The following is a 57,671-nucleotide window of genomic DNA, read 5'->3' as shown; positions in this document are numbered from 1 at the left end:
ACGAGAAGATAGTCCGAGAGAGAATCCGGCGTCAGCGCTTCTCGCGCGCGGCTTCGACCGACGCGAAGAAGCCGAAGTACGCGACGACGCCCGCACCCATACAGAGGTAGAACGCCCACTGCGGCCCGTCGAGAACGTCGAACAGGACCGAAACGACCGTCACCCACGCCAGGGCGAACAGCAGGTCGGTTAGCATCCCCGAGCGGTGTTCGCGCACGTGGGTGCGAATCGTCTCCGCGAGGCTCATCGGCGGTCCCCTCCGTCGGGAGTCGCGGGCGACGTGGTCGTCGTCGCGCGGGTGGTGGCCGTTCTCGCGTGGGTCGTGTCCGTTCTCGCGTGGGTCGCGTCGTACATCGGTTACGCGTCCGCTTCTGCTTCCGTTTCCGCGTCCTTTTCGTGGACGTCGACGACGAGCACCGGGAGCCGCGTCCGCCGGAGGACGCGTTCGGTCACGCTCCCGAGGACGACCCGGGAGAGACCGGAGCGGCCGTGCGAGCCCATCACGACGAGGTCGATGTCGTTGTCCTCGACGAACTTCCTGATGGCTCGCGCCGGTTCGCCCGGGACGACGTGTTCCCGGACGGCCAGTCCGTGTTCGGCGGCGGCGTCGGCGACGTAGCCCGTGGCCGCGTCGGCCGCGTCCTTCACTTCGGGCATGTCGTCGAGGTGGCCCTGCCGGATGCGGTCGACCTGCTCCGTTCCCAGCGAGTAGCTTGTGGCGTCGACGTCGACGACGTACAGCGCGTGGACCGTCGCGCCGTACTTCGAGGCGAGGTCGACCGCCTGTTCGACGGCGTACTCCGCCGCGTCGCTTCCGTCAGTCGGAACGAGGATGTGTTCGTACATTGGTTAATCGTCCGCGGGGGACTGGCCCCCGTCGGCGCTCATGACGACGTCTTCTGCGGACTGTTGCTGGCCCATCGGTTCGGGGCTGTGACACTGCCGGACCATCTTCTTGATTCGCTCGGGCGGTTCGTCAGTCGCCATCGAGACGGCGATGGTGACGACGAACACGAGCGGCGTGCCGACCAGCGCCGCGCCGATGGCCGGCACGAACTCGGCGAAGAGGTCGCTGAAGTGGAAGATGAGGTCGTTGACCACGGCGGCGACCCAGAGCGTGAGGCCGACGCTCATGCCCGCGAGCGCGCCCTGACGGTTGGTGTTCTCCCACCAGAGACCGAGGAAGAACATCGGGAACAGCACGATGGCCGCAAGGGAGAACGCGAGCGCGACCAGTTCGCCGACGAGCGCCGGCGGGTCGAACGCGGTTACCGTCACGATGATGCCGAGCGCGACGATGGTCGCGCGACCGACGAACACCTGCTGACGCTGGGTCGCGTCGGGGTTGATGATGTTCGTGTAGATGTCGTGAGAGACGGCGGACGAGGCGGTGATGAACAGCCCCGCCGTCGTGGCGATGGCGGCGGCGATGCCGCCGGCGGCGACGAGGCCGACGAACCACGTCGGCAGGTTCGAAAGCTGCGCCGCGAGCACCACGATGAGGTCGCCCTCACCGCCGCTCATGCCGCCGTTGGCCGCGAACGTCGGGCCGTACTGGGAGGCGTCGTAGAGGTCGACGCCGAACGCCGCCAGCGCCGGGGCGCTCCAGTACAGGAGCAGGATGAAAAACAGCCCCCAGACGGTCGACTGCCGCGCCGTCTTCTCGTTTTCGACGGTGTAGAACCGCACCAACACGTGCGGGAGCCCGCAGGTGCCGAAGATGAGCGAGAACGCCGTGGCAATCCAGAGGTAGAACCCGGCGTTGGCGAACGGCTCGGAGAACTCGGTGGAGAGTTCGCCGATGAGTTGGCCGTATTCGATGTGCGGGAGGACCGTCGAGTAGCCGCCGGTGAAGCCGACGACGTAGACGGCCGTCAGGAACGCGATGATGAGGATGACGTACTGGACGGCCATGTTCTTCGTCGCGCCCATCATGCCGGAGATGGTCAGATAGCCCACCGTAATCGCCATCATCACGATGACCATCGTGACGTAGTCGGTCCCGAAGACGTACAACCCGACGAGACCCATCCCGCGGGCCTGCCCGACCGAGTAGACGAACCCGATGAGGATGGTCGTCAGCGCGCCGATTGCCCGCGCCGTGTCGGAGTTGAATCGGTCGCCGACGAAGTCGGGTGCGGTGTACTTCCCGAACCGGCGCATCTGCGCGGCCAGGAAGATGAGCAGGACGAAGTAGCCGGCCGTCCAGCCGATGATGAACGCGAGCCCGTAGAAGCCCGAGAGGGCGACGAGCCCCGCTAACCCGAGGTACGAGGCCGCAGACATCCAGTTCGCACCGATGGCCATCCCGTTTTCGATGTTGCCAATCGACCGGCCGGCGACCCACATCCCCTCCGTGTCGGCGACTTTGAACACGTAGCCGATGGCGAGAAACAGAGCCAACATCCCGACGACCATGATGGCCGGCACGAGTTTGAACGAGATGTTGAGCGCCTCGGGGAGCAGGTCTCCCGACTGGAGGAACACGCTCGCGGTCATTCGACGCGCCCCCCGTCGGCGACGGCGGCCTCGCTCTCACTCTTCGAGCGCGTCTGCGAGGCCGTGTGGTCGATGCCGTACCGCTCGTCGAGCTGGTCGCGCTTGCGCGAGTAGATGAACGCGAGCACGAGCGAACTCGTCGGTGACAACACGGCGACGAGGAAGTAGTGCAGCGGGAAGCCGATGACCGGGAGCTGTGCGGTCATCGTCGCCGGTGCGAAGTAGGTGAGCACCGGCGGTCCGAACGTGAGCAGCGCCCACGCGATAAAGCCGGTCCAGATTACTTTCAGGTGGTCTCGCATGAACGGGGTGCTCGGCTTCAGCAGGTTCACCTCCCGCGACAGGTAGTCTATCTCGTCGTGTCTCGGAGCCGTACTCCGGTCGGTGCTCGCGTCGTGTGAGTCAATCTCTGACTCGGTTGATTCGCGTGACATAGATTGGTTGGTCGTCTCGTAGTTACGCACGATACGCCCGCCGAGTGGGGATTCAGTCGCCCCGCGCGCGGACCTTCGCCGCGATTTCCTCGACGATGTCGGGGTTCCGCAGCGTCGAGGTGTTCCCCAGTTCCGCGCCGTTCGCCACGTCTTCGAGCAGGCGACGCATGATTTTGCCCGAGCGCGTCTTCGGCAGTTCGGGCGTGAACACGACCTGTTCGGGGCGGGCGATGGGGCCGATGGCGTCCTCGACGCCCTCGACGATGCGCGCGCGGAGGTCCTCGCCCTCCTCGTACCCGTCTTCGGTGATGACGTAGGCGTAGACGGCCTCGCCTTTCACCTCGTGGTTGCCGCCGACGACCGCCGCCTCCGCGACGCCCTCGACGCCGACGATGGCCGACTCGATTTCCATCGTCCCGAGGCGGTGGCCCGAGACGTTGATGACGTCGTCGACGCGGCCGAGCACGGTGATGTAGCCGTCGTCGTCGACTTTCGCACCGTCTTCGGGGAAGTAGACCCAGTCGTCGGGGTCGTCGCTGTCGGTGTCGGAGTACTCCGCCCAGTATTCGGAGATGTAGCGCTCGTCGTTGTCGTAGAGCGTCCGGAGCATCCCCGGCCACGGCTTGTTCACCGTGAGGTAGCCCGCCCGGCCGGGTTCGACTTCGTCGCCGTCGGTGTCGACGATTTGGGCGTCGATGCCCGGCAGCGGCGGCCCGGCGGACCCGGGTTTCATGTTCTTGACGCCCGGTAAGGTCGTAATCATCATCCCGCCGGTCTCGGTCTGCCACCACGTGTCTACCACCGGGCAGTCCTCGTTGCCGATGTGCTCGTAGTACCACTTCCACGCGCGCGGGTTGATGGGTTCCCCGACGGTCCCGAGCAGGCGGAGACTCGACAGGTCGCGCGATTCGGGGTATTTGCTGCCCCACTTCATAAACGCGCGAATCGCCGTCGGAGCCGTGTAGAAGATATCGACGGCGTACTTCTCGACGAGTTCCCACATCCGGTCGCGGTTCGGGAAGTCGGGCGTGCCCTCGTACATCACCGTCGTCGAACCGAGCGCGAGCGGCCCGTAGACGATGTACGAGTGGCCCGTAATCCAGCCGATGTCGGCCGAACACCAGTAGGTGTCTTCCGTCTCGATGTCGAGGACGGCGTGAGAGGTCCACGTCGCGTAGGAGAGATAGCCGCCGGTGGTGTGTTTGACGCCCTTCGGTTGCCCCGTCGTGCCCGACGTGTACATCAGGAACAGCATATCCTCGGCGTCGCGTTCGACCGGCGCGACGCGCTCGCCGCCCTGTTCGTCGAGAAGAGTATCCCAGTCGTGCTGGTTGCCCTTCAGGTCGTGGTCGAAGCCGTCGTCACCCAGTCGGTCGACGACGACCGTGGCATCGACGCCGTGGTCGACGCTGTCGAGTCCCTCGTTGGTTTTGTCGAGGTGGTCGAGCGGGTCGCCGCGGCGGTAGTAGCCGTCGCAGGTGACGAGGAAGCGGGAGTCCGCGGCGTTCATCCGCGTCGCCAGCGCCTCGGCGGAAAAGCCGGCGAAGACGACGTTGTGGGGCGCGCCGATGCGGGCGCACGCGAGCATGGCGATGGGGAGTTCGGGAACCATCGGCATGTAGAGCGTGACTACGTCGTCCTCCTCGACGCCGAGGTCGCGCAGGGCCGCCGCGAACTCGTTCACCTCGCGGTAGAGGTCCTGATACGTGTACGTCCGCGTCTCGCCGTGTTCGCCCTCCCACTTGATGGCGACGCGGTTCTTGTCCCCGTTTTCGACGTGGCGGTCCACGCAGTTGTAACAGGCGTTCAGTTCGCCGCCGGTGAACCACTCGTAGAACGGCGGATTCGAATCGTCCAGTACCTCGTCGTAGTCGGCGTCCCAGTCGAGCAGGTCGGCCGCGCGCTCCCAGCAGTCGGGCCAGTTCTCCTCGAACTCGTCGTAGATGTCGGGGTCCGAGACGTTCGCCTGCGCGACGAACTCCTCGGTGGGTTCGAACTCGTCTTGTTCTGCCAGCCGTGCCTCCAGTTCAGCGTCACCCTGTGCCATAGTACGTGCTAACGAGTCTCGACAAAGGGCATAAGTAGGATAACTAATTATCGAAAGTTAACACCACGAATATACATAATAGTCTGTGAGCACGTGTATAGGCTTCAGAGCCACAGATGAACGGTTCATACTATTGTCCATAAATTTTGGTAATCTATCAATCAATAACGGACGTTCGTGTGCTAATTCGTCGCACGCCTAAGGGTCTAGGGTCGAAGCGCGTTCGTCGGTGTCGTCGTCGAAGAACGCGGTCATGAGTTTCTGCTGTGCGGTTCGGAGGTGCTGGTGGAGCGTCGGTGACGAGATATCTATCGAATCAGCGAGGTCTTCGGCGGTACTGCCGCGGGGCCACTCGAAATAGCCGGCGAGGTAGGCCGCCCGCAGGACGGACTCTTGCTTGTCGGTGAGTCGCGCCACGAGCGATTCCCGGAAGTCGGCGGTGTTTCGCGTGGGCCGTTCGACCTCCTGTTTCGCGACGAGTTCGGTGGCGGGATAGGCGTCGGTCAGGTCGGACAGCACGTCTCGGAGCGGCGTTTCGTTCGAGAACTCGCCGACGAAACGGGCGACGCCGTCCTCCGCGACGAACCGCGAGACGGTGCCGTCGTAGGAGGTGAGCGTCGTAATCGTCGACCCCGCCGAGAGCGCGACTTCGAGGAGGGACTCCGTCCCTCGGTCGCGAATGAGGCGGATGTGCTCGACGGCGTCCGTCGTTTGCAACTCGTCGAACACCGCGTCCGTCGTCGCCTCCCGGACGGTGAGGAAACACAGCAACGACCGCTCTTCGATGGGGACGACGCCGCGGAGCCGAATCGAACAGCCGAGGGCCGCGGAGAGTCGAACGAGCACGTCCTGCTCGTCCGAGGATTCGAACTCCAGTTGGACGACCGTGTCTGCCAGCAGTAGCTTCCGACGCTCGGCGGCGGCGATTGCCTGTCCGACGTGGCGACCCAGCGTCACCAGTACGTCCGCCTCGACGTCGGGAACCGCTTGGCCGTCGAGCGCGACGTAGAGCGCTCCATAGGCGGTGTCGCCGTGCGCCAGCGGAACGACCGCAATCGGCACGGGTTCCGAGTTCGGGAGCGAGTCGGGACGCACCGTCTGTACGTCGCGGGTGTCGCACGCGCGTCGAGTGAAGTCGGTGCCGCGACCGGCGAGCGACCCCCGGACCGCTTCGAGCGACGTCTCGTCGAGACCGGCGGCGGTGCGCGACGTTCGCGCGTCGGTTTCGCCCGATTCAATCCAAGCGAAACGGTAGCGGTCTGAATCGGTGAGCCGGTCACAGACGGCCTGTTCGACCTCGCTTCGGGTGTTCACCGCCGAGAGCGCCGACCCGACGCTTCGCGCGGCTTCGATGACCTGACGCGTTCGGTCGGGGTCGCCGCTGACGGCGCGCCCGTCGCTGTCGGCAGGGGCCGGCGAAAGCGCATCGAGCACCTCGTCTTCGCTCGGTTCACCGAGGAGCGGCGCGAGGCTCTCGATGCGGTCCCAGCCGCCGATTCGCATGACGACGCTCGGCGGGATGCCGTCGGCGAGCATCGTTCGGGCGAAGTGCCGTCGCAGGTCGCGAGTCGAAACCTCCGCCAGTTCCTCGCGGCCGGTCTCCTCGGCGGCGCGCGTGCCGACCGACGCCACGAGCATCTGGAGACGCCGCGGCGTGACCGGAAGCACTCGCTCCGTCTCGTCGATGCCGGTCGCCGTGACGTACTTCCGAACGTCGTGTTCGACCTCGCTCGGCAGATACGCCTCTCGTCCGTCGGTCGGGACGGCGACGAAGTAGAGCTCCGTTCCCCCGTGTCGCCGCTGAGTCACGTGTGCGGGTTCGAACCGGCTCATCTCGGCCGGCGTGAGGCCGACTTCCGCGCCGAGGCGGAGCACGAGGTCCTCGCGGTACGTCTCGGTCGCCCGGCGCAGTCGCTCGTACCCGCCCGCCGACAGCGGCGTCGGTTCGGAGTTTTCGTCCCGCATCCGTTTCGCAACACTGTCGATAAGCGAACTAAAGCTTCCGATGAGAGCACAGAACCGACATGGTGAAAGCGACAATCGGCGTGGAAGTCGCTCCCGAACGATAGTAACTGCGTTTCGCTTAGAGAGAACTGTCCGAAACGTCGTCAGCCGTCACGGACGATGGATTCGAGTTCACCGACGATTTCCGGGTTCTGGAGCGCGGACGTGTCGCCGAACTCCTCGCCGTTGGTGATGTTTTCGAGGAACCGGCGCATAATCTTCCCGGAGCGCGTCTTCGGGAGGTCGGGCGTGAAGACGACGGCGTCCGGCGTGGCAATCGGCCCGATGCGCTCGCGGACGTGTGCGGCGATGCGCTCGCGGAGGTCGTCGTCCCCGGAGACGCCCGTCTCCAGCGTGACGTAGGCGTGGATGCCGCCCGCCTCGGCGTCGTCGACGCTGACGACGGCGGCTTCGACGACGCCCGCGACGCCGACGATGGCCGACTCGATTTCCATCGTCCCGAGGCGGTGGCCCGAGACGTTGATGACGTCGTCGACGCGGCCGAGCACGGTGATGTAGCCGTCGTCGTCCACTTTCGCGCCGTCGCCGGTGAAGTAGTGCCAGCCGTCCACGTCGAGTTTCGCCGCCTCCTCGCCCCAGCGGTGGCCGTGTCGCAGGGCGAGCGGCATCCCGGGCCACGGGCGCGTGAGAACGAGATAGCCGGCCTCGTTCACGGGAACCTCCTCGCCGCGGCCGTCGACGACCCGCGCGCCGACGCCCGGGAGCGGCGGTCCGGCTGAGCCGGGTTTCATCTTCTCGACGCCCGGCAGAGTCGTAATCATCATCCCGCCGGTCTCGGTCTGCCACCAGGTATCGACGATGGGACAGTTCCCGTTGCCGATGTGTTCGTAGTACCAGTGCCACGCGCGCGGGTCGATTGGTTCGCCGACGGTTCCGAGCAGGCGGAGGCTCGACAGGTCCCGCGACGCCGGGAGCGACGTGTCCCACTTCATGAACGAGCGAATCGCCGTCGGGGCCGTGTAGAACACGTCGACGGCGTTCTCCTCGATGAGGTCCCAGATGCGGTCGCGCTCCGGGTAGTTCGGCGTCCCCTCGTACATGACCGCCGTCGCCCCGAGCGCCAGCGGCCCGTAGACGACGTACGAGTGGCCGCTAATCCAGCCGATGTTCGCCGTACACAGATACGTGTCCTCGGGGTCGAGGTCCAACACCGTCTGCGACGTCCACGCGACGTGGGCGAGGTAGCCGCCGGTGACGTGTTCGACCCGCTTCGGTTCGCCCGTGGTTCCCGACGTGTGGATGAGAAACAGCACGTCGTCGGCCGCCCGCTCGACCGGGGCGACCTCCGCGCCGGCGTGGGCGTCGACCAGTTCGTCGTAGGTGTGCTGTCCCGCGCCGAGGTGTTCGGTCTCTCCGAGGTGCTCGACGACCACCATCTCTTCGAGGTCGTGGGCGGCCTTGAGACGGGCGTCGTCGGCCTTGCTCTTCAGGAAGATGGCGCTCCCTCTCCGGTAGTAGCCGTCGCAAGTGACGAGGTACGCCGAATCCGCGCTCTCCAGTCGCGTCGCGAGTGCGTCCGCCGACAGCCCCGCGAAGACGACGTTGTGGGGCGCGCCGATGCGGGCGCACGCGAGCATGGCGATGGGGAGTTCCGGAATCATCGGCATGTAGAGCGTGACCACGTCGTCGGCCTCGACGCCCTGCGCGCGGAGCGCGGCCGCGAACTCGTTGACCTCCCGGTAGAGGTCCTGATACGTGTACGTCCGCGTCTCGCCGAGGTGGCTCTCCCACTTGATGGCGACGCGGTTTTTCGCCCCGGCTTCGACGTGGCGGTCCACGCAGTTGTAACAGGCGTTCAGCGTCCCGCCGGCGAACCACTCGAACGGGGGTTCGTCGTCCGGAAGGACCGACTCGTAGGGGTCGAACCAGTCGAGCGTCGCCGCCGCTCGGGCCCAGCAGTCGGGCCAGTTCTCCTCGAACTCGTCGGAGACCGAATCGTCGGTGACGGTGGCCTGTTCGACGAACTGCGGCGACGGCGGAATCTCCTCGTCTTCGGCCATCCTCGTTTCGAAGTCCGGCCCACGACGGTTCGACATACAGGTGGTACGTCGGCCTCATCGCATTAAAACGTTCGTCGGGGTGGGCGACCCGGCGCGTCGAGCGCGTCCGCCAAGCTTCTTGTGTCAGCCAGTCCCAGCCCACGTATGCCGACACCGTCCCCCTTTTCTCGACGCATCGGGAGCGAGCGCGTCGCGGGAACCCGCGAGTCCGTCATCCGGGAGATGACCCGCGAGGCGCACGAACACGACGCCATCAACCTCTCGCAGGGGATTCCCGACGAGGACGAGACCCCCGCGAGCGTGAAGGAAGCCGCCAAAGCCGCAATCGACACGTCGAGCCAGTACACCATCACGTGGGGGCTGCCGGAACTCCGCGAGGCGGTCTCGGAACGCTACGCCGACTGGAAGGGCGTCCGCTACGACCCCGAAACGGAGGTCACCGTCACCACGGGCACGAGCGAGGCCGTCGTCTCGACGCTCCTCGCGCTCTGCGACCCCGGCGACGGCGTCATCTACTTCGAGCCGACCTACGAGAGCTACATCCCCGCCGTCCAGTTCGCCGGCGGCGAGCCGATGCCGCTCGACATCACCGACGGTCTCGAACTCGACGCCGACGCGCTGTGGGACGCCGCCGAGGACGCGTCCATGCTGATTCTCAACCACCCGCACAACCCGACGGGAAACGTCTTTTCGCCCGCCGAACTCGAACTCGTCGCGGAGGTCGCCGCCGAGGAAGACCTTATCGTCGTCACCGACGAGATATACGAGCACATCGTCTACGCCGACGACTACGTCAGCCCCGTCGAAGTCGACGGCCTCGCCGGGCGGACCGTCGTCTGCACGGGGCTGTCGAAGACGTACTCCGTGACGGGTTGGCGCGTCGGGTTCGCGCTCGCGCCCGAACCGCTTTCGGCCGAGTTGCGGAAGGTCCACGACTACACGAGCATCTGCGCGCCGACGCCGTTCCAGCGGGCGGGCGTCGAGGCGCTGTCGCTCCCGGCGGACTACTACGACGACCTCTCGGACGCCTACGAGCGCCGCGGCGAACTGCTGTACGACGGCCTCCGGGAGGTCGGCCTCGACCCCGTGAAACCGGACGGCGCGTACTACATGCTGACGCGCTATCCGGGCGACGCCGACGACACCGAGTTCGCCCACAGACTCGTCCGCGAGGCCGGCGTCGCGGTCGTCCCCGGGAGCAGTTTCTACACCGAGGGCTCCGCCGACTGGGTCCGGTTTACGTTCTCCCGAAACGAGGCGACCATCGAGGAGGCGCTGCGGCGGCTCGACGAGAACCGCTTTTGGTAGCTCGGCGGCGGTCCAGTAGCGGCCTAGTCGGCCAGTGGCCCGCCGTCAGGCGTCGTCCGACGACGCCGGCCCCGACTCCTGCGCCGAGTCCCCGGCGCGCTCGACGCCGCGAATCACGAACCGCGCGCCGGCGTCCGCAACGTCCTCGTAGCCGACCGACCAGCCGTGAGCGTCCGCGATGGTGCGGACGATGGCGAGGCCGAAGCCGGTGCCGTCGTCGGCCGTCGTGAAGCCGGATTCGAAGAGCTTCGGGCGGTCCGCCGGCGGCACGCCGGGACCGTCGTCCTCGACGAAAAAGCCGTCGCGGGTCGCGCCGACCGTGACGGTCACGCCGTCGCCGACGTGTTCGACCGCGTCACCAGACGCAGTCTGGTTGCCCGTGGAACCATGTTCCACGGCGTCGTCGGGAGAATCCCGACTGCCCGTCGAGCCGTGCTCGACGGCGTTTCGAAACAGGTTCTCGAACAGCTGGAGGAGCCGGGTCCGGTCGGCGGCGAACGACGCGCTCGCTTCGATATCGAGCGTCGCGGCCCCGGTTTCGACGTTCGTCCACGCTTCGGCCGCGACGGCGTCGAGCGAGACCGTCTCGTGTTCGTCGACCGTCCCGCCGCGGGCGAGCGCGAGCACGTCGGCGATGATTTCGCCCATGCGCTCGTGAGCCGCCTCGATTCGCTCGACGTGGTCCGGGTCGGGGCGGTCGGCCTCCTTCACCAGTTCGAGGTAGCCCTCCGCCACGTTCAGCGGGTTCCGCAGGTCGTGGGAGACGATGTTGGCGAACGTTTCGAGCTGTTGTTCGTGCTTCCGTCGGTCGGTCACGTCCTGGGCGTTGACGACGACGCCGCCGACGACGGGGTCGTCGAGGAGGTTCCGACACCGGACGCCGAAGACGCGCCACCCGCGAGTCGAACTGCGGAACCGGAGTTCGGCGGTGGCGTCCTCGTCGGGGCGCTCCAACGCCTCCCGAAACGTCTCGATGGCGGCGTCCTCGTCGTCGGGGTGGAGGAACCGCCGCAGCGACCGCACCTCGCTCGGGTCCTCGTCGGTCCCGAGCGTCTGGGCGGCCGAGTCGCTCAGATAGGTGACCGAGCCGTCGGCGTCGAGGACGAAGATGAGGTCGGAGGCGTTCTCCGTGAGCGCGCGGAACCACCGCTCGCGGACGCGGCGCTCGGTGATGTCGTGGAGGATGTGCAGGTGGCCGCGAACCGCGTCTCGACCGTCGGTCACGGCCGACCGGTCGACCTCGAAGTGCCGCGCCTCGCCGTTGTCGTCGACGACCCGCAGTTCCCCGCCGGATTCGAGCGCCTCGACGGTCTCCGGGTCGAACGCGTCGGCGACGGGCGAGCCGAGCGGCGGGTGTGAAACGTCGAACAGCGCCCTCGCCGCCGGGTTGCTGTCGGCCAGTCTGCCCTTCCGGTCGACGACGAGGACGGGGTCGGCCATCCGCTCGATGACGAGGTCGCGCGCGATGGGGCTGATGTCGAGGATGCGGTACCGCGAGAGCCCGACGGCGAGCAGCGACGACGTGGCGGCGAACGAGATAGCGATGGGGTTCGCGGGCGAAAACGGTATCAGGAGATAGACCGCGCCGACGACGGCAGGGATGAGGGTTGCGACGAACAGGACCAGCGCCTGCTTCCGGTATATCTGTCGGCTCCGGAGACAGTGGACGCCGAGGACGACGAGCGCGGCTCCGATGGCGACGTAGCTGTAAACCACGTCGACCCAGAACAGCGGCCCGGGAACGACCTCGGTCGCGGTGATTCCGCCGACGGTCGCAAACGACAGCGACTCCCACAGAAGCGCGTGGACGCCGAGGGCGTTCGTCGCCACACCCGCGATGGCAAACGCGGGCCACACGGCGAGCAGCGCGGCGGTCCGCCGCGAGACCCACCGCTCGTAGCCCGCGATTTCGAGGGCGAAAAGCAGGGTGAAAAACACCGACGACTCCGCGGGAATCGGCTCCAGCGCGAACCACAGAAGCCGGGTGAACGGCGAGTCAGCGAGGAGGAGAAACGCCTCGAAAAGCGACCAACAGCCGGCGCTGACCGTGAGGGCGATGAACCACCGACCGCTCGGTTCGTCTCGGTATCGCCACCCGTAGCTCGCGACGCCGGCGGATATCACGGCCGCGAGGAAGAGCGCACCCACGTACGGTGACAACGAGAAGGTCACTACTACGTCGGTAGCCGACTCGGCTACTTAGAGACACCGGCAGTCGGACGGCTGTGGGATTCTCTGACGGGGAGATTCGCGGTCCAAAGCCTCTTAACTGACCGGTTAGTAAGCCCGACAGAAGATGGACGCAGAGACCAGAGCCGAGATACTCGAAGCGACCAATCGGGCGCTCTGCGAACACGGGTACGCCGGCCTCACGGTACAGCGAATCGCGGACGAGGCGTCGGTGACGAGCGCCGCGATTCACTACCATTTCGACACGAAAGAGGAGCTTTTGAACGCGTTTCTCGACGACTTAATCGGGCGGTTCGAGTCGGAGCTGTCGTGTGAGTCGGCCGACCCGCGGACGCGACTGAATACGGTTCTCGACGCGGTGTTCAGCCCGAAGAACCCCGGAGCGGACGGCTTTCCCGTGGCGGTCATGGAACTGAAGGCCCAAGCGCCCTACCACGAACTGTTCCGCGAGCGCTTCCTCGACTTCGACGGCGTGATGCGGGAGGTCGTCGCAGACATCGTCCGCGACGGCGTCGACGGCGGAGAGTTCGACGAGACCGACCCCGAGAAGATTGCGCGGCTCATCACGACCATGAGCAACGGCGCGCACGCCCGCGTCGTCGCGCTCGACGAACACCCCGCAGAGACCCGACGAATCGTCGAGGACGCGCTGGAACTCCACCTCGGCTGGCGGCCGGACGCGAGGGCGGACGAATGAGTCTGTTCAAGGGGCAAGACGAGCTCAACCTCACCGAGGGCGGCATCGTCAAGCCGCTTCTCTACCTGTCGCTACCCATCGTCGTCACGAACCTCCTCCAGACGGCGTACAACCTCGCGGACACGTTCTGGCTCGGCCAGTACTCAACGGAGGCGCTGGCCGCCATCTCGTTCGCCTTCCCGATGGTGTTTCTCCTCATCTCGCTCGGGATGGGGCTGTCCGTCGCCGGAAGCGTCCTCGTCGCCCAGCACACCGGGGCCGAGGAGACGGACAAAGCCGAGTACGCGGCCTCACAGACCGTCACGTTCGCGTTCCTCGGCTCCGCGATGCTCGGCGCGTTCGGCTACCCGCTCGTCCGACCGTTCCTCGATTTCCTCGGGGCCTCGCCGGACGTGTTGCCGGGCGCGACGGCCTACATGCAGGTCATCGCGCTCGGCCTGCCGTTCATGTTCGGCTTCTTCGTGTTCATCTCGCTGATGCGCGGGGCGGGCGACACCATCACGCCGATGCTCGTGATGTTCGGGACCGTCGTCCTCAACGTCGTCCTCGACCCGTTTTTCATCAACGGATGGGCACTCGGGCCGGTACAGTTCCCCCGACTCGGGATTCAGGGCGCGGCCATCGCCACCGTCATCTCGCGAGTCCTCGCGATGGTCGTCGGCATCGCCATCATGGTGTCGGGGTCCAGAGGCATCCAAATCCACCTCACTGACATGCGCCCGGACTTCCGATATCTGCGGAAGATTCTCCGCATCGGCATCCCCGCCAGTGTCGAGGGGACGGGTCGCGCGCTCTCTATCAACGCGCTTCTCATCGTCGTCGGGCTGTTTTCGACCTCCGTCGTCGCGGCGTTCGGTATCGGGACCCGCGTGTTCTCGGTCATCTTCCTCCCCGCTATCGCCGTCGCCCGCGGCGTCGAGACGATGTCCGGCCAGAACATCGGCGCGGGGAAGTACGACCGCGCGGAGCAGGCGAACTACGTCGCCGCCAAGGGGCTGTTTTTCGTCCTCGGCCTGCTCGGCGTCGCCATCTTCTTCGTTCCCGAACCCATCGTTTCGGTGTTCACCACCAACGCCGAGGTGCTCGACGTGGGCGCGGAGTTCCTGCGATACGTCTCGCTGTCGTTCGGCTTCATCGGCATCATGCGGGCGTTCACCGGCGGCTTCCGGGGTGCGGGCAAGACCCTCATCGCCGCGGTGATATCGGTCGTCACGCTCGCCGGCATCCGGCTTCCGGTCGCCTTCGTCGCGTCGCAGGGGCTCCTGCCGACCGACGTCTGGTTCCTCGGGAGCACCGACGTTCGGGGCATCTGGATCGCCTTTTTCGTCTCGAACGTCGTGGGCGCGGCCATCGCGTGGCTCTGGTTCCGCCGGGGGACCTGGCGCGAGGGCGACGTCCGCGGGACGCCGGCCGGCGGCGAGTTGGAGAACGACGACGTGGAGCTATCGAGCGGGATGGACTGAAAGGCGGGTCGCTGTCGCGGACCCGCCGGGTATCGACCACCGAGAACCGGGCGACCACGGCCGCAAATCGGGTCGGCGGGCGAACACCACCGTGTCCGGAGTAAATCGAAGCTCCAGTTGTCGTCGGAGATAACGGGAGGCGACGAACTGTCGACCGGTGACCGCGAACGACCCGTTCGAAGGTGTGTGCCGCAGCAGAGACGATACTATCTGTGTCGCGTTGTTACCGATAGCTCTATCATGTTCGCGTCTCAAATTTGAGAGGGCAGAGTCGAGGCGGCCGTGACGGCTCGCGAGACTCCCCCAGCGGGCCAGCGCCGGCACGGTCGGTTCCGGCGGAGGGAAGCGTTGATAACGACCGCTCGAATAGGGGCGAGTGAATGCCCGCAGACTCTTTAGAGACGTTACTGGACAATCCGGCGATGCGGGAGGCGGTCTCGGTCGTCGTCGAACGGTCGAAACGGGGGACCGAAGAACTCCGCTGGTGCGACGTGAACGACGCGCTGTCGAGCGGTCAGTGGGGCCGCCTCATCGAGCGCGGCGTCCTGACCGACGCTGCCGCCGGCGGCTTCGTCCTGTCCGACCCGGACCGAATCGCCTCGAAACTGCAATCGCGCGACCCCGGCGTCGAGGGCGGGAGCGACGACGCCGATTCGTCGTGGTCTCGGTGGGACAGACTCGGCGCGCTCGGCGTCGTCGTCCTGTTCGCCGGCTACTGGAACGCCGGCGTTCGAAACGCGGTCGCCGGCATCGACAACGTCGTACTCGGGGCGCTGGCGCACTCGATACCGTTCTACGCCGTGGTCATCGTCCTCGCCGCGGCGACCGGCCTCTACTCGACCGTGATGCAGGACCGACTGAAGGACACGGAACTCCTCGAACGCCACCAAGCCCGGATGGACGACCTGAAGTCGCGCCGGGAGGCGGCGAAAGAGCGCGGCGACGACGACGCGCTCGAACGCATCGAGGCGGAGCAGATGGAGGCGATGGGCGACCAGTGGAGCGTCATGAAAGCGCAGTTCAAGCCGATGGTCTGGATAATGCTCGTCACCATCCCGGCGTTTCTCTGGATGCGCTGGAAGGTCCGCGGCGGCCACGTCGCCGCCGGCTCCGCGCACGTGATTCTCCCGCTCGTCGGCCGGGTGGGCTGGCAGGACGCCGTCTTCGGCCCCATGCCCGCGTGGATTGTCTGGTACTTCCTCTGTTCGTTCGCCGCCAGACAGCTCTGTCAGAAGTTCCTCGGTATCGACCCCTCCGGGACCGCTCGCTCGGACTCGGAGTCCACGACCTCGTCCTGAGCGACGCGAACTGCCCCTCGAAACTCGCATCGAGGAGGTTGTGACAACCCCTAAGTGATTTTCAAATCGGTTCGTATAAACCGACGCCGCGACGAGAGTTCGACATGGACCGCGAGGAATCCGAGCGGCGAGAGTCGAGCGGCTCGCCCGCGACGACGCCCGAACTCGTCGAAAGCGAAATCGAGGCGCTCGTCGAGTACGTCGAAAACGGTCGGGCACGCGGAGCGCCGAGCGGACGCCGCAACAGGGGCGAGAACCGCGACGGCGACGGGGACGGTGGAGGCGGAGACGGGGGCGAAGGCGAAGGCGACGACCCCGGCGACCGAAACGGCGACGCGCTCGACCGTGAGGCGGCGATAGAGCGCTTCCGCGGGCCGGACGAGGTGCTCACGCGAGTCGTGCCGCACGCGGGCTACCTCGAAATCCACAAGCGCGCGCCGTGCGCCGAGGGCTGTCCGTCGTGCCCGCACGGGCCGGCCGTCTACCACGTCCGGTGGGAGCGCCACCCCGGCGGAGAGGACCGGCTCCATTGGATTCTCATCGGCCCCGAGGTCGGCGCGAACTGAGTTTCCGTCGCCGGCTCCGGGGTCGGCTCAGCTGTCGCCCGCCGCGGTTGAGCGCCACCCGCGAGTCGGACTGCACCCGCGCACCAGTGCACCAGCGCTCGCAGGGGAGACGCATCGCTCGCGTTGTGGAGCATTCGAGTCACTCTTGCGCGGGAAGGCGTGTCTGTGTCGCGTCGAACAGCCGGGCGACGAGCGGCCGCGAAGCGGGTCAGGGGGTGGCCACGCGCGAGCGCGACGTGCGTCGTGACGACGCAGCCGCCCGCGACGACGCCGACCCACATCAGGAGGTGACCCGCGCCGGGGTCGAACGACACGCCGACGAGCCACGGTCCGACGAGGGTACCCGCGGACTTCGTGGCGTCGGAGGGGCCGCCACGCGCCGCGAGCGTAACGGGCCGGGACAGGCGACGCCCAACAGGAGGACGCTGACGACGGCGTCGGCGTCGTCCGCCGGGGCCGCGGAACACGACGGCCGCGACGGCGAGCGCCGCCGCCGACGCGAGGTCGGCGCCGAGCGTCGTTCGCGCGAGCGAGCGTTCGACCGGCAATCGCGGCTGCGGACTCGTCATGGCTGTCGACCGCGCACCCGCCGACGCGATGCCGAAACAAGGGGGAGTGCGCCGGATGGGGTGTCGCGTGTCGAAGCGGTCAACGGTGGCGACACCGGGCAGGCTAAACCACCGAAGGGGCTGTCAGATCGAAGACGACGGATAGCAGTTGGCCGCTTCGTGGCCGTGAAACACGGCAATCGGTGGTTTGGCGTGGATGCTTATAGTCTTTTTCAAGGACTAATGTTTCGAAACAGCCGACAACCACTTAGTGATTGCCAAACCGAAAACGACACCGCGGCTGCCCGACCACACCACACCGATGAACCGCGCTTCCGTCGCCCGTTTCACTCGTCTCGTCACCGCAGTCGGGGCCGCCTTCGTCCTCGCCGGACTCGCCGTGCAGGTCACGACGCTTCGACTCGGAGTTCCGCACCTCCAGTGGGGGCTCCGAGCCGCGAGCGACGCCGAGGTGTTGGGCGTCGGCCTCTGGTGGGTCGCCGTCGCCACCCGCCTCGTCGGGCCGCGGCGCACCCAACGACGTGTCGGCCGGGAACGCGACCCGACGCGGCAGGCGGTCTACGTCACTCGCGGACTGCTCGACGCGCTGTTGGACCGGGCCGCGCGGGCCGAACCGAGCCGCGAATCGCTGTCGCTCGGCACGACCGCCGCGGGCGAGTTAGACGGGGCGGAGTCGCTCGACGCGACCCGACCGGTGTTCAGCCATTTCGTCCACCCGAGCGCCGGCGCGGCGGTCCGGGGCGTCTTCGGCGTCGACCTCTCGACCGCGCCGGGGCGGACGCCGGGGCAGTTCGTCTCGCACCCGTGGGGACCGCTGGCGGCGACGAAGCGCGACACGCTCCGCGAGGTCGTCCTCGTCGCGGTCCCGCCGTGGGACGACGACTGCGTGGCCGCGTTCGACCGTGCGGGGCGGCGGCGTCCGCTCCGCGTCGTCGACGCCGAACCGTGCGAGTCGTTCGACGAGGCGATTTCGGCGGCCGGTCCCGCGGCGTCTCCGCCGACCTCCTCGGCGGCGGACGGATAGTCACCGCATCGATACAGTTATACACGACGGCTGGCCACGACTGACTGAACCGCCGATTCGCGAGCACAGCGACGGCGTCCGGTGCGGCCCCCGTGCAGCCCCCCGTTCTGACGCCGCTCGCGTAGTGACGACGCCGGTCGGCGCGACAGACCATGCAATCGCCAACAGCCACTCGCAATCGACCATGAGTTGGAAAGACACCGCAGCGCCAGTGCTGAGTCGGATGCCCGCCGTGGCCCGCCCGGAGGGTCACGTCCCGTTCCGCCGAAAGCTCGGCTGGACCGCCGGGATTCTCGTCCTGTACTTCTTCCTGACGAACGTCACGCTGTTCGGCGTCGGGACCGGGAGCCAGGACGTCTTCGGACAGTTCCGCTCCATCCTCGGCGGGGGACAGGGAACCGTCCTCCAGTTGGGTATCGGTCCCATCGTCACCGCGAGCATCGTCCTCCAACTGCTGCAAGGCGGGGACTTGCTCGGCCTCGACACGGACGACCCGGGCGACCAAATCCTCTATCAGGGCCTCCAGAAACTGCTCGTCTTCGGGATGATTGCCCTCCAAGGCCTCCCCATCGTCTTCGCCGGGGGCTACCTCCCGGCCGACCCCGCGGTCGCGAGCGCTCTCGGCGTCGGCGCGGTCGGCGTGAAGTGGCTCATCTTCGCGCAGATATTCGCCGGCGGCGCGCTCGTGTTGTTCATGGACGAGGTCGTCAGCAAGTGGGGCGTCGGCTCCGGCGTCGGCCTGTTCATCATCGCCGGCGTCAGCCAGCGTCTCGTCGGCGGCCTCTTTGCCGACCCCGCCATCGGCGCGTCGACGACCGGCATCGTCTCCGAGTGGGCCCACGTCCTCGCCGGAACCGAGACGGTCCCGTCGCTCGCGACGGCGAGCGGGGTACAGGCGCTCCTGTTCGGCGTGGGGGGCGTCGTCCCGCTCGTCACGACGCTGCTCATCTTCGGTATCGTCGTCTACGCCGAGAGCGTCCGCGTCGAAATTCCGCTCTCGCACGCCCGCGTCAAGGGCGCTCGCGGTCGCTTCCCGGTGAAGCTCATCTACGCGAGCGTCCTGCCGATGATTTTCGTCCGCGCTCTGCAAGCGAACGTCCAGTTCGTCGGGCGCATCCTCAACAGCCAGTGGGCCGGCATGCCCGCGTGGCTCGGTCAGTACACGAGCGGGCAGGTCACCGGCGGCCTGTTCTACTACCTGAACCCGATTCACGCGCCCAGCCAGTGGATGTGGTGGCTCGGGTCGGCGTCCCAGGAGCCGTGGCAGATTCTCGTCCGCGTCGCCATCGACCTGACGCTGATGCTCGTCGGCGGGGCTATCTTCTCCATCTTCTGGGTCGAGACCGCCGACATGGGCCCGGAGGCGACCGCGCGGCAGATTCAGAACTCCGGGATGCAGATTCCCGGCTTCCGCCGCAACCCGCAGGTGATAGAGCGGGTCATGGAGCGGTACATCCCGCAGGTGACGGTCGTCGGCGGCGTCCTCGTCGGCCTGCTCGCCGTCATGGCGAACATGCTCGGCACCATCGGCGGCGTCTCGGGGACCTCGCTCCTCCTCACGGTCTCCATCACGTACAAGCTGTACGAGGAAATCGCGGAGGAACAGCTCATGGAGATGCACCCGATGATGCGGACGATGTTCGGCGGGTAGCGCGCCGGAACGCACCCGCTCGAAAAACACCCGCATGCTGCGGGTGAGAGCCCGGCGACGGCGGCTCGAACGCGGCCCGTCGCCCATCGGGCTTTTTCTATCCGGCCTTCGAGGGTTCACCTGATGGCCGACACGCAATCGACCGCGGGGAGCGGCGACGCTCCCCCTGAGGAGTCGGTGGAAACGGAGCTCTCGCGCGACATGAGTCTCGCCGACATCACGTTCATCGGCGTCGGCGCGATGATCGGCGCGGGCGTCTTCGCGCTGACCGGGTTCGCGGCTGGGCTGGCCGGCCCGGCGCTCACGGTGGCGTTCGTACTCAACGGGCTGGTGGCGATGTTCACCGCCGTCTCCTACGCCGAACTCGGGGCGGCGTTCCCCGAGGCGGGCGGCGGCTACCTCTGGGTGAAAGAGGCGCTGGCCGACCCCAACGGCTTCTACGCCGGGTGGATGAGCTGGTTCGCCCACGCCGTCGCGTGCGCGCTCTACGCCGTGACGTTCGGCGTCTTCCTCACCGAGTTCTTCGTGGTGTTCGCCGGCCTGCCGGACGGGTTCGTCCTGTTCGGACTCGTCGACCGCCTGCTCGTCGAGAAACTGCTCGCGGTCGTGATGGTGCTCGCGTTCGCCTACATCAACTACCGCGGGGCCGAGGAGACGGGGAAGGCGGGCGTCGTCGTCACGACCATCAAGATTCTCATCCTCGGCGTCTTCGTGGCCTTCGGTATCCTCGCGACGGTGCGCGAGCCGAACTGGACGGCGACGTTCCTCGATAGTCCGTCGTTCGCGCCCAACGGCCTCGTCGGCGTCATCGGCGCGATGGGCTTCACGTACATCGCCTTCGAGGGCTACGAGATAATCGTCCAGTCGGGCGAGGAGGTCGTCGACCCCGGCACCAACGTCCCGAAGGCGGTGTTCTACTCGATGGCAATCGTGGTCCCCATCTACGTCCTCGTCGCCTTCGCGGCCATCGGCGGCATCGACGTGACCGCCGAGCTCGCGGGGCGCGCGGGGCTCACGACCGCCGCGCCGACGTGGCAGGTCCTCGGGAACCTCGGTGAACTCGGCATCATCGAGGCCGCCGGACAGTTCGTCCCGTACGGCGTCCCGCTCCTCCTGTTCGCCGGGCTCGCGGCGACGATGAGCGCGCTCAACGCGACCATCTACTCCTCGTCGCGGGTGTCGTTCGCCATGGGCCGCGACCGCGTCCTTCCGGGCTTCTTCGGGCGCATCCACGACGACAAGCGGACGCCCCACTGGGCAATCGGGCTCTCGGCGGTCCTCATCGGGCTCATGGCCGTGTTGCTCCCCATCGAGAGCGTCGCGGCCGCCGCCGACATCATGTTCATCTTCCTTTTCATCCAGGTGAACTGGACCGTCGTCAAGATGCGGGCGACCCACCCCGACCTCCCGCGGACGTACGAGATACCGTACATGCCGTGGCCCCCGCTCGTCGGCATCGTCCTCCAGTTCATCCTGACGCCGTTTTTGCTCCTCGAACTCGGGCTGACGCCGGGACTCGGCGCGGGCTCCGAGGGCTTCGTCGCGCTCGTGACCACGGCCGTCTGGATGGCGCTCGGACTCGTCGTGTACTACGGCTACTCCGAGGGCAAGGAGGCCGAAAAGCTCGAAGCAGAGACCCCGACCGTCGTGACCGAGCGCGCCCCCGAGCGGCGCGAGTCGCAGGTGCTCGTCCCGATTGCCAACCCGGAGAACGCGGCGCAGTTGATGCGGACCGCCATCGACGTGGCGCGCGACCGCGACGCCGAGATTCTCGTGATGAGCGCCGTCGAAGTGCCGTCGCAGACGCCGATTTCGGAGGGGCGGCGGTTCGTCGACGAGAAGCGCGAGACCATCGCCGCCGTGATGGAGCTGGCGACCGACGCCGGCGTACCCGTCGGCGGGACCGTCAGACTGGGCCACGACGCCGGAACGGCCATCCTCAACACAATCGAGGAACACGACAGCGACGCGGTGTTGATGGGCTGGCGCGGCCGGGGTCGCCGCCGCGACTACATCCTCGGGAGCAACGTCGACGAGGTCGTGACCAAGGCCCCCTGCGACGTGCTCGTCGAGCGCATCGGCCCGACGGACGGCGAGGTGGATTCGATTCTCCTGCCGACCGCGGGCGGCCCGCACGCCGAACTCGCCGCCGAGGTGTGCCGCGCCATCGCGCGGACCAACGACGCCACGGTGCACGTCATGAACGTCGTCGCGGCCGACGCCGGCGAGCGCGACCGCGAGGACGCCCAGCGCCGGGTGAATTCGACGGCCGCGGCGCTCGGTGACGACGAGTTGGTGACGACCTCGGTCCGCGAGGGCGACGACGTGGCGGCGACCATCGTCGCCGTGACCGAGGCGTTCGACCTGACGGTCATCGGGGCGACCAGAGAGGGCCTGCTCCAACAGCTCGTCTTCGGCGCGATTCCGGAGACGGTCGGCCGCGACGCCGCGAGCACGGTCATCATGGCGAAGCGCGACCTCGGCATCATCTCGTGGGTGACGCGGTGGTTCAAGCGCCGCCGCGACGACGACCACGTCCCGAACAGTGGCGGCGAGTGAGCGGCCTCACTCACGCCACGGAAGCAGTCGCGCCGAGAGCGCGAACAGCGCGACGGTGAAGCCACAGAGGACAGCGAGGTCGAAGACGGCGGTCAGGAGTTCGCCGCCGGCGACCGCGGCGCGAACGCCGCGCGCGAAGTAGGTGAGCGGGAGCGCGTCGATAACCGGGCGGAGCGCCGCTGGGAGTCTGGACGCGGGGACGAACGTGTCCGCGAGGAGGACCATCGGGATGCCGACGGCGTTGCTGGCGGCGATGACGCCGTCTTCGGAGTCCGCGAGCGAGCCGACGAGGGAGCCGAGCCCGCAGAACAGGGCGATGCCGACGACGAGAAAGGCGACGACCAGCGCGTCGCCGCCGAGCGAGGGGGCCGCGCCGAGGTCGCCGACGGCGGCGAGGACGCCGACGAGCAGGACGCCCGCGAGGCCGATGAGCGCGACGTTCACGGCCGCGTGCGCGGAGAGCCACTCCAGACGCGAAAGCGGCGTCGTCGCCAGCTTCTCGAAGCGGCGGGACGCCCGGTTTCGCGCGACGGTGCTTCCGACCCGCGACAGTGGCGTCAACACGACGACGACGCCGAGATACGCGGGCAGATAGTAGGTGTCCGAGCGGGAGAACAGACCGCCGGTCGCGCCGGTCTTGACGAGGACGCCGAAGATGAGGACGATGAAGACGGGAAAGAAGAACGTGAAGAAGACGGCCGTCCGCCGCCGGAGGAACGCGCGCGTCTCGGCGACGGCCTCCGCGCGGACCCGGCGGGTCGCCCCGGCGAGAGCGCGCGACCGACCGCCGTCGCCCGTCTGTTTCGTCTCGGCCGCCGGGGACGTCTCGTCCGTTCCGCCCGCCTCCGTCGCGCTCATCGCGTCACCCCCGCGTCGCCAGCGACGCCCGCCGGACCGGCGCTCGCGATGCAGTCGTGGCCGCGCTCGCTGGCGAGGTTGAGATACACGTCCTCCAGCGTCGGGTGGACGAGACTCACTTCCTCGTAGGCGATATCGGCCGCGTCGAGATGGTCGAGCATCGCGGTCAGGTCATCGGGACCGGCGTCGAAAAAGCGGTACTCGTAGTCGCCGTACCGGCGGCCGTCGAGGGGCGTCGCGTCGAGGTCGAGCGCGCGCGGGCACTCGGTCCGGACCGCGAGTCGGGTCTCGCCGCCGAAGCGCTCGACGAGGTCCCGGGGCGGACCGACGCGGACGAGTTCGCCGTCGGTGAGAAGCCCGACGCGGTCGGCGAGGCGCTCGGCTTCGGCCATGTAGTGCGTCGTGAGCACGACGGCGGTCCCGTCGTCGGCCAGCGAGTCGACGAGGTCCCACACGTCGCGGCGACCAGCGGGGTCGATGCCGGTGGTCGGCTCGTCCAGAAACAGGAGTTCGGGGTCGTTGACGAGCGCCGCGCCGACGCAGACGCGGCGCTGTTGACCCCCCGAGAGGTCGGTGTAGGCCGTCGCCGCGTCCTCGTCGTCGAGGCCGACTCGGTCGAGCACCTCGTCGACCGGTCGCGGGTCGGGATAGAGCCCGGCGTAGTAGGAGACGAGTTCGCGGCCCGTGAGTCGCCGGTGGGGTGAGAACTCCTGGGGGAGCACGCTCAGCCGCGAGCGGTCGACCGCGGTCGGGGACTCACCGAACACCCGAATCGAGCCCTCGGTCGGGGTTCGCGTCCCCGTCAGCAGACCGATGAGCGTCGATTTCCCGGCTCCGTTCGGACCGATGAGCCCGAACACCTCCCCGTTGCGAACGTCGAGCGACACGTCCCGAACCGCGACAGTGTCGCCGTACTGTTTCCGCACGGCCGTCGCCGTGACCGCCGGGCGCGTCGACTCGGCGGCCGCGTGTCTGGACATACTCGTGTTCGAGTCGATATTGACAACGGCTTAGTCCTTGTCAAATAGGCCGGATACGTGTCGGTGACACAACTATATCAACCGTCGGGACGGACCGTATCGTAGACAATGCCAAACCGGCGACACCGGCGGACGGCCCCGACGCACCGCGAGTTGCTCTCGGTGACCGACGAGTTAGCGCTCGCGCGGAAGGGAGAACGCATCCTCGAACGCCGACGCGACAGTCTCGTCTTCGTCCTCCTCGACCTCTTGGACCGGTGGACGGAACTGCGCCGCGAGACCGACGAGGCGTTCCGCGAGGCGACGGACCTCCACGTCTGGGGCGCAGAGCGGGAGGGCGAAATCGCGCTTCGCACGCTCTCGGAGGCGCGGAGTTCTCACACGGAGCTCATCATCTCCGAGACGAAGCTCGTCGGGCTGACCGTCCCGTTCTTTCTGAGCACGTCGGCGCGGCGGTCGCTCGACGGGCGAGGGTACGGCGTCCTCGGTACGAGCGCGCTCGACGACGAACTCGTCGGCTCCTACGAGTCGGTCGTGGAGGACGTCGTCAGGCTGGCGGAGATACGGGCGGTTCTCCTGCGCCTCCTCGCGGAGATTCGGCGGCTCCGGCTCCGCGTCAACTACCTCACCCAGCGGCTCATCCCGGAGTTGGAGGTGGAAAAACGGTATATCCGCCGATACCTCGACGAGCGCGAACAGGAAGAGCGCTTCCGACAGTTCCGGACCAAACAGCGCAACGAACGACGGCAAGCGGAGCGACGGGAAGCGGAACGGCGGAAAGCAGAACAGCAAGAAAACGAGCGACGGGAAGCCGAGCAACAAGAAAACGAGCGGGGGGTGGAGACGCGACGAGCCGACGGCGGCGACCGCGACTGAGACGAGGTCACCCGCCAAGCGTAGTCTTATTACCGTCGCGCCACCAGTTCCGTGCAACGAGACAATGTGCAAGGTCGACGTGGCAATCGAACGGTACGGACTCGCCGCGCCGACCGGCAGGTACGACTCCGTCGACGACTATCTGCTGGCGCGGTGGACCGGGGCCGACGGCGGCGAAAGCGAAGGGTACAAGTCGCTCACGACGTGGTTCAACAAGCGACTGCTCGCGCGCGTCTACGAGCGGAACGGTCGCGACGTGACCGACGTGCGCCTCGACGCGGAGTACGAGGCCCTCGTCGGTGACGACGAACTCGACTACGGCGACGTGGCCGCGGACCTCGCCACCGACGACATCGACGCCGACGAGGTGACGGGCGCGATGGCGTCGTGGAGCACGATGCGACGCCACCTCAACGGCTGCCTCGACGGCGAGAAGCCGACCGTCGAGGCGTCCTCGGACTGGGAGCGAAACAGCGTCGACATCGCGCGCGAGACGGTCGTAGAGAAGGCCGAATCGGCGCTCGCGTCGCTGGGGAAGAAAGGGCGACTCGCCGGGGCCGAGGACGCCGGCGTCGACGTGCAGGTGAAGGTGTCCTGCGCGGAGTGCCCGACGCGGGTCCCGCTCGAAGACGCGCTCGACCGCGGGTTCGTCTGTCAGGAGCACCACGCCGGTGCCGACGAGATGGCCGAGGAGGCCGTCCGCGAGACCGGCGTCGCGCCCGACGGCGGGGCCGACTCGGGCGGGCGGCTCCGGGCGGTGCTCCCCATCGGCGCGCTCTCCAGCGCCGGCCTCGCGCTCAGCGAGTACACCGGGACGGCGCTCGAACTCGTCGCGGCCGCCGGAATGGCATGAGCTGGCACCTCGACGTGGAGCACGTCGCCGGGATTCGACGCGGGAGCGCGACGCTCGAACCGGGGTTGAACGCCGTCCGCGCGAGCAATTGGCAGGGGAAATCGAGCTTTCTCGCCGCGATAGCGACCGTCCTCGGGACGGCGTCGCCGCTGACCGAGGGCGCGACCGAGGGGCGCGTCTCGCTTTCGACCGACGACGGAGAGTACGCGGTCGAGTTGGCCCGAGACGGGAGGAACGTCCGGACGACCGGCGAGCCGTATCTGTCCGCCGAGGCCGACCGCGTCTGCGCCGACCTGTTCGCGTTCCTCGGCGAGGAAAACGAGATTCGGCGGGCCGTCCGCGAGGGAGACGACCTCGAACCCCTCCTCACGCGACCGCTCGATTTCGAGGATATCGACGCGAACATCGCCGAGGCGCGCCGCGAGCGCGACCGCGTGGACGAGGCGCTCTCGGAGGCCGAAGACGCGGCCGACCGCCTGCCGACGCTGGCCGGGCGGGTGTCGGAACTCGAAGCCGAGGTCGAGGAGTTAGAGGCGAAGCGCGCGGCGGCCGACGCCGCCGGCGGAGACGAGACGCGCGAGGCGCTCAGCGACGCCCGCGCGGAGCGCTCCCGCGTCCAGAGCCGCATCGACCGACTCGAATCGACCGCCGAGCGGGTCCGAGAACAACTCGACGCGCGCGAGGAGGAACTCGACGGACTCGACGTGGAAGACGACGAGGAACTGGCGCGCGAACTCGACGCGGCGAAGCGGGAACTCGACCGGCAGGAACGCGATATCGAGCTTCTTCGGGGCGTCTACGACGCGAACCGCCGCGTCGTGGCCGAAGACCGGACCGAACTGCTGACCGACGTGACCCACGGCGTCGTCGACGACGAACTCGCGTGTTGGGTCTGCGGTGCCGAGACGGACGCCTCGTCGGTGACCGAGCGGCTCGACGACCTCGCCGAGCGTATCGAACGCCGAACCACGGCGGCCGAAGCCAGCCGAGAGCGCGTCGAGGAACTCACCGAGCGCGTCGAGTCGCGCGAGAAGCGACGCCGACGCGAACGGGAACTTCAGACCGAACTCCGAGAGCTCCGCGAGCGCCGGTCGGACCTCGAACGCCGCCTCGACGACGCGCGCGAACGCGACGCCGAACTCGCCGAGCGTATCGACGACCTCCGCGAGCAAATCGAATCAGATTCCGAACAGGTGACCGATATCGAAAGCGAACTGAAGTACGCGAACGCGCGTCTCGACGACGCGAAGTCGGAACTCGAATCGGCTGAATCGGAGGCCGAAAAGCTCGAGTCACTGCGTTCACAGCGACAGTCGCTGACCGAGGAGATAACCCGTCTCCGGCGGCGAAAACAAGAGATAAAGAAAGAGACACGAGACGCGTTCGACGACGCGATTCGCGAAATCGTCCCGCTGTTCGAGACGGGGTTCGAGAGCGCGCGGTTGACGAGCGAGTTCGACCTCGTCGTCGCCCGCGACGGCCGCGAGGCGTCGCTGGGCGCGCTCAGCGAGGGCGAGGTCGAACTCCTCGGGCTGGCGACGGCGCTCGCGGGGTACCAGGCGTTCGACGTGGCCGAGCGCGTGCCGGTCATGCTCGTGGACCGCCTCGGCGGCATCGCCGACGAGAACCTCGGTCGGCTGACCGAGTATCTCTCCGGGACGGCGACGTATCTCGTGATGACGGCGTATCCAGAGCACAGCGCCGTCGAGGGGAACGATATCGACCCCTCGGAGTGGTCTGTCGTCTCGGACTCGGCCGCCGCACGGGGAGCCGAATAAAGCCCGCGACGGGTCAGCGGTCGTATTCGGAACCCGTGTGTCTCACTCCAGCGTGAGCGAAAAGCCCCACGCCGCCTCCTGTCTCCCGCCGTCGGACCCCGAGAGCCCGCCAGTAGCGAAGTCGGCCTCGAAGCGGAACTCCCCGACCGGGAGACAACTCGCTTCTTCGCCCTCGGACTGGGCGACGCCGTAGAGGTCCACCAGTGCCGACTGTGATTCGCCGGGGTCGAGCGAGAGAATCCGATACTCCTCGGTCACGGCGATGTTGTCTTCGAGCCGCCAACAGCCCGCCTCGACGGGGTACTCACCGCCCGCGGGGAGGAAGATGAGGTCGTTCGTCGTGTCCGAGACGTACTGGAAGAAGACCGTTCTTCCCTCACCGACCTCGACGACCTCGTCGCCGGTGTTCGTCAGCGTGATGCGGACCTGCGGCGGGTGCTCGTCGGTCGCGAGGTCCTCCGTTATCTCGATGTCGTGTTCGACGGGCACGTCGGGCGCGTCGTCGACGCTGACCAGTGAGATGCCGGGACCGCCGGACGGGCGGGTGCCGCCGGCTCCGTCGTCGGTGCCGTTTCCGTCCGGAAGGTCGTCCGTCGTGTCCGTCGGCTCGTCGGTCGTGGGGTCGTCAGTCGGCGTGTCCGTCCGTTCGTCGTCAGTCGGCGCGCCGTCGTCCGACCCGCCGTTGCCGACACAGCCGGCGAGGAGGCCAAACGAGAGGAGGGCGGTCGAACCGAGGACGGTGCGTCGTGTCAGGGACATACCCAGTAGTCGTCGCGGACGGGAATAACCCTACGCGAGAGTCAAATCGCGATTTGAGTCACGGGGCGGCGTCGCGGTGGCGGCGGTAGTGCTCCCACTCCGCGTCGGTGCCGTAGTGGACGACCAAGTCGGTTGCGGTCTGCTCGGCGACACCGGACGCGCGCCTGAGCGCGGCGGTGTTCCGTTCGAGCACCGCGGCCGCGACGGCGTCCGCGCTCCCGAAGTGGTCGAAGAGCGCCCGCGAGACGCGGTCGCCGGCGTTCGGGACCGGCGCGCAGGCCGTCCGGATGCGCGCCCGCTCGGCCCGGTCGTCCACGCGCTCGACCCACGTCTGCGTCCACGCGGCGACCGCCCCGCGCTCGGCGTCGGACGCCGGCGGGTCGAACTCTCGGACCGAGTCGTCGACGACGCCACCGAACCGGGCCGAGACGGAGAGACCGCCGGGGTGCGGGAGGACGTGGACGCCCGGCGAGTCGCCGGAGTCGACACCGACGAGCACCGCGGGGACGGCCTTCTCGAAGCGGAGCGCGAAGTTCGCCGGCCGCGGCTCGCCGGGCGGGTAGATGACCCACTCGTCGCTCGGCAGTTCGACGCGCTCCGGAAGCCAGCCGAGCGCGTCGCTCTCGGCCGGGGTGGCGTCGTCAGTCGCCGGGTCTGTGTCGCGTGTCACGTCGGTCCCTCGGTCCGGGGCGTCGGCAATCGACGCCCCGACGTTCGTCGGGTTGAGGGTCCGACGGAGAACTGATAAGACACGCGGTTGTGACTGACGCGCGACGCGGAGTGTCGCTCCCGACGACAGCTCACGACCAGACCCAGACCGCGATTACTCACACCCGGTCGCTCAAGTATGTCGAGCACGAACGCGTCTCTATGCCCGTCGTAGAAGTCAATCTCCCGGACGAACTGCTCGTCGAGTTCGAACAGCTCGTCGACGAAGAGTTCATCAGCGAAGAACAGGCCGTCGAGGAACTCCTCTCGATGGGAATGGACGCCTACGGTGCCCCCGTCGACGACGAGGACGGCGTCCAGTCCGACTTCGTCCAGAGCGCCCAGAACAACCTCTTCGACACCGCCGGCGACCCCGGCGGCCTCGACGACGACGTGCTCTGAGGCGGCGGTCAGCCCGGGCCATCTGAGTCGTCGCCTCGCGCGGCACCGCGCCGAACTGCTAACTGTTCTTTGTCTTTCGGTCGAGAGCGACTGCCTCGCCACCTCGGTCGGTTCGTCCCGGGGCGACAGTTTCGCCAGTCCCCCGGTATGCTGTGGATAACCGACCCGAAACCGTCGGATTGCTCGACTTTCACGAATCGAATCCGGTTCGTCGCGTCCGAATCCACAGTTCGGTCGCAGGTGCGGCGCTCGCGCAGCGGCGCGGTCCGACCCCGTCGCGGACGGCCGCCCGCGTTCCGACCACCGAGCCGACCGGGGCGAATCGGCTCCCCTCTCCCACCCCGAATCCGTTAGCCGACCCATACTAATTCCGTCACCGCGCGACGGTTCAGGCATGTCCAAACGCGCGCACGCCCGGGAATCGGTACTCGTTCCATCGGGCAACTACACCTGCGTCCGGTCGCTCGGCGAGCGGGGCGTCCACACGGTCATGGCCTCCGAACACGACGACACGCCGGCGGCCTCGTCTCGCTTCTGCGACGAACTCGTCCGCATCCCCGCGCCGAAAGACGACCTCGTGGCCTACAAAGACGCCCTCGTCGGCATCGCCGCCCGGCCGGACGTGAAGACCGTCATCCCGACGCGGCCGGAAGACGGCTACGTCTTCTCGAAGTACCGCGACGAGTTCGAGCAGTACGTGGACCTCGTCGTCCCCGACTTCGAGACGCTCCGCCGGGTCCACGACCGAAAGCTCCTCTACGAGGCCGCCGTCGAGGCCGGCGTCCCCATGCCGCGGACCCGCCTGTTCAGCGAGGTCGCGGCGTTCGACGAGCCCTCGATTATCAAGCCGCGGTACAACGTCGTCGCCGGCGAGTACGTCGAGAGCTACGACCCCCACGAGTACGATATCGTCAAGAGCGTCCGCCACGTCCGGCCCGGCGACCGACCCGACGCCGACGAGATATACGCCGAGATGAAACACGACCCCATCGTACAGGACTACGTCCCGGCCGAGGACAAGTACATGTTCGCGGCGCTGTACGACCACGGCGAGCCACTCGCGACGTTCCAGCACCTCCAGATTCGCGGGAACTCCTACACCGGCGGCGGCGGCGTCTACCGGACCTCGGTGTACGACCCCGAACTCGAATCCGTCGCGCGAAAGCTCCTCGGCCACATCGACTGGCACGGCCTCGCGTGCATCGAGTACCTCAAGGACGCCGAGACGGGCGAGTTCAAACTCATCGAAATCAACCCCCGGATGTGGCAGTCGCTCCCCTCGACCGTCCGCGCCGGGGCCGACTTCCCGTACTACTACTGGTTGCAGGCGACCGGGCAGAAACACCGCATCGAACCGGGCTACGAACTCGGCGTCGGCACCCACTACCTCTGGGGCGAACTCGGCTACGTGATGAGCGTCCGCCGCGACGACTCGCCGCTCGTCGAGCGCCCGTCGTTCGTCAAGACCGTCTGGGAGGTCGCCGCCTCAATCTACCGCGAACCGAGATTCGACCTCGCGCGCCTCGACGACCCGGTTCCCTTCGCCCGCTACGTGCACCACGCGCTGTTCAACCGGGGCGGCGACGAAGCCGACGAGGAATCGACCGCCGACCACGACCGCGGGGGCGACGAATCGGAAGAGCCGAGGACCGGTATCACGCTGACGCCGGGACTCAACTTCAGAGGTCGCTGAGTCGGCCGGGCGTCGTGGCGTCGCCGCTCGCCGTGGCGCTGTGGAACGCCGCGGAGCGCGGTTAGCGGTCGGACCTCGTCAGGAGCGCGCCTTCGCACGCTCGTGATACCATCCGCCGAACGCGCCGAGCGGAACGACCAACCAACCGGCAGCGATAACGGCGAAAACCACGCTCACTGGTAGCAGGAGCGCGGTGAAGACGACGGCCTCCCGTAGAACCATCTCACCGCGGGTGACGTTCGAGACGCCGACGAGGAACGCAGGCCCGAACCCGCCCGTGACAAGACTTCCGAGTGCAGTCAGCCCGCCGAAAAGCGCACCGTAGCGTTGGCGGTCGTCGTCGGGTCGCAACCGTCGCCAGAGTAGCGTGCCCACGATAAACGAGGTCGGTATCGCTACCGGGACGGCCAGCAGTCCGAGGCCGAAGACGAACCCGAGCGTCCCGTTCATCGCGCCGACGAGGGTCAGCAGCCCCGCAGCACCGAACCAGAGGGTGATTGCCAACAGTCCGGTGGCAGCCATCGCTATCCCGCCGCCGATGTCGTTTCGTCCGGCGTACGGGAGCCCTCCGGGACCGTACCGATGACAGAGCCGAACCATAGGTCGAACTGCGGCGCGCGTCCGGATAAATGTTAGTTTAGACACAGTTGTCGGTTTGCAGCGGAACCGAGCCGGAGTTGCTCTGTCGGCGCTCCCCGTGGCGCTGTTAAACCGACCGGTACCCCGGTTCGATGCGGTCGACGAGTCCGTCGAAATCCGTGTCGAAACTCAACACGGCGTCGATGCCACGCGACTCACACAGCGAGGCGATGGTCGCATCGGTGAAACTGAGGTCGTGGTCCTCGTATCGACGGAGCGTCTCCAGCGACGCCCGGACGTCGTCCGGTTCGACGTGAATCATCCGGAACACGTTCGGGAACGGCTCCTCACCGAGAATGCGACCGGCGACGGTGTCCGCCGCCTCGAACGAATCCGTTCGGGCGCGCGTGAGCGTCACCGTCTCGTCGAGAACGTAGTCGTTCGTGTACGGCTGTCCGAACTCCCCGTCGAACAGGTCGTCGAACGCGCTGACGGCTTGGTCGTGCCGGTCGGCATCCGTATCGTGGTGCGCGAAGAACACGCCGGTGTCGACGAAGACGCTCATCCGTACAGCACGTCGTCGATGTCTTCTTCCGTCGTCGTGACGCCGGACGAAACCATCCCGTCGTGGAACCGCTCGCGCTCGGATGCCGAAAGCGGGATGCGCTCCTCGCGGAACGAGTCGATGAGGTCCGCCTTGGACTCGACGGCGTTCTCGACGAGCCGCGCCAAGACCTCCTGCTGCGTCACTCGCGTCCCGGTTTTCAGCCGAATCTCGGCCTGTAACCGTTCGAGACGGGATTTCGTCTCGTCGTCCATCTTCACCGACGTGGCCATGTTCGCCGGTAGAACATACTACTGGGTAAGGTTTGCTACTGTGCTGACCAGTGTGGGACGGGCCGGGCCACATGCGATAGCCAGTATCCAGCGCGTTCACGGCCGGCAGCCGACAACTGAGGACGCAGGCAGTGCCTTCTCAGCGCCCGACGCTCACTCGTCGCGGAACGCGCAGGTCGCGGTGTAGGTCACGTCGTCGAGCGCGAGTTCGACGCCGCGGGTCCGCGTCGGCGGGCCGCTGACGTTGATGCTGGAGTGCTCGATAGCGCAGCCGGACGCGCGGTTGACGAGCACGCCGCCGACCCGGCCGTTCGGCAGGTAGATACAGCTATCGACGATGCGGGAGCCGTTTCGGTTCTCGTCGACGACGACCGCAGAGCCGTAGGGCTGACTCTCGCACGCCCCCGAGATGGTGACGTTTTCGAGGTTCACGCCCCACGGCTCCCGCGCGATATCGGTGTCGACCGGCCCCGCGTAGATGGTCTGGACGCCGGTGTCGTTGATGATGCGGCAGTTACGCATCGTGAAACCGCCGTGGCTCCCGTAGGTCGGGACGGTGATGATGCCCGGCGAGGACGGACTCGACCGGTAGACGAAGTCGCAGTCCTCGATGAGGACGCCCGTGTAACCGTGTCCCGTCGAGTCGATGCGAAGTCCTTCGGGGCTGTCGAGTCGGTCCCCATCCCGGGCGTGCTCGTTGAGGTTGTCGGCGTCGACGATGACGGTTGCGCCCTTGATCCACGAGGTCTTGGTCGGGTGGTCGCCCGCGGAGATGCGCATGTTGGTGTTGTCGTTGTTCTTGAACAGGCCGCCCTCGACGCGGAGGACGCCGCGGGTGTGGGTCGCGCGGAACGACGACGACCCGCGCTGTTCGATGTGGCAGTCTATCATCCTGACCTCACCGACCGACCGCTCGGTGATGCGAATCCCGGCGACGCCGTTCGGATAGCCGGGGAGCGCCGCGCCCTCGCGCATGTAGACGCGCCGGATGACGTTGACGCCCTCGACCGAGGTGCAGTCGAACAGCAGGAGTTGGTCGCGCGCGTGGCTGTCGGTGGGAGTGCGGCCGAGCCACTCGACGTCCTCGATGAGCGCGCCGTCGTCGTTGGCGAGCCAGATGTCGGCGCTCGTGGTGTCGTCGTCGGTCTGCTGGATGGAGAAGTTCTTCAGGACGTGGTTCGTCCCGCTCGTGATGCGGAGCATCCGGAACCGCTCGCCGGGGTCCGCCGGCGGGAAGACGAACTGCACGTCCGTGTGCGAGTCGCCGAGGCCGACGAGTCGGAAGTTCGAGACGCCGCGGTCCCAGTCGTGCTCGCGGGTGATGAGGTACTCGCCCGGCGGGAACTCGATGGCCGTGTCTTCACGGTACGTCTCGTCGAGGATGTCGTCGACCGGCTCTTGGCCCGTCGGGTCCATCCCGAGGTCGTCGACCGCGTCGAAGACGGTGAGTTCCGGCTCCGGCGTGGGCGTCTCCTCGGTCGGCCTCGGCGTCTCGGTCGGCGTCTCCTCGTCCGGCGTGTTACAGCCGGCGAGCGCGGCCCCGACGCCGACCGCGCCGAGCGTCCGCAGATAGGTTCTGCGCTTCACCGGCGGAGAACCTCCGTGCGCTCGCGGCGTTCCGGGCGACTATCCGGCGTCCGTGCAGCGGCGTCGAGTCGTCTCGAAGGGCGAGATGAAAGCGGGAGAGAGAGGGACCAACATCGGTTGCACATGTTTCCCGTCAGTTGGACGGGGAAGGTGATTGGTAAACGGTGTGTAACCGCGGCTGACGGCGCGAGGGGCGCGGAATCAAGGCTCGTCGGTGGCGGCGAATCCGGTGAAGGAGACGTACGAAAACACGGGACAGAACCGGCGTCGCCGCAGTGTTCGCCGCGTTCAGTCCGGTGCGACCGAGATTACGAGTCGCATTACTATCCACTCGTGGCGACAGTTATCCGTATGAATCTTTCACGGCGTTCATACCTCGGACTGGGCGCCGCCGTGCTCAGCGGCTGTGTCGCGAGGGGTGGAGAACCGGCCGGAACGCCCGAGGCGACCGCGACCAGCGTGCCGCCAGTTCCGACCCCACGCTTCAGCTACGACGACCCGAGCGTCGACGCGCCGGGGGACCCGCTTGCGGTCGCGTTCAACAGCCGCGAGCGGTTCAGAGACGCCGGATGGCTCGTCGACGACTTCGAGGACGAGCGCCGGTGGGAGACGTTCGCGGGGCGGTTCGCCGTCGAGGAGGACGTCGTCTACTGCGGGTCTCAGTCGCTCCGGCTCGAGGCGACGCCGGCCGACGAACGGGTGTGGATTTACCGGACGTTCGACGGCGGTATCGACCTCTCCGGGGCGGACCTCTCGCTGGCGGTCAACCTCGAAACGCCCGACACCGAGGGCATCACGGTTCGCCTCGCCGCGCCCGACTACGACAACACGCTGCTTCTCGGCCGGCACATCTGGCGGGCGGGCTGGCAGCGCCTCGACCTCGGGCCGCGGCGCGTCACCGGGTCGCCGGACCTGACGGACGTCACCGAGATAAGCATCCAACTGTACACCGGCGGCGGCACGGCGGCGCGGTTCTACGTCGACTCGCTCCGGGCCAAACCCCGGGCCGACGCGGGTAAGGTGATGATTACGTTCGACGACAACACCCGGAGCCAGTACGACACGGCGTACCCGATACTGGAGTCCCACGGCTTTCCCGGCGTCGTCGGCGTCATCCCGTGGACCGTGGGGTCGAGCCACCGCATCCCCCGGGACGGGATGGACGAGATGGTCGACGCCGGTTGGGACATGGTGAGCCACCCCCAGCGGTCGGACTCGTTCCGCGACCTCTCGCCGGTCGACCAGCGCGCGAGCATCAGGGAGTCGAAGGCGTGGCTCGTCGAAAACGGGTTCGAGCGCGGGGCCGACTTCATCATCTGGCCGTACGGCCGGTACGACGAGTCGGCGCTCGACGCCGCGAGCGACTACCACTACCTCGGTTTCGTGACGGTCGGCGGGCCGACCGGCGCGATATCCGACCCGCAAATCGTCGGCCGGACCGACGGCGACGACGTGAAGAAGGCGAAGCAGGCGCTCGATTTCGCCGCCCAGTACGACCAACTCGCGGTGCTCATGTACCACGACGTGACCGGGAAGGGGCGCTCCGTCAGCCCGGCGGCGTTCGCCGAGACGATGGACTACGTGGACGAACTCGGGCTGGACGTGGTCACGGCGTCGAGCTACTGGGAGTCGGTCCGAGACGCCGTCTGACGCGGCGACTCGCTCGGAACGGAACCCCGCCCGGCACGCCGGCCCTGCGGGCGACATACCGATTTTCATGACAGTCTCGAATAACTTGATTCGAAGGTAGTCAGTCACGTTTCGAAGAACGTTAGACACCCGCACAAACCGTCTGAAACGCCTGAAATTCGCGTTTACGTACGTGTTGCTGACGACTAACAAAGACCCGAACCGCCCAATCTGCGGGTCGAAGTATCGATGTTCCTACGCACTCTCCAGCTCGATTCGTCGCCGCGGGGACGACGCCCCCGACGCGGTGGGCCGGCGGCCGCGCGGCGTTCACCACAGCGGACCCACGCGAGGGACGATGTATCGCGGTAACGCCGTGGGCGTCGTCGTCCCCGCGTACGACGAGGCGCGGTTCGTCGGCGGCGTCATCGACACGCTCCCCGCGTTCGTCGACCGCGCCTACGTCGTCGACGACCGCTCGACCGACGGGACGTGGGAGGTGATTCGGCGGCACGCCGCGCGCGAGAACGAACGGGAGGCCGCGCCCGTCGTCGCCGCGGCCGACGGCGGCGCGCCTCTCGACCGGCGCGTCGTCCCGATTCGACACGCGGTCAACCGCGGGCGCGGCGCGGCCGTCAAGACCGGCTACGAGCGCGCGCTCGCCGACGGCATGGACGTTATCGTCGTGATGGACGGCGACGGCCAGATGGACCCGGACATCATGCCCGCCATCATCGACCCCGTCGTCGACGGGGACGCCGACTACGCCGTCGGTGACCGGCTCGCGGCTCGGGACACCCGCCGGGGGATGCCCCCGTGGCGGCTGTTCGGCAACCTCCTGTTGTCCGGGCTGACCCGCATCGCCAGCGGCTACTGGCACATCCGCGACCCGCAGAACGGCTACACGGCCGTCTCGGCGGACGCGCTCTCGGAGTTGGAGTTCGACCGGCTGTACGACCAGTACGGCTTCCTGAACGACCTGCTCGTGAACCTGAACATCGCGGGAAAACGCGTCGCGACCGTGCCGATGCGCGCCCGCTACGGCGACGAGGAAAGCGGCATCAGGTACTCGACGTTCGTCCCCGGACTGTCGTTCCTCCTGCTCAGAGACTTCCTCTGGCGGCTCCGGGTTCGGTACCTCGACGGCGGCGTTCACCCGGTGGCGGTCCTCTACGCGCTCGGCGTCGTGGGCGTCCTCGCCGGCGTGCTCCGACTGGTCGGCGGCGTCGCGTCGAAGGACCGCGACGGTGCGGGGCGAGCGACCCTCGCCGGGGTCATCGGGGGGGTTGCGTCCCTGGGCGGCGCGATGCTCCTCGACAGCCGCGCGAACGAACCGCTTCGAATCGCGGCGGCACCGTCCGCGTCGTTCAAGCGGGACGAGCCGAGCGACTCGCAGTCGTCTCGCGTCGGCGGCGACGACGAGAGCGACCGACGAGGAGACAGCGAGAGCGAGACCGACGGTGTCGCAGACCACGAGGTAATCGGGGGTTAGTCACCTCGTACCGCCGAAATCGGGGGCGTGAGGCGCTCAATAACAACAGCCTAGTCGCGTCATCTATCCAGTAATGGGGTCCACATCACACAGCAAAAGACGGTTAAACCGGGCGCTCGGCGAACTCTCGCTGGACGTGCCCTTCGCGCTGGTCATCGTCGTTGCGAGTAGCCTCGTCGCGGCGCTCGGCGTCGTTCCGACCGTCCAAGCCCTCGTCGGGCTCCCCGTACTGCTGTTTCTCCCCGGATACGCGCTGTTGCTCGCGCTGTTCCCCGCCGGGTCGTCGGACGCGCCCGCCGGGTCGTCGGACGCGCCCACCGAGGGACCGTCGTTCGGTCGGTTCGAGTGGCAGCCCAACCTCAGCCTCGCGGAGCGCCTCGCGCTCGCCTTCGGAATGAGCGTCGCGCTGCTGCCGGTCGTCGGGCTGACGCTCCTCTGGACCGGCGTCGGGTTGGACACCGCGCCCGTCCTCCTCGCTCTGGCGGCGGTCATCGTCGTCGGTCTCGCGGTCGGTGAAGCCCGGCGGCAGCGACTCCCCGAAGCAGAGCGGTTCCGCGTTCCGATTCGCCGCTGGTACGCCGACGTGGTTCGGTCGTTCGACCAGCCCTCGCGGGTGGACTCGTTTCTGAACGTCGCGCTCGCTTTCGCGGTCATCGTGGCCGGCGCGAGTCTGGGCTACGCGCTCGTCGCGCCGGGGACGGGCGAGTCGTATTCGAGCCTGTCGCTTCTCACGCAGGACGCCGGGGGCGAGTTCGTCGCCGCCGACTACCCCGAAGCGCTGACGGTCGGCGAGCAGACCTCCCTGTTCGTCTCCGTCGAGAACGTCGAGGGCGAGGCGACGAGCTACACGCTCGTGGCCGAACTCCAGCGAGTCGAGCGAGCGAACGGCGAGGTGACGGTCGTCGAGCGGCAAGTCCTCGGGTCGCGGACGGAGACCGTCGAAGACGGCGAGACGTGGCGGACCCGCCACAACTTCGCCCCGGCGCTGACCGGCGAGGACCTCCGGCTCACCTACTTCCTGTACGAGGGCGACGCGCCGGCGGAGCCGAGCACCGAGACGGCGTACCGCTCGGCGTACGTCTGGGTCACCGTGACCGAAGAGCCGACCGCCGGCGGCGCGGACGACGCGGGCGACGACGCGTAACGCGAGCTCGCCCGCGGCGCGTCGGCCCCGGCGAAGCTGGCGGTCGTTCGGTCGTCGAGTAGAGCATCGAAAAAACCGCGTCGGAATGCGAACGTGGGTGCCTCTGTCGTCTGCGGCGTCACCGCGCGAGCGGCGCGCCGCGCGTAGTTTCTGTGTCCGTGCTGTGCCGTCGTGTCGTTTTCCTGCGTCGCCTCAGCCGTCGTTGTCTTCGAACGTCAGCGCCGCGTCGCCGGCCAGGTTCATCTTCGTGATGTCGCCCGAGAACCGGAAGGCGTCGATACCGTCCGTGACCGACCCCTTCGCCTTGCCGTTGGTGAGGCTGTCGTCGCTCTCCGTCGGCCCGACGAGCGGGTCGTTCAGGATGTCGCCGGAGACCATGAAGTCGTACGTCGTCTCCGTGCCGTCGCCCTCGACGACGAGGGTGTTCGGCAGGGAGAACACGGCGGGGTCGACCCGCGTGCCGTTGACGTAGACCTCGGCCTCGCCTTCGAGGAACGACAGCGACGTAATCGTACCCGTGAAGGCGTACACGTCCTCGACGCCCTCGGTGGTCACCCAGCCCGTCGCGGAGCTTTCGGACACGTCGTCCCACTGTTCGATGGTGTCGCCCGAGGCTTCGAGCGTGCCGCTGACGGTGACCTCGTACTGCGTCTCGGCACCGGTGCCGACGAGGCGCAGTTCGTTCTGACTGTCGGTGGTGTCGTCGGTCGAATCCGTCGACCCGTCCGTGCCCGAGTCGGTCGAACCGTCAGTGCCCGAGTCCGTCACGGCGTCCGTGACGGTACTCTCGGTCACCTGCTCGCCGTCGACGTAAATCTCGGCCTCGCCCTCGACGAAGCCGAAGGAGGTGACGCTTCCAGCGAAGTTGAACGTGTCCTCGACGCCCGCGGTCGTAATCCACCCGCTGGCGGAGGTGCCGTCGATGGTGTCCCACGTCTCGATAGTGTCGCCCGAGGCTTCGAGCGCGTCGCTGACGGTGAACTCGTACTGGGTCTGCGTGCCCGTACCGACGAGGCGCAGTTCGTGCGAGAGGTCGGTGGAGTCGGTCGTCGAGTCGTCGGTCGAATCCGTCGACCCGTCCGTGTTCGAATCGGTGGAGTCGTCGGTCGTCGCGCCCGTGACGGTACTCTCGGACACCTGCTCGCCGTTGACGTAAATCTCGGACTCGCCTTCGAGGAACGAAAACGAGTCGATGTCGCCGGAGAACGTGTAGGCGTCCTCGACGCCGTCGGTCGTAATCCAGCCGGTCGCGGTGCCGCTTTCGATGTCGTCCCACTCCTCGATGGTGTCGCCCGACGCCTGGAGCGAGTCCGTCACCGTGAACTCGTACTGGGTCGTCGTGCCCGTGCCGACGAGTCGAATCTCGTTCGGGAGGGGCTCGGCCGTGCTGTCGTCCGTCGTCGAATCCGTCGAGTCGTCCGTCGTCGACGAGTCGCCGCCGGTACTGCCATCGGCGCTCGGGAGCGGACAGGAATCGCCGCTCGTGATGTTGCTCGTGTCCACGTCGGCCCCGCTGAACACCGTCGCCTGCCCGGAGACGTTGATGTTCGAGTCCACGATTTCGCAGTTCGTGGCGTCGTTGACGAGGACGCCGTCCACGTCGCCGTTCGGGAAGTGGATACAGCTGTTCTGGACGGTCGAGCCGTTGCGGTCGTTGTCGATGCAGACCGCCGCGCCGGCGGGCTGAGACCGCGTGCTGCCCGTGATGGAGACGTTTTCGAGGTTCACGCCCCACGGTTTGTCCGCGGTGTCGGTGTCGACGGAGTCGGCGTGAATCGTCTGGACCGACGTGTCGTTCTGGATGCGGCAGTTGCGCAGGGTGAAGCCGCCGTGGCCGGCCCACGTCGGCGACGAGACGATGCCGCGCGAGGTGGGGCAAGACTTGAAGATGAAGTCGCAGTCCTCGATGAGAACGCCCGCGTACCCGTTGCCGGTGGAGTCGATGCGGAGCCCCTCGGGGCTGTCGAGGCTGTCGCCGTCGCGGGCGTGCTCGTTGAGGTTGTCCGCGTCCATGATGACGGTCGCGCCCTTGATCCACGAGGTCTTTTCGGGGTGGTCGCCCGCGGAGATGCGCATGTTGGTGTTGTCGTTGTTCTTGAACAGGCCGCCCTCGACGCGGAGGACGCCGCGGGTGTGGGTCGCGCGGAACGACGACGACCCGCGCTGTTCGATGTGGCAGTCCACGAGGCGAATTTCGCCGACAGAGCCGCCCTGCACGCGGATGCCCGCGACGCCGTCGGGGTAGCCCGGAAGCTCGGCACCCTCGCGCATGTAGACGCGGCGGGCGACGTTGACGCCGTCGACGGAGGAACAATCGTACGCGAGGAGCTGGCGGCGAGCGTTGTTGTCGGTGGGGGTGCGGCCGAGCCACTCGACGTCTTCGATGAGGCCGCCGTCGTCGTTTATCATCCAGATGTCCGCCGTGGTGGTGTCGTCGTCGGTCTGCTGGATGGAGAAGTTCTTCAGGACGTGGTGGTCCCCGCTCGTGATTTCGAGGAACCGGTACTTCTCGCCGTTGTTGCCCGACGGGAAGACGAACTGCACGTCCTTGTGAGAGCTACCGGTGCCGACCATCCCGAAGCGTGAGACGTCGTCGTTCCAGTACTGCGTCTCGGTGGCGAGATACTCACCCGGAGGGAATTCGATGAGCGTCCCGCTCTCGTACGCGGAATCGAGTTGGTCGTCTATCGGTTCGTTTCCGTTGGGGTCCATTCCAAGGTCGTCCACCGCGTTGACGACGCGGTCCCATTGGATACCGAAGCGCTCCTCTGGTCCAGACGCAGCCGACGCGACGCCGGCAGAGAGGGCAGTCGATGCGGCCATCGCACCGAGTTTGAGGTAGTTCCGCCTGTTGAGTTGCGATTCGAGGATGGAGTCCGAATCCGCGGCGGATTCGTCGTCGTCTCCATCGGTTAGTCGTACCATATCTCAGGAAAGCCCTCGTTAAGGTGATAATCATTATTGCAGGGTATAATCTGATTAGCTACGATTACTTGCGGGATTGCTTCGGATGGAGGCCAGTTAGTTACCGGTTGTATATCAAAGACACACCTTATATTCATCCAGATAAGCATCAACTAAATACTAATATCGCGGCGATTTGAGCCCGTGAAACAACCGCTTAATCGGGACAATACGGGGCGAATCGGTAGCCTGTGTCGAGTCCGCTTTGGCCCGTAAAACGTCTCTGCTCGTCGGATAATCAATCTATGAACTGGTAATTACGCTCCCACCGAACCTTGCGAGGGCGTTCGTTTCACCGCACCCACATTTTCTGACTGTGTTCTGATAGGTTTGATTCACGTCGAAGCTTCAGCTAGCAATGAGAGTCAGTCGAATCGACCACTCGCCGGGGCGTCAAATCGGCCGAACGCCTCCCTCACTTCGACATCACGGAGACGAGTTCCCGGAGGTTCTGTTTGACCCGCCAGTCGAAGAGCGTCATGAGCGACGCGGCGCTGACGACGTAGGCGACGACGCCGATGGCGACGAGGAGCGCGAACTCGACGAGCGGCGACCCGACGCGGTTCTGCGCCGCGAGGACCGCCAGCGCCATCGCGCCGCTGGCCGCGACGGGGTACGAAAGCTCCCGGAGGAACCGTCGGTAGGTCGTGTCGAGGGTGCGTTTCATCTCGCGCGCGTAGAGGGGGACCATCGGGAACGCGAGGATGCCCGTGACCGCGAGGGCGGTCCCCTCGATGCCGTAGGCGCTCGTCGCGGGAACGATGGCGACGGCGAGCAGGGCGACCCTGAGGAAGCCGAGTTTGGTCTGTACGTCGGGGCGGCCGACGGCGCGCCAGACGGGGTTGAACGTCGCGAAGAGCGTCCGAAAGAGCCCGTAGGCGACGAGAATCTGCATGGCGAGCACCATCGGCAGCCAGTCCGCACCGAGGAACGCGCCGACGAAGGCGGGCGCGACGAGGTAGATGCCGACCGACATCGGCAGGGCGACGAACGCCGTGAGTCGGAAGGTGCTGAAGAACGCCTCGCGGAGGGCGCGCTGGTCCTCTTGGAGCTTCGAGTACGTCGAGAACATCACGCTGGAGACGACGACGGCGATTTCGGTCGCTGGCGCGTTGGAGATGCGGTAGGCGAGCTGGTAGTAACCGAGCGAGGTCGCGGTCAGGAGCCAGCCGACGACCGCGTCGTCGCCCTGCCCGTAGAGGAACTCGACGATGGACGACCCCGTGACCCACTTCCCGTAGCCGATGAGTTCGGCGGCGTACGCGCGGTTCAGCGCGGGACGCGGGCGGTAGGGGTGCAGGAAGTAGGTCGCGACCGACCGGACGCCCGCGTCCGCGAGGTAGCCGAAGATGAGCGCCCAGACCGTCGGGCTGACCGCGGCGTAGCCGAGCGCGACCACGACGTAGGCGGTCGTGCCGCTGACCCGGTAGGCGAACTCCTTGTGAAACGCGAGGTCCTTCTTGAAGTAGACCATCGCGGGGTTCCGCAGCGCGAGGAAAATCGGGACCAGCGCGATGGCGCGGATGAGGTCCCGCGCCGCGGGTTCGCCGAACAGCGAGGCGAGCGACGGCGCGGCGAGGTAGAGAATCGAACTCATCAGCAGGCCGCGGAGGAGTTCGAGCGTGAACGTCGTGTTCAGGTAGTCGTCCACGTCGTCGTCGACGCGCTGGATGAGCGCGGCGTCGATGCCGAGGTTCGTCAGGCTCAGAAGCGCCGAGATGGTGAGCAGCGCGATGCCCATCAGCCCGATGGCCTCGGGGCCGAGCAGTCGCGCGAGGACGATGAACATCACGACCTTCAGCACCCGGTCGAGGACGTTCATCGCCGACACCCACATCCCGCTTTTTACCGTCCGCTCTGCGAGGTCGCCGTCGTCGTCGCCGGGAACGAACCGGCGGCGAATCGTCCGGACGACCGAGCGTATCCTATCTCTCATCGAAGGCACCTCTCGGGCCGCCGCTTCGACGACGACCCGGCGTATTCACGAACGGTAACACTCGGCTACACATCGGCTCACGAGGCGATTAATTATTGACTCGCTACTGGACTCCGCGGGGGCCGGGGCTCCCGCGGCCGCGGGAATTAGGCGCTGTTTGACGGGACGACGGACCCGACGGCCCGACGGCGAGTGACGGCGACCGAGGGAATCGAGATGGTGGGCGACCGGACGACAACGCCCACGGATGCCGACGAGTGTGGGGGCTCCCGGAGTCGAAGCGGAAGTCGAAAGTCGCGGAGTTTTAGGCCACGCGAAAAATGATAAGAATCAGATTATAGAAGGTTCGTGTCGCCTAAAACTGCGCTGTAAGCCCTATATCCCCCGAATTTAGGCACCCCTAATAGACCAGATTTATTACAAATAAAGCCGTACGTTCACCTGTAATATGAGCGCGCAATCACTCGAGCGACGAACCCGGAACTACCTGAGCAACAACGTCCCGCAGATTCAGGAACACGGCGGGCACTTCGAAATCGAAGACGTGGACGACGAGACGGGCGAGGTCACCATCGCAATCGGCGGGGCGTGCTCCGGATGCGGCATCGCGCCGATGACGATGAAGGCCATCAAACAGCGCATCGCCACCGAGGTCGACGACGTCTCCGAAGTGACCGTGCGACAGGCCAGCGGCCCGCGGGCCGCCGTGATGCCGTCGAAGACCGACGAGATGGACCAGATGGAGGAGTACGAGGACTACAACCCGCCGTTCTGAGCCGGTGGGGCGTCGACACCTCCCCTCGTTTTTCTGACCCGCGGGTCGAAGCGGGCGAGCAACCGAACGGAAGAGACAGCGGCGGCACCGGCCGGAGCGGCGAAATCGACGGCAGCAGCTACGGCGGCGAAAAACGAAAACTCGGACTCGGTGTCGCTACCCGGACACGTAGTAGAGGTCGGCCGCGCCGTTCGACATGACGCGGTTCACGTTCGGCTGATTCTGGACCGCGGTGAGGTTCGCCGCGGAGTAGCGGAGTTCGCGGTACGCGACCACCTCGCGGTCGTGATCGGTCTTCGAGACCATCAGATATCGCGGGCCGTCGTAGTAGCTCGGCAGGTCGGTGAGTGCCTCGTCCGGCGTCGTGAAACCGAGCGCCGGCGTGGGGCTGTCGGGGAGCGCATCGACGAAGCGGTCGGGGTTCCCGCGGATGCCCACGTACCGAATATCCTCGTCCGACATCCCGAACGCGGTGTCGTACGCTCCGATCTGCTGGGCGGGGACGTGGTTCGACGGCAGGTAGATGTACGGCGACGGGAACATCACCATGAGCGTGAGCCCGATGACGAGCGCCGACGCGACGGGCGCGCCCGTCCTGACCGCCGCCCCGTACTTCGACCAGTACTCCGTCCCCGAGAGCCACTCGAAGGCGTAGAACAGCCCGACGCTCCCGACGACGGTCGAGAGAATCATCGCGAAGCCGACGTGTCGGAAGAAGAAGTTCGTCTCCGAGATGACGCCGAGGAGGTGCGCGAAGAAGTACGGCACCAACACGACGAGGCCGAACGTCAGCGTCCGCAGGACCGACCGGCCCTGAGCCGACAGCCGCGAGAACCGCCCGAACAGGACGCCGAGGAAGACACCGAGAGTCATCAGGGCGTACACCGCGTTCACGAGGAACAGCTTCACGAACACATCGAAGATACCGCCGCCGACGGCCGTGACGGAGCCGGTGCGCTGGGAGATGGCCGTCCCGGCCTCGGAACTTCCCGAGAGGATGCCGAGCACCCCTTCGACGAACAGGCCGCCGGTCGAAAAGCCGACCGTGTACTGCGTCAGCCAGTAGACGAACGCCGCGGCGAAGACGAGCGTCAGGCCGTACACCGGACGCTGTTCAGCGACGGCGTCCGGGGTCCGCCAGCGCTGGACGAGCTGGATGCCCGCGGCGACGGCGAACAACACGAGATAGTTGACGGCGACTTGCAGATGGTACGACACCAGCGCGACCGTCCCGACCGCGAACAGGACGGAGACGGGCGTGACGTGGCCGCGCCACCGGCTCTCGACGGCGTCGGTCCCGGAGAACTGGTGTTTGAAGAAGAGGTACAGAAGCACCAAGCCGAGGAACGACGCCATCGAGTACGGGAAGAACATGAGCTTGAAGCCGTTGAGGTTCACCGGCAGGAACAACAGCGCCGAGAACACGGCGACGAGGACCGCCCGGCGGTCGGAAACGACGAGCGAGACCAGAAGCGGGACGAACACGAGGTAGACGGCCGAGACGAAAAACACCACCAGCATCATCGCGGTAGTGAGTTCGACGCCGAGGGCGGCGCTGACCATCCCCGCCGAGACGTGGCCGCTCGGGTAGACGATGTCCAGCGGCGTCAGCGTCTCGGAGACGAGCGACTTCGCCCAGCCGAGGTGCGTCAGCGAGTCGTTGAACCCGTAGAAGTGGTACGCTCGGACGAGCGGGAGGGCGGAGACCGCGGCTATCGCGAGCGCCGCCAGCGCCACCCCGCCGGCCGCGAACCGACTGTTCGGGGCGCGAACGACGACGACCAGCGCGGTCAACACCGCCACCGCCACGCCGACCCAGAACGCCGCCGGCGTCGACTGGTAGATTGAAACTTCGTACGCGCGCGCCGGCGACGCGCGAGCGACGAGGATACCGACGGCTATCGCGAGAAATCCGACGAGGAGGAGCGTTCTCGTGAGCCGCGAATCACGTTGCGTCATCCCGTGAGAGAACGCGAGTCGCGTAGTTTGTTATTGAGCGTGTAATCGACTCAGGCGGCGTTATAGGCGTTCTTCCCGGTGTTTTCATCGGGCGTCGCGCGCCGAACGAGCGAACGCCGAGGGTCCGGCCGGCACAGAGGCCCCATGAAGCCGGGCTACCGTTCGGTTCGGCGGCGTTCGACACCGCCACGCGGCCGTATAGGTGCGTGATAACAAAACCCGACGCACGCGGATATCGGGCAACGATGTCACTCACAGCAGTCACGCCGCAGACCGCCGAGCGAACCGAACGCGAGGGCCGTCGATGACCGGCTTCGTCGGCGGCGCGCTCGACGCGGCGACGCTCGACGCCTGCGCGGCCGAACTCCACCACGAAGACTGGTACGAGTCGGCGGCGCGGTCGACCGGCCGCTTCGGCGTCTCGGTGCTCCACCACGGCGCGAGAGACCCCGAGGGCTGTACCGTCTGGGAAGACGGCCCGCGCGTGGGAGCGATATACGGCGCGGTGACGAACCTCGACGAACTCGAACTCGACGTAGACGGGCTGTTCGCCCGACTGTTCGAGGACCCACACGCCCTGCTGCCCGAACTCGACGGCTCGTTCCTCGTCGTCGCCGTCGACGGCGACGCGGAGCGCGTCGTGCTCGCCAGCGACAAACTCGGGACGCGACAGTGTTTCTACGTCGCGGGCGAGCCGTTCGCCTTCGGGACCGAAGTCGGCGCGCTGACGACCCTCCTCGACGACCCGCAGGTCGACGAACGCGCCATCAGCGACCTCCTCATGATTGGGCACGTCTGGGGCGACAAGACGCTCGTGCAGGGCGTGAAGTTCCTCCCCTCGGGGACCGTCCTCGACTACCGGGCCGACGCGGGGCCCGAGCTCGACTCCTACTGGCACCACACGTTCGAACAGAGCCCCGACGACTCCTACCTCGACGACCTCACCGAGGCCTACCGCGAGGTCATCGCCGACATGGCCGACACGATAGACGGCGATATCGGCCTGTGGCTCTCCGGCGGCCTCGACAGTCGCTCGATGGCCGGGGAGCTCAGCCGCTACCACGACCTCACGACCTACACCTACGACTCGAACCCCGCGAACGGGAGCAATCTCGAACTCGCCGCGAAGGTTTCTGCGGTGCTCGGCCTCGAAAACCGGCGCGTGCCGGTCGAGTCCGACGCCCTCGTCGACTCGCTCGACAAATCGGTCCAACTGACCAGCGGGATGGTCGGTCTCTCCACGTTCGTCAACCTCGCGAACGTGTTCAACATCGAGGACATGCCCGACGTGCTCATCGAGGGCTGCGGACAGGGCGGGATGATGGGCGACGGCATCGGCCGGGCCGCCGTCGAGGGGAGCAAGTCGCCCGAGGCGGCGCTCTACCGCGCGAAACACCGCATCGACGTGGACGACGCCCGCCGGCTCCTGCGGACGGAGTTCGACCCGATGACGACCTACCGCGAGGAGGTTCGCAAGAGCGACCAGCCGGACCTCTTCAGCACCGCGATGGACTGCTACTACCGCAACTACTTCCCGCGGTGCGACTTCGCCAGCAACCCCATCGCCGAGAGCCAGGCCGGCACCCGAGTCCCGTTCAGCGACACCGAGTTCCTCCGGGCCGTGACGCGGATGCCGCTGTCGCACCGCGTCGGCTCGATTCCACTCACCAACGGGAAGATTCCCGCCGGAACGGCCTACCCGAAGGTCGAACTGGTCCGCCGCCTCGACAGCCGACTCGCGGCCATCCCCTACGAACGGACGAAAGTGCCGCCGGCGCGCCCGATGTGGCAACACGCCGCCGGCTTCGTCGTCGGCACCTCCGTCGACCGCATCCGCGAGCGCCTCGTCGGCGACGTCCACACCTACGGCGGCCGCTCCACTATCGGCGACTGGTACCGGACGAACCGCGCGCTCCGCGAGCGCATCGACGACCTGCTCGACTCGGCGTGCGAGCGCCCGTACTTCGACGCCGACGAGATTCGCCGCCTCCAGCGCGAGGAGCGCACGGGCGAAGCCGAACACATGAGCGCCATCTCCGGCATCATCACCGGCGAGCTCTGGGTCCGCAAATACATCGACCGCGAAGGTCGCGGCGTCGAGGAAGGTCCCGTCGGTGCGGCGGAAGCCGAAGACGCGCCGCAACCGGCCGACTGAGTTACTCGAACCACTCGATGGACTGTCCAGTCGTGTGGAACTGCGATTCGTTTCCGTCGACCCCCCGGGGAAGCGAGGACTACTGAGGGTCGACGGAAACGTTCTTTTGAATTCGGTTCGTACGCGACGTTACGCCCGTGATTTCGGGACGGTTTCAGACGGTTTCAGACGAACCCTTGTGGGATTGAAGCGAATATATGTATCGCCGTCTCGAATTGCGCAGGTGGTTTCAGACGAACCCTTGTGGGATTGAAGCGAAGATACTGATACCGAAGTCGGCTAGTTCTAGACAGTTTCAGACGAACCCTTGTGGGATTGAAGCAGGCTTCCCGTCGTGCTGTCTCGCGCACTCAGGGCAGTTTCAGACGAACCCTTGTGGGATTGAAGCCGTCGTTTGGGGGGTCTCCGTGGATGCCGTGCCCAGGTTTCAGACGAACCCTTGTGGGATTGAAGCTCCCGTACACGCCCACCACAGTACCCTCGTGTACCGTTTCAGACGAACCCTTGTGGGATTGAAGCCTGGAGCAACTCGCCGAAGGGTGTCGTCGTCCACGTGTTTCAGACGAACCCTTGTGGGATTGAAGCGGACTTCGACCACCCCGTCGAGCGTGAACCACGTGGTTTCAGACGAACCCTTGTGGGATTGAAGCTACTAGCGACAAGCGTGTCAGCCGTCGGCTTGAGGGTTTCAGACGAACCCTTGTGGGATTGAAGCTCGACTCATTCGGACGCGCGTTGTGACCGTTGTGCCGAGTTTCAGACGAACCCTTGTGGGATTGAAGCGGCCAGTCGAACCGGAGGTAATCGTGGAGGAAATCGTTTCAGACGAACCCTTGTGGGATTGAAGCGGACGCAGTAGCCGTTTGGCTTGCAATGCTGGATAAACGTTTCAGACGAACCCTTGTGGGATTGAAGCTTCGAGTGTGAAGGGGATATCCTCCAACGCCCGGCAGTTTCAGACGAACCCTTGTGGGATTGAAGCAAACGTCGCGTATTCTGGATGGAGTTCGGGGCCAGAGTTTCAGACGAACCCTTGTGGGATTGAAGCGAGTTCGTGACCGGGGTTCCGGTGACGGTGGCGACCGGTTTCAGACGAACCCTTGTGGGATTGAAGCGACTGCTGGATGGCGAAGGCCTCGGAGAACATCGAGTTTCAGACGAACCCTTGTGGGATTGAAGCCAAACGACCTACTCGCGGAGGTCGTCGGACTCGACGTTTCAGACGAACCCTTGTGGGATTGAAGCAAATCGCAAAACGCCGGTCAACTCGTTCCGAACGAGGTTTCAGACGAACCCTTGTGGGATTGAAGCTGTCGTATCCCTACCGAGCGCCTCCATCGCGAGGAGCGTTTCAGACGAACCCTTGTGGGATTGAAGCAGCACGCCGAAAGCGACGGTGGACGACGGTTTGGGCGGTTTCAGACGAACCCTTGTGGGATTGAAGCAACATGCCGAACAACTGGAAGGAAGCCCTGTGGCAGTTTCAGACGAACCCTTGTGGGATTGAAGCTCAACCTCACATTGGTCTGAACATTCATTGCTACATCGTTTCAGACGAACCCTTGTGAGGTTGAAGTGAGCCCGAGTGGACGGCCGTGCTTCTCAGTGGCGAGGTTCAGCAGAAGCCGTTGTGTAGAGAAACTGAAGCGGTTCGTCAGTAGAATCACTCAAATATTTGCATGGGACCAACCGCTGTTAAAGACCAACAATACACAATCCTGTATAGAACTTAGATTACTTCAGAGATAACCGGGATTTTGAGTTCGGATATAGATAGGATACACAGATGTGCATAGATATAAGTGAGTGGGGTAGTATAGGTTAAAGAGGGCGCTGTTGACACGCCCGGCCAGAATACCAGTTCCACCGGACGTGTAAACCAACCCGGCAACCAGTAGTTTGACTCAGGGCTGCACGAGCAGGCAGTTGCTCGTTGCCCCTCGTGAGTCTTATCTGTTTGGTTGCTAGGTAGCCCCCTCCGCAACAACGATGAACCAAACAACACATACAAAACGAGGTAAGGTGTGTGTCACCAATGACCAGTTACAACTCAGTCATAAACTAATTAGCACGCTTCGAGAGTTGGGTGCGACAAGTGGTTCAGACGGAGTTACTGTCGAGCGACTCCAATGTGTCCCGCACCTTCCTACTAGCGAGATAGCTGAGCTTCTTGACCAACTCTACGAAGATGGGATCATTGAACAGGTCAAGTTAAACCCACACTACAAGGGGAAACCAAGTCGATGTAATTCGAAGACGATGTGGGCTCAGAAACCACGATATCGACTTCGTAAGTGACGACTTAATACCATGACCAGGGGTTTGGCTACCATTCCGACGGAAGCTCTATTACAGCCCCGGTTATGGCAATCAATACAGTCTCATGCGAGAGACTGGTATCCGTTGAACTCAAAAGAGATTGAAGCAGAGATAACCATCCAACAGGGATGGTCACCCAGATGTTTCAGACGAACTTCAGTGAGTCGCGACCCGTCAAACTACGGGCATAATTTTATGTCGAGGAGCAAACAATCACGAGTACAACACAATGAGTAGAGAAGGAGGTATCGGATAACGTGCGAATCATGGCACACTTATCAGCGCGTTCCGATGCTGCGTATCAGAACGATTACCATCACAAGATTCGCGGGCGAATCTGGAACGCGCTCGATGGGACGGCCTACGGAGAACGACACGATTCCGGCGAGCCGCCGGGGTTCGCTTACTCGAATCCGTTTCCGCCTCGAGATATGCGGGAAGGTGACGACCGGAAGTTACTGGTCGCGTCGCCCGACGAGGAACTACTCGCAAACGTGGCGGCGAATCTGCTCGACGACCGAGAGTTCAACGTCGGTGAGATGCCGTTTCACGTCGACGAGGTAACATCCCTCGAACCCGACGTGGGCGAGCCAGGGACCAGGGGGACGCTCGAAACCGGGACCGGACTCCTCGTTCGAATCCCGCCGTGGCGGTGCGACGAGTACGGAATCGACCATCCCGGTGGCGATACTGCGACGTTCTGGCGGCCGGAACACACCACGGCCCCGCTTCGAGAGCAGTTGGAGGCGAACCTCGACCAGAAACACGACCGGTTCGTTCACGACCATCTCCCCGGGCCGAGCGAGGTCTCGGGCGAGTTGTTCGACGGCTACGAGCTATTGAAGACCTTCGCGCTTCCATTGACCGTGACCGAGGGACAAGAGATGACCTACGTCCTGAGCAAGTGGAAGTTCGAGTACACCGTTCGAGACGACGACCACCGAAGACATCTGAACCTCGCGCTCGACTGCGGACTGGGAGAGCGGAACTCGCTCGGACTCGGATTCATGAACGTTGCAGAGCGAACTCGTCCGGGTGAGACGATGGGAGAGGAGCGCGATGCTTTCGCCTAGCGAGTTTCGCGACCGATATCCAGAAGACGAGTTGGTCGACGACCTCCCGGATTCACCGGTCGGCTCGCTCCGCGATTTGCAGTACCTCTACGGGAAACTCTACACGCTCGCCACGACGGGTGGCGGAGAGTACGCCCCGTATCTCACACCGGATGCGGCACGGGACCTCGTAGACACGGACGACAGTCTCATCGTCGTTCGCGTCGATATCTCGGGAGACGAACCACAGCTAGCCGACGATGCCCGTGGGCCAGTACTGGTGACGCGGTACACGGAAGACCTGATTCAACAGGTAGGACACTCAAAATACCCGGCTGCGCGCGGAATCGACCACAGTATCACCCACCAAGCCGGGCGAAACAGCGACCCCGAAAAGCTCGCGCGATACGCCAAAGAACGGCTCACGAAATGGGCGACCGACGACGTCGTCGCGACTGCTGCCAGTGAACACCCGGACGGCTGGGTTATCGACCGTCTCGCTGAGCTTGGAACACGGGACGCTGCGCTCGAAGCCATCGAAGAAGCGGTCGTTCGGGCGTTAGGCGGCGAATCTGCAACCGCGCTGTTGACGGTCCAAGTAAAGACCGAACGAGATGGCGACTATCGATGGCCCGGCGACATCGCCGCGTTCAACGAGGCGATGCGCCAACGCAAACTATCGAAACTCGTCACGAAGAACAAGGCCGACGACTCGTCGGGAGACGCGACCGATATCGTAACCGGGCGACCCTCCCGAACGGTTGGAACCGCAGAAGATCCACAGAACTACTTCCTTGGCAAGCAACTCGAAAAGTTCCCGGGGCTGGATATCGAAAACGCGTGGCGTGCCCACCCAATCTCGGAGGACGCCGCAGTGACGGTGATGAACGCCGAGGCGTTCGTCGAGGCGTGTACGTATCGGACGTTCGGTGCGAAAGTGTACTATCTGCCGTATTTCTTCGGACGGCTGACGCCAGAGCGAGTGTATCGCCTCTACGAGATGCTGTGTAGTGCAGTCGAAGACGGCGGTGACGTGACACCAATCGAGCAGGCGTACATGAAGGAACGAGAACTCGACGACGCCGATACGAGGCTCCGGTTCTACGTCTCGGCGGTCATGCCACACCAGATGTCCAGGTACGACGTCTTCGGCGAAACGCTAAACGGCCGCTTACACTATCCGAAAGAACTCGCGTTCACCCACAATCGATTCGTCCGAGACGCGTCCGCGTTCAACTCGGACACCGACTGGACGGCACCACTCCCGAAAAACGACAAGTGGGGGCTGCTGTCGGTGAACGACGAGCAACTCCACGCGGTTTCGACGGGGTGGTACTTCTATCAGACGTTCGCAGAGCGGGACGACGCCGAAGCGGACGCGGACGACCCGCGAATCGAAGCGCTCGTGAGCGTACTGAGCGGGGACGCGATAGCCGTCGAAGTGCTGCTCGAAGAGTACGTCGCCCGAATCATCGACGGGGAGTCAGACGACGACTTCGAGGGGTTTCCGTCGTTTCTGGTCGCCAGCCAGTTTGCACAGCTCTGTGCGCTCGCCGATGGCGAACTCGAGCTGTTGAAGACGAACGACCCCGCGAAAAGCCAGATTACCCGCGAACCGACCTACGGGAGATTGACGATGCCAACACTAGACGAAATCCTTATCGCCGACGGGGGTCACCCCGCCGAACAGAAACTCGAATCGTTCATCACCGACACGCCCGCGCTCTCACCGGCGCACGACGACGAGGAAGACTCCGTGACCAGCGAGCGCCGGGGAGCGTTCCTTCTCGGTGCACTCGTCGGAGACATCGGAAGTTACCAGGAGTACTCCGAGGACCGGTCCACGACGCTCGTCGACCAGTACCCGGTCAAATCGATCACGCGAGCGCGAATCAAGAAAGTCACGCAGGAGACCGTCGCCAAGACCCTGACCTACACGCGCCAAGAAAAGAAGAAAGGAAAGAGCTACCCGGGGACGAAAGCCGAACACATCGTCGAACGACTCCGAGAGACGGTTCTCGACCCCGACCCCGACGACTGGGAGATCGACACCGACGATCTCCGCTTCTACTACGCCCTCGGCGTGACCTACGGCATGAACGACCATCCGGACTGGAACCAACAGAACAGCGACGCGAGCGACAAACGAACCACCGACGAGGAACACTAAGATGTCAGACACGAACGACGCCGTCACGAATCGCTCGGAAATCGTATTCCTGTACGACGCGGTCGACGCGAATCCGAACGGGAATCCCCTCAGCGGTTCTAATCGACCTCGAATCGACCCGCAGACTCAGCAGGCCATCGTCACCGACGTTCGGCTGAAGCGCTACCTCCGCGACCAGTTGGACGACGACGGCCACGGCGTCTACATCAGGAACGTCCAGCGCGAGGGGAACCAGTACACGCGGGGCGAACTCCTCGAAGACCGCCTCAAAGAAGTCGAACCGGACGAATACGACCTCGACGATAGCGACGAGGCAGAGCGGTTCCGAAACGACGTGTTCGGCGAGTTCCTCGACAACAGCGTCGACGTTCGATACTTCGGCGCGACGATGTCTGTCGATACCGACGACGTGTACGCAAAGCACCTCCCCGACCACTTCACCGGCCCCGTCCAGTTCTCGCCGGGGAAATCAGTACACGCTGTCAGCGAAAACGAGGAGTACGACAGCCTCACGAGCGTTATCGCCACGCAGGACAACAAACAGCAAGGAGGGTTCGACCTCGACGACCACCGAATACAGTACGGACTCATCCGGTTCCACGGACTCGTCGACGAACACGGTGCCGCCGACACGAACCTCACCGTCGGCGACGTCGAGCGACTCGACACGCTCTGTTGGCGGGCCATCAAGAATCAGACCATAAGCCGAAGTAAAGTCGGTCAGGAACCGCGGCTCTACTGCCGCGTCGAGTACGCCGACGAGAGTTTCCACCTCGGCGGTCTCGACAGGGACCTCGTTCTCGACGACGACCGTTCAAAGCCGGACGAGGAACTCCGGACGGTTCGGGACCTCACCCTCGAAATCGACGGATTCGTCGACCGACTGGCGGGCGCGAGTGCCCGGATTAGCCGGATTCGAATCGTCGCGAGCGACATCCTCGACATCTCGTACGACGGAGACGTGGGGAGTTCCGAACTCCTGTACGGGGCGCTTCGCGAGGCCGTGGGCGACGACGCCGTCGAGGTCGTCGACGTCTACGAGGAACACACCGAGACGCTTCCGACCGGCGACGCCGCATAAGATGGAACAGGAATCGTTGGACGAGTGGGTCGGTGACGACGGCGGGCGTCCGGACCGCTGTCTGTCGTTCACTGTCAGCGGTCCGTGGGGGCACTTCCGGCGGGTCGAGGGAAACGTCGTCAAGCAGACGTACCGCATCATCCCGCGGACGACAGTGGCCGGACTGCTCGCGGCCGTGCTCGGAATCGAACGCGACGGTTACTACGACCTGTTCGCGCCCGATTCGTCGGAGATTGCAATCGAGCCAGTTCGAGCGGTTCGAACGCTCAATATGCCGATGAACACGCTGTCGACCGCGAGCGGGAACTTACAGTCGCTCAACGGTCACGGGAAGATCAGCGTGAAGCTACCGAATCCGACGGCGCTCCGCCAACAACACAACTACGAGGTGCTCGTCGAACCCGCTTACCGGGTCGACGTGTGGCTCGCAGAAACAGAACGGTACAGGGAGCTTCGAGAGCTACTGGAAGCCGGGAAGTCACACTACGTTCCGAGCCTCGGTCTGTCGGAACACCTCGCAGAAATCGACTATCACGGCGAGTTCGATATCGAGTCAGGCTCCGAAGCCGGCCGAGTCGAAGTAGACTCCGCCGTTCCGAACGCGGTGGACGACATCGTGCTGCGGGAAGGGACGCGGTGCCAGGTGGAAGAATCGCCCGCGTTTATGCAAGCGGACGCCGGTGGCCGAACGACGACGGAGTTCACGACGTACGCGTACAACCCTGACGCGGAACCGCTGGTCATCGACGGTGTCGACAGCGTCGAGGTCGACGGCCGGAACGTGGTGTTCGTCTGATGCCGGAGCGGTACTCTCACCCGCCGAACGACGTTCACGACGGCGTTCCGCTGGTCGACCATCTCGGAGACGTCGCCGAGCGTGTCAGATACGTCATTCCGGCCGACGCGAAGACGCCGGCCGGAGAACCGCTCCGGGCGGTCGTCGAAACGCTCGCATACGTGCACGACTTCGGAAAGGCGACGACGTACTTTCAGGACTACCTGTTACGGTCGAGCGAACCGAGATACGAGCAGTACCGCTACCACGCGCCGCTCGGCTCGTTCGCCGCGTACTACGCGCTCAGCGCCCAGAATTTCGACTCGGAGACCTGCCTCGCCGGCTTCGTCGCGGTCGCAAAACACCACGGTCGGCTCCCCGACGTTGCGGCGTACGTCTTCAGTCGGGCGAACCGCCGCGAGAACGTTTCGCGGGGGAGCCAAAACAGTGCCGAGCTGCAGCAGGCGGCGATTGCGAAGCAGCTCAAAGACATCGACGAGCACGCGCCGGAACTCGCCCGAGAGGTGTTTCAGAGCGCGACCGACGGGGAGGGGTCGTGGTCGTCGTTCCGAGGGTCGTTCAGGGAACTCCTGACGGAAGTCAAAAGATCGACGGGGTCGAGCGCAACGACGATTAACCGTGAAACGCTCTCAGAGCGCTGTTACGGGCTTGTGTTGGAGTGTTGGGGGTCGCTGGTCCTCGCAGATAAGACGAGCGCCGCGGCGGCCGCGAGCGGTTCCGACGCGTCCGCGGGAACCTACGACGCAGAGAAGCCAACGTTCGAGCGGCTCGACGAGTACATCGAGTCGATAGAGCGAACCGCCGACGCCGACGCCGACCGAGACGGAAACCGGAGCGAGCGATTGAATTTCCTCCGAGCGAAAGCGAGGACGTCGGTCCTGTCGAATGTCGAATCGTTCGCCGACACCGACGGTGGGGTCGCGACGATCACGCTTCCGACCGGGATGGGAAAGACGCTCACCGGCCTGTCAGCGGCTCTCAGCGTTCGCGACCGAGTCGGTGGGAGGCGCGTGGTTTACGCGCTCCCGTTTACGAGCATCATCGACCAAGTCGTCGCCGAAGTCGAAGGGATATATCAAGTCGATACGACCGGGCGGTTGCTGACCGCGCATCATCATCTCTCGGAGGCGACAATCGTCGATGAAAGCGACGAGAGCGCCGACGAAGCGGACGCGAACGACGATGTCGCCGGGATGCTGGCCGAAAGTTGGCGCGCCGGAATGACGGTGACGACGTTCGTCCAACTGCTCGAAAGCCTCGCCGGACCGGCCAACAGGCAGTCGATGAAGCTCCCGGCACTCCGGGACAGCGTCGTCGTGTTGGACGAACCGCAGAGCCTCCCGTTGGACTGGTGGAAGTTGGTTCCGCGGCTCGTGAGAATGCTCACTGAGCAGTACAATGCAACGGTTATCGCCATGACCGCCACGCAACCGCAGTTGTTCGACGACGCGACTGAACTGGTCTCCGAACCCGAGACGTACTTCGAGGCGACGGAACGCGTCCAATACGAGCTTGACGACTCAACGACTCGGTATATCGAATCACGGGAAGAACCGAAATCGTATACCGAGGCGGCAAGTGCGATAGTCGACGAGACTGCCGAAGCCAATGGAACCAACAGCGACGAGGCTGGTGAAACAGAGTCGGTGCTCGCGATTTGCAACACTATCGACAGTGCACAAGCGCTGACGGCGCACGTCACCGAGAGCCTCTCAGACGCGATATCAGTCGGGTCGGTCTACGCCGACGTGCTCGAAAGCACCGACCGAGATAGTACGGACACAGAGGTGACGACAGTCGCAGAGCGAGTCGCCGACGCCGGAGGGCAGCCAGTCCTCCACCTCTCCACTCGATTACGTCCGGTCGACCGGCTTCGGCTCATCGAGACCGCGAAACTGCTCACCGAACGAAGTTGCTCGCTCGTCGTGGTTTCGACCCAGCTCGTCGAAGCCGGCGTCG

Annotated in this window: 42 protein-coding genes and 1 CRISPR repeat array (1 of these 43 cut by a window edge); of the genes, 23 read left to right on the top strand and 19 right to left on the bottom strand. The window is 65.8% G+C overall.

Annotated elements, in window-relative coordinates:
* Positions 1 to 31: 31 nt before the first annotated feature.
* The 7 genes from DVK03_RS17080 to acs (DVK03_RS17050) all read right to left on the bottom strand — a co-directional run bounded on the left by DVK03_RS17080 (position 32) and on the right by acs (DVK03_RS17050) (position 9,005).
* Complete coding sequence (locus DVK03_RS17080) at positions 32 to 247, bottom strand: hypothetical protein (protein ID WP_004064598.1); 216 nt, start codon at positions 245 to 247, stop codon at positions 32 to 34.
* Between the two features lie 110 nt (positions 248 to 357).
* Positions 358 to 846 (bottom strand): universal stress protein, encoded by a 489-nt coding sequence (locus DVK03_RS17075; RefSeq protein ID WP_004064599.1) that lies wholly within the window; start codon positions 844 to 846, stop codon positions 358 to 360.
* Between the two features lie 3 nt (positions 847 to 849).
* Positions 850 to 2,499: a VC_2705 family sodium/solute symporter gene (locus DVK03_RS17070; protein ID WP_004043083.1), complete on the bottom strand. Its 1,650-nt coding sequence runs from the start codon at positions 2,497 to 2,499 to the stop codon at positions 850 to 852.
* Positions 2,496 to 2,933, bottom strand: a complete 438-nt coding sequence (locus tag DVK03_RS17065; protein WP_004064601.1) for a DUF4212 domain-containing protein — start codon at positions 2,931 to 2,933, stop codon at positions 2,496 to 2,498. The genes DVK03_RS17070 and DVK03_RS17065 overlap by 4 nt, the downstream gene beginning before the upstream one ends.
* A 52-nt stretch (positions 2,934 to 2,985) precedes the next feature.
* Positions 2,986 to 4,980: an acetate--CoA ligase gene (gene acs / locus DVK03_RS17060; protein WP_115803855.1), complete on the bottom strand. Its 1,995-nt coding sequence runs from the start codon at positions 4,978 to 4,980 to the stop codon at positions 2,986 to 2,988.
* 198 nt (positions 4,981 to 5,178) lie between these two features.
* Positions 5,179 to 6,945 (bottom strand): bacterio-opsin activator domain-containing protein, encoded by a 1,767-nt coding sequence (locus DVK03_RS17055; protein ID WP_115803854.1) that lies wholly within the window; start codon positions 6,943 to 6,945, stop codon positions 5,179 to 5,181.
* A gap of 143 nt (positions 6,946 to 7,088) precedes the next feature.
* Positions 7,089 to 9,005, bottom strand: a complete 1,917-nt coding sequence (gene acs / locus DVK03_RS17050) for an acetate--CoA ligase (protein WP_115803886.1) — start codon at positions 9,003 to 9,005, stop codon at positions 7,089 to 7,091.
* A gap of 144 nt (positions 9,006 to 9,149) precedes the next feature.
* Here acs (DVK03_RS17050) and DVK03_RS17045 point away from each other — a divergent pair, with 144 nt between their 5' ends.
* The gene (locus DVK03_RS17045) at positions 9,150 to 10,313 is read left to right on the top strand and encodes a pyridoxal phosphate-dependent aminotransferase (protein WP_008609988.1); all 1,164 of its coding nucleotides are present in this window, start codon (positions 9,150 to 9,152) and stop codon (positions 10,311 to 10,313) included.
* 45 nt (positions 10,314 to 10,358) lie between these two features.
* Here the strand turns inward: DVK03_RS17045 and DVK03_RS17040 are convergent, their stop codons facing one another.
* Positions 10,359 to 12,461 (bottom strand): histidine kinase N-terminal 7TM domain-containing protein, encoded by a 2,103-nt coding sequence (locus tag DVK03_RS17040; RefSeq protein ID WP_115803853.1) that lies wholly within the window; start codon positions 12,459 to 12,461, stop codon positions 10,359 to 10,361.
* A gap of 148 nt (positions 12,462 to 12,609) precedes the next feature.
* Between DVK03_RS17040 and DVK03_RS17035 the strand changes: the two genes are divergently transcribed.
* The 7 genes from DVK03_RS17035 (at position 12,610) to DVK03_RS17000 (ending at position 22,330) form a co-directional block, all read left to right on the top strand.
* Positions 12,610 to 13,200, top strand: a complete 591-nt coding sequence (locus DVK03_RS17035; RefSeq protein WP_006600907.1) for a TetR/AcrR family transcriptional regulator — start codon at positions 12,610 to 12,612, stop codon at positions 13,198 to 13,200.
* Entirely contained in the window at positions 13,197 to 14,663 is a 1,467-nt protein-coding gene (locus DVK03_RS17030) for an MATE family efflux transporter (RefSeq protein ID WP_004064615.1), read from the top strand. Before DVK03_RS17035 ends, DVK03_RS17030 begins: the two co-directional genes overlap by 4 nt.
* Positions 14,664 to 15,043: 380 nt before the next feature.
* Complete coding sequence (locus tag DVK03_RS17025; protein ID WP_158543173.1) at positions 15,044 to 15,961, top strand: DUF106 domain-containing protein; 918 nt, start codon at positions 15,044 to 15,046, stop codon at positions 15,959 to 15,961.
* A 104-nt stretch (positions 15,962 to 16,065) separates the two neighbouring features.
* Entirely contained in the window at positions 16,066 to 16,527 is a 462-nt protein-coding gene (locus tag DVK03_RS17020) for a hypothetical protein (protein ID WP_115803851.1), read from the top strand.
* 870 nt (positions 16,528 to 17,397) lie between these two features.
* On the top strand, positions 17,398 to 18,120 hold the full coding sequence (locus tag DVK03_RS17010; RefSeq protein ID WP_004064622.1) for a hypothetical protein: 723 nt from the start codon (positions 17,398 to 17,400) through the stop codon (positions 18,118 to 18,120).
* 184 nt (positions 18,121 to 18,304) lie between these two features.
* A complete protein-coding gene (gene secY, locus DVK03_RS17005; RefSeq protein WP_004064623.1) occupies positions 18,305 to 19,771 on the top strand; it encodes a preprotein translocase subunit SecY in 1,467 nt (488 codons plus the stop codon).
* 123 nt (positions 19,772 to 19,894) lie between these two features.
* The gene (locus DVK03_RS17000) at positions 19,895 to 22,330 is read left to right on the top strand and encodes an amino acid permease (protein WP_115803850.1); all 2,436 of its coding nucleotides are present in this window, start codon (positions 19,895 to 19,897) and stop codon (positions 22,328 to 22,330) included.
* Between the two features lie 6 nt (positions 22,331 to 22,336).
* On the opposite strand, the gene DVK03_RS16995 is transcribed toward DVK03_RS17000, so the two are convergent.
* Together DVK03_RS16995 and DVK03_RS16990 are read right to left on the bottom strand one after the other, a co-directional pair.
* On the bottom strand, positions 22,337 to 23,188 hold the full coding sequence (locus tag DVK03_RS16995; protein ID WP_115803849.1) for an ABC transporter permease: 852 nt from the start codon (positions 23,186 to 23,188) through the stop codon (positions 22,337 to 22,339).
* Positions 23,185 to 24,168 carry an ABC transporter ATP-binding protein gene (locus tag DVK03_RS16990; RefSeq protein ID WP_115803848.1) on the bottom strand — a complete coding sequence of 328 codons (984 nt, stop codon included), beginning with the start codon at positions 24,166 to 24,168 and terminating at the stop codon, positions 23,185 to 23,187. Before DVK03_RS16990 ends, DVK03_RS16995 begins: the two co-directional genes overlap by 4 nt.
* 108 nt (positions 24,169 to 24,276) lie before the next feature.
* On the opposite strand from DVK03_RS16990, the gene DVK03_RS16985 reads away from it, so the two are divergent.
* The 3 genes from DVK03_RS16985 to DVK03_RS16975 all read left to right on the top strand — a co-directional run bounded on the left by DVK03_RS16985 (position 24,277) and on the right by DVK03_RS16975 (position 27,675).
* Positions 24,277 to 25,044, top strand: coding sequence for a V-type ATP synthase subunit D (locus tag DVK03_RS16985; protein ID WP_115803847.1), 768 nt, complete (start codon positions 24,277 to 24,279; stop codon positions 25,042 to 25,044).
* A 64-nt stretch (positions 25,045 to 25,108) separates the two neighbouring features.
* Positions 25,109 to 25,897 (top strand): rod-determining factor RdfA, encoded by a 789-nt coding sequence (gene rdfA, locus DVK03_RS16980; protein ID WP_115803846.1) that lies wholly within the window; start codon positions 25,109 to 25,111, stop codon positions 25,895 to 25,897.
* A complete protein-coding gene (locus DVK03_RS16975; RefSeq protein ID WP_115803845.1) occupies positions 25,894 to 27,675 on the top strand; it encodes an archaea-specific SMC-related protein in 1,782 nt (593 codons plus the stop codon). The genes rdfA and DVK03_RS16975 overlap by 4 nt, the downstream gene beginning before the upstream one ends.
* Positions 27,676 to 27,717: 42 nt before the next feature.
* Here DVK03_RS16975 and DVK03_RS16970 read toward each other — a convergent pair whose 3' ends face one another.
* Together DVK03_RS16970 and DVK03_RS16965 are read right to left on the bottom strand one after the other, a co-directional pair.
* Positions 27,718 to 28,434 carry a hypothetical protein gene (locus tag DVK03_RS16970; RefSeq protein WP_115803844.1) on the bottom strand — a complete coding sequence of 239 codons (717 nt, stop codon included), beginning with the start codon at positions 28,432 to 28,434 and terminating at the stop codon, positions 27,718 to 27,720.
* 58 nt (positions 28,435 to 28,492) lie between these two features.
* Positions 28,493 to 29,104 (bottom strand): hypothetical protein, encoded by a 612-nt coding sequence (locus DVK03_RS16965; RefSeq protein WP_115803843.1) that lies wholly within the window; start codon positions 29,102 to 29,104, stop codon positions 28,493 to 28,495.
* 200 nt (positions 29,105 to 29,304) lie between these two features.
* Here DVK03_RS16965 and DVK03_RS16960 point away from each other — a divergent pair, with 200 nt between their 5' ends.
* Together DVK03_RS16960 and DVK03_RS16945 are read left to right on the top strand one after the other, a co-directional pair.
* Positions 29,305 to 29,544 carry a hypothetical protein gene (locus tag DVK03_RS16960; RefSeq protein ID WP_004978002.1) on the top strand — a complete coding sequence of 80 codons (240 nt, stop codon included), beginning with the start codon at positions 29,305 to 29,307 and terminating at the stop codon, positions 29,542 to 29,544.
* 394 nt (positions 29,545 to 29,938) lie between these two features.
* A complete protein-coding gene (locus DVK03_RS16945) occupies positions 29,939 to 31,237 on the top strand; it encodes a carboxylate--amine ligase (RefSeq protein ID WP_115803840.1) in 1,299 nt (432 codons plus the stop codon).
* Between the two features lie 78 nt (positions 31,238 to 31,315).
* Here the strand turns inward: DVK03_RS16945 and DVK03_RS16940 are convergent, their stop codons facing one another.
* The 4 genes from DVK03_RS16940 to DVK03_RS16925 all read right to left on the bottom strand — a co-directional run bounded on the left by DVK03_RS16940 (position 31,316) and on the right by DVK03_RS16925 (position 34,240).
* Positions 31,316 to 31,759, bottom strand: a complete 444-nt coding sequence (locus DVK03_RS16940) for a hypothetical protein (RefSeq protein WP_006601045.1) — start codon at positions 31,757 to 31,759, stop codon at positions 31,316 to 31,318.
* A gap of 184 nt (positions 31,760 to 31,943) precedes the next feature.
* Entirely contained in the window at positions 31,944 to 32,381 is a 438-nt protein-coding gene (locus DVK03_RS16935; RefSeq protein WP_115803839.1) for a type II toxin-antitoxin system VapC family toxin, read from the bottom strand.
* Complete coding sequence (locus DVK03_RS16930; RefSeq protein ID WP_199506019.1) at positions 32,378 to 32,653, bottom strand: hypothetical protein; 276 nt, start codon at positions 32,651 to 32,653, stop codon at positions 32,378 to 32,380. The genes DVK03_RS16935 and DVK03_RS16930 overlap by 4 nt, the downstream gene beginning before the upstream one ends.
* Positions 32,654 to 32,806: 153 nt before the next feature.
* Positions 32,807 to 34,240: a twin-arginine translocation signal domain-containing protein gene (locus DVK03_RS16925; protein ID WP_115803838.1), complete on the bottom strand. Its 1,434-nt coding sequence runs from the start codon at positions 34,238 to 34,240 to the stop codon at positions 32,807 to 32,809.
* 393 nt (positions 34,241 to 34,633) lie between these two features.
* Here DVK03_RS16925 and DVK03_RS16920 point away from each other — a divergent pair, with 393 nt between their 5' ends.
* The 3 genes from DVK03_RS16920 to DVK03_RS16910 all read left to right on the top strand — a co-directional run bounded on the left by DVK03_RS16920 (position 34,634) and on the right by DVK03_RS16910 (position 38,505).
* Complete coding sequence (locus DVK03_RS16920; RefSeq protein ID WP_115803837.1) at positions 34,634 to 35,890, top strand: polysaccharide deacetylase family protein; 1,257 nt, start codon at positions 34,634 to 34,636, stop codon at positions 35,888 to 35,890.
* Positions 35,891 to 36,227: 337 nt separating this feature from the next.
* Positions 36,228 to 37,361, top strand: coding sequence for a glycosyltransferase family 2 protein (locus tag DVK03_RS16915; RefSeq protein WP_115803836.1), 1,134 nt, complete (start codon positions 36,228 to 36,230; stop codon positions 37,359 to 37,361).
* A gap of 136 nt (positions 37,362 to 37,497) precedes the next feature.
* The gene (locus tag DVK03_RS16910; protein WP_199506018.1) at positions 37,498 to 38,505 is read left to right on the top strand and encodes a DUF1616 domain-containing protein; all 1,008 of its coding nucleotides are present in this window, start codon (positions 37,498 to 37,500) and stop codon (positions 38,503 to 38,505) included.
* Between the two features lie 192 nt (positions 38,506 to 38,697).
* Here the strand turns inward: DVK03_RS16910 and DVK03_RS16905 are convergent, their stop codons facing one another.
* Together DVK03_RS16905 and DVK03_RS16900 are read right to left on the bottom strand one after the other, a co-directional pair.
* Positions 38,698 to 41,430: a hypothetical protein gene (locus tag DVK03_RS16905; RefSeq protein WP_115803834.1), complete on the bottom strand. Its 2,733-nt coding sequence runs from the start codon at positions 41,428 to 41,430 to the stop codon at positions 38,698 to 38,700.
* A 454-nt stretch (positions 41,431 to 41,884) separates the two neighbouring features.
* Positions 41,885 to 43,405 (bottom strand): lipopolysaccharide biosynthesis protein, encoded by a 1,521-nt coding sequence (locus tag DVK03_RS16900; protein WP_004064657.1) that lies wholly within the window; start codon positions 43,403 to 43,405, stop codon positions 41,885 to 41,887.
* Between the two features lie 448 nt (positions 43,406 to 43,853).
* On the opposite strand from DVK03_RS16900, the gene DVK03_RS16895 reads away from it, so the two are divergent.
* Positions 43,854 to 44,180 (top strand): NifU family protein, encoded by a 327-nt coding sequence (locus tag DVK03_RS16895; RefSeq protein WP_004064658.1) that lies wholly within the window; start codon positions 43,854 to 43,856, stop codon positions 44,178 to 44,180.
* A gap of 156 nt (positions 44,181 to 44,336) precedes the next feature.
* Here DVK03_RS16895 and DVK03_RS16890 read toward each other — a convergent pair whose 3' ends face one another.
* Entirely contained in the window at positions 44,337 to 46,139 is a 1,803-nt protein-coding gene (locus DVK03_RS16890) for a hypothetical protein (protein ID WP_115803833.1), read from the bottom strand.
* Between the two features lie 304 nt (positions 46,140 to 46,443).
* Between DVK03_RS16890 and DVK03_RS16885 the strand changes: the two genes are divergently transcribed.
* The 6 genes from DVK03_RS16885 to DVK03_RS16860 all read left to right on the top strand — a co-directional run.
* Positions 46,444 to 48,294: an asparagine synthase-related protein gene (locus tag DVK03_RS16885; RefSeq protein ID WP_115803832.1), complete on the top strand. Its 1,851-nt coding sequence runs from the start codon at positions 46,444 to 46,446 to the stop codon at positions 48,292 to 48,294.
* A gap of 161 nt (positions 48,295 to 48,455) precedes the next feature.
* Positions 48,456 to 49,871: a CRISPR direct-repeat array (repeat unit 30 nt; unit sequence GTTTCAGACGAACCCTTGTGGGATTGAAGC).
* 1,008 nt (positions 49,872 to 50,879) lie between these two features.
* Entirely contained in the window at positions 50,880 to 51,686 is an 807-nt protein-coding gene (cas6, locus tag DVK03_RS16880) for a CRISPR-associated endoribonuclease Cas6 (protein WP_115803831.1), read from the top strand.
* On the top strand, positions 51,673 to 53,835 hold the full coding sequence (gene cas8b, locus DVK03_RS16875; RefSeq protein WP_115803830.1) for a type I-B CRISPR-associated protein Cas8b/Csh1: 2,163 nt from the start codon (positions 51,673 to 51,675) through the stop codon (positions 53,833 to 53,835). The genes cas6 and cas8b overlap by 14 nt, the downstream gene beginning before the upstream one ends.
* 1 nt (position 53,836) lies before the next feature.
* Positions 53,837 to 54,916 (top strand): type I-B CRISPR-associated protein Cas7/Csh2, encoded by a 1,080-nt coding sequence (gene cas7b / locus DVK03_RS16870; protein WP_115803829.1) that lies wholly within the window; start codon positions 53,837 to 53,839, stop codon positions 54,914 to 54,916.
* Position 54,917: 1 nt separating this feature from the next.
* Positions 54,918 to 55,712, top strand: a complete 795-nt coding sequence (gene cas5b / locus DVK03_RS16865) for a type I-B CRISPR-associated protein Cas5b (RefSeq protein WP_115803828.1) — start codon at positions 54,918 to 54,920, stop codon at positions 55,710 to 55,712.
* On the top strand, positions 55,712 to 57,671 hold the 5' portion of the coding sequence (locus tag DVK03_RS16860; RefSeq protein ID WP_115803827.1) for a CRISPR-associated endonuclease Cas3''. Its footprint extends 692 nt past the window's final position; 1,960 of the gene's 2,652 nt are visible here — the first part of the coding sequence; its start codon is at positions 55,712 to 55,714; the stop codon falls past the right edge of the window. Before cas5b ends, DVK03_RS16860 begins: the two co-directional genes overlap by 1 nt.

Source organism: Haloferax sp. Atlit-109R (assembly GCF_003665865.1).
Taxonomy (GTDB): Archaea; Halobacteriota; Halobacteria; order Halobacteriales; family Haloferacaceae; genus Haloferax; species Haloferax volcanii.
Note: the sequence above shows the minus strand (reverse complement) of the source record. Positions and strands in the feature narration are given on the sequence as shown.

Excerpts from the sequence above, each read along its gene's own strand:
- DVK03_RS17080 (WP_004064598.1), bottom strand. The coding sequence starts at position 247 with ATGAGCCTCGCGGAGACGATTCGCACCCACGTGCGCGAACACCGCTCG.
- DVK03_RS17075 (WP_004064599.1), bottom strand. The coding sequence starts at position 846 with ATGTACGAACACATCCTCGTTCCGACTGACGGAAGCGACGCGGCGGAG.
- DVK03_RS17070 (WP_004043083.1), bottom strand. The coding sequence starts at position 2,499 with ATGACCGCGAGCGTGTTCCTCCAGTCGGGAGACCTGCTCCCCGAGGCG.
- DVK03_RS17065 (WP_004064601.1), bottom strand. The coding sequence starts at position 2,933 with ATGTCACGCGAATCAACCGAGTCAGAGATTGACTCACACGACGCGAGC.
- acs (WP_115803855.1), bottom strand. The coding sequence starts at position 4,980 with ATGGCACAGGGTGACGCTGAACTGGAGGCACGGCTGGCAGAACAAGAC.
- DVK03_RS17055 (WP_115803854.1), bottom strand. The coding sequence starts at position 6,945 with ATGCGGGACGAAAACTCCGAACCGACGCCGCTGTCGGCGGGCGGGTAC.
- acs (WP_115803886.1), bottom strand. The coding sequence starts at position 9,005 with ATGGCCGAAGACGAGGAGATTCCGCCGTCGCCGCAGTTCGTCGAACAG.
- DVK03_RS17045 (WP_008609988.1), top strand. The coding sequence starts at position 9,150 with ATGCCGACACCGTCCCCCTTTTCTCGACGCATCGGGAGCGAGCGCGTC.
- DVK03_RS17035 (WP_006600907.1), top strand. The coding sequence starts at position 12,610 with ATGGACGCAGAGACCAGAGCCGAGATACTCGAAGCGACCAATCGGGCG.
- DVK03_RS17030 (WP_004064615.1), top strand. The coding sequence starts at position 13,197 with ATGAGTCTGTTCAAGGGGCAAGACGAGCTCAACCTCACCGAGGGCGGC.
- DVK03_RS17025 (WP_158543173.1), top strand. The coding sequence starts at position 15,044 with ATGCCCGCAGACTCTTTAGAGACGTTACTGGACAATCCGGCGATGCGG.
- DVK03_RS17020 (WP_115803851.1), top strand. The coding sequence starts at position 16,066 with ATGGACCGCGAGGAATCCGAGCGGCGAGAGTCGAGCGGCTCGCCCGCG.
- DVK03_RS17010 (WP_004064622.1), top strand. The coding sequence starts at position 17,398 with ATGAACCGCGCTTCCGTCGCCCGTTTCACTCGTCTCGTCACCGCAGTC.
- secY (WP_004064623.1), top strand. The coding sequence starts at position 18,305 with ATGAGTTGGAAAGACACCGCAGCGCCAGTGCTGAGTCGGATGCCCGCC.
- DVK03_RS17000 (WP_115803850.1), top strand. The coding sequence starts at position 19,895 with ATGGCCGACACGCAATCGACCGCGGGGAGCGGCGACGCTCCCCCTGAG.
- DVK03_RS16995 (WP_115803849.1), bottom strand. The coding sequence starts at position 23,188 with ATGAGCGCGACGGAGGCGGGCGGAACGGACGAGACGTCCCCGGCGGCC.
- DVK03_RS16990 (WP_115803848.1), bottom strand. The coding sequence starts at position 24,168 with ATGTCCAGACACGCGGCCGCCGAGTCGACGCGCCCGGCGGTCACGGCG.
- DVK03_RS16985 (WP_115803847.1), top strand. The coding sequence starts at position 24,277 with ATGCCAAACCGGCGACACCGGCGGACGGCCCCGACGCACCGCGAGTTG.
- rdfA (WP_115803846.1), top strand. The coding sequence starts at position 25,109 with ATGTGCAAGGTCGACGTGGCAATCGAACGGTACGGACTCGCCGCGCCG.
- DVK03_RS16975 (WP_115803845.1), top strand. The coding sequence starts at position 25,894 with ATGAGCTGGCACCTCGACGTGGAGCACGTCGCCGGGATTCGACGCGGG.
- DVK03_RS16970 (WP_115803844.1), bottom strand. The coding sequence starts at position 28,434 with ATGTCCCTGACACGACGCACCGTCCTCGGTTCGACCGCCCTCCTCTCG.
- DVK03_RS16960 (WP_004978002.1), top strand. The coding sequence starts at position 29,305 with ATGCCCGTCGTAGAAGTCAATCTCCCGGACGAACTGCTCGTCGAGTTC.
- DVK03_RS16945 (WP_115803840.1), top strand. The coding sequence starts at position 29,939 with ATGTCCAAACGCGCGCACGCCCGGGAATCGGTACTCGTTCCATCGGGC.
- DVK03_RS16940 (WP_006601045.1), bottom strand. The coding sequence starts at position 31,759 with ATGGCTGCCACCGGACTGTTGGCAATCACCCTCTGGTTCGGTGCTGCG.
- DVK03_RS16935 (WP_115803839.1), bottom strand. The coding sequence starts at position 32,381 with ATGAGCGTCTTCGTCGACACCGGCGTGTTCTTCGCGCACCACGATACG.
- DVK03_RS16930 (WP_199506019.1), bottom strand. The coding sequence starts at position 32,653 with ATGGCCACGTCGGTGAAGATGGACGACGAGACGAAATCCCGTCTCGAA.
- DVK03_RS16915 (WP_115803836.1), top strand. The coding sequence starts at position 36,228 with ATGTATCGCGGTAACGCCGTGGGCGTCGTCGTCCCCGCGTACGACGAG.
- DVK03_RS16905 (WP_115803834.1), bottom strand. The coding sequence starts at position 41,430 with ATGGTACGACTAACCGATGGAGACGACGACGAATCCGCCGCGGATTCG.
- DVK03_RS16900 (WP_004064657.1), bottom strand. The coding sequence starts at position 43,405 with ATGAGAGATAGGATACGCTCGGTCGTCCGGACGATTCGCCGCCGGTTC.
- DVK03_RS16895 (WP_004064658.1), top strand. The coding sequence starts at position 43,854 with ATGAGCGCGCAATCACTCGAGCGACGAACCCGGAACTACCTGAGCAAC.
- DVK03_RS16890 (WP_115803833.1), bottom strand. The coding sequence starts at position 46,139 with ATGACGCAACGTGATTCGCGGCTCACGAGAACGCTCCTCCTCGTCGGA.
- DVK03_RS16885 (WP_115803832.1), top strand. The coding sequence starts at position 46,444 with ATGACCGGCTTCGTCGGCGGCGCGCTCGACGCGGCGACGCTCGACGCC.
- cas6 (WP_115803831.1), top strand. The coding sequence starts at position 50,880 with ATGGCACACTTATCAGCGCGTTCCGATGCTGCGTATCAGAACGATTAC.
- cas8b (WP_115803830.1), top strand. The coding sequence starts at position 51,673 with ATGCTTTCGCCTAGCGAGTTTCGCGACCGATATCCAGAAGACGAGTTG.
- cas7b (WP_115803829.1), top strand. The coding sequence starts at position 53,837 with ATGTCAGACACGAACGACGCCGTCACGAATCGCTCGGAAATCGTATTC.
- cas5b (WP_115803828.1), top strand. The coding sequence starts at position 54,918 with ATGGAACAGGAATCGTTGGACGAGTGGGTCGGTGACGACGGCGGGCGT.